Here is a 55,412-nt window from a genome sequence, read left to right on the forward strand (position 1 = left end):
GCACGTACCGCGGCTTCGCCGGTACGTCCTCCAGCTTGGCCCGCAGTCTGCCGACCGCCGCGTCCACGATCCGGGAGTCGCCCAGGAAGGTGTGGTCCCAGACGGATTCGAGGAGCTGCTCACGGCTGAAGACCCGGCAGGGGGAGGCCGACAGCTCCAGGAGCAGCCGCAGTTCGGTGGGCGGCAGCGGCACCGGTGTGCCGTTCTTGGTGACGGTCAGCCCCGCGCGGTCGATCACCAGGCCGCCGGGATCGCCGCCAGGGCCGCCGTCCGCAGCCGCGCCGGGGCCCTGCCGCAGGGACGGTTCAGCGCGCCGCAGCGCGGCCCGGATGCGGGCCTCCAGGACGGGCGCGGTGACCGGCTTGACCACGTAGTCGTCGGCGCCCGCCTCAAGGCCCGTCACGATGTCCCAGTCGTCGCCGCGCGCGGTCAGCATGATGACCGGCAGGGTCGCCGAGCGGGCGCGGATGCGGCGGCACACCTCGAAGCCGTCCAGGCCGGGCAGCATCAGGTCGAGCACGGCCAGCTCGACCTTGTCGCCGCCGGGTCCTGCCAGCAGGGCGAGTGCCTCCTCGCCGGTGGCGGCCGTGTCGACGTCGTACCCGTGCCGGCGCAGCACGAGCTCCATTCCGTCCCGTACGGACGCGTCGTCCTCGATGAGCAGTACGTGCGGCATGCGGTCGATTATGGGCACCACGGCCGCTGGTGCGGCGCCCGGACAGGGGCCGATGTCGCAGGCCGGGGCATTGTTACGTTCTCATCATGTGGCCATGGAGAGGCCATCATGCGGCCCGGTGAAGGTCGGGGCATGAGCCCGCAGACGACCTCCCGAGCCACTCCCCGCGCCACCTTCCGCGCCGCTTCCCGAGCCACCGCCCGGCTGCGCCTGACCGCACTCGTCGCCGCCCCCGTCCTCGCCCTCACCGCGGCCTGCGGCGGTGCCGACAGTGCGGGCGCGGCGAAGAAGGACGACGCGATCGCCGACGTACCGAAGGCGCCGGCCGCGAGCACCGCGCAGAGCGACAGCAGCCCCAGCGCCAAGCCCAAGGGCAAGAGCGCCTTCTACGACGCCCAGATGAAGTTCGTCCAGTGCATGCGCGCCAAGGGCGGCTACAAGGAGTTCCCCGACCCCAAGCTCAGTGGATACCTCGACTGGGCGAAGGTCAACGAACTCGGTTCCCAGCCAGGCCGCAACCAGGGCATCAAGGCGGGCAAGAACAACGTCTGCTTCCCCGAGCTGCAGGTCGTCATGGACACCGAGCCCAAGCGCGACCAGCAGAAGTCCTACGAGTCGATGCTCGCGCACGCCAAGTGCATGCGGGACAACGGCATCTCGAAGTTCACCAACCCGACGATGTCCGGCGGCAACGCGATCCCCGGCGGCGACCCGAGCCCGGGTTCCCCGGCCATCGACCAGGAGTCCCCGAAGTACAAGCAGGCCCGCGAGGCGTGCAAGTCGAAGCTGCTCGACGGTCTGGACGGCATGCAGTGAAGCGCCGCACCGCCTTCCTCGCGCTCGGCGCGGTGACCGCCGCAGCCGTCGTCACCGGGGGAGCCCTCTTCCTCGGCGACGGCGGTGACGCGGGCGCCCCGGCCAAGGGCGGTGATCTGCCGCCCGCCACCGCAACCGTCGTACGCACCGACCTCGTGCAGTCCAAGACCGTCGACGGCACGCTCGACTTCGCGCAGCGCCGCCCGGTCAAGGCGGTCGTCGAGGGCACCGTGACGGTGGCCGCTGCGGTGGGGAGGACGGTGCGGACGGGACAGGCGCTGTACGAGCTGGACGACAAGCCGGTCACCCTCCTCTACGGGCCCGTCCCGATGTTCCGCCAGATGAAGACGGGCGACCGGGGCAGCGACGTACTCCAACTGGAGCGCAATCTCCGCGACTTGGGGTACGGCTCGAAGCTCTACGTCGACACGCGGTACGACAAGGACACCGAGGACGCCGTCAAGCGGTGGCAGAAGTCGCTGAACAGGGAGACCACGGGGAAGGTCGGCATGGGCGACGTCGTCTTCCAGCGCGGCCAGGTCAAGGTGGTCTCCGCGGACGCGGCGCTCGCCGACCGGGTCGGCCCGGACAAGACGGTCCTGACGGTCGCCTCCACCAAGCCCGTCGTACGGGCGAACCTGGAGCAGAGCGACGGCGCGCTCACCTCAAGAGGCACCCGGGTCGAGGTCACCCTCCCCAGCGGGAAGACCGCGGCCGGCCGGGTCGACGGGACGGTGCGCCCCGAGGAGTCCCGGTCGGGGAGCGCTCCGGACGCCCAGGACGGCATCACCGTCGAGGTCGTCCTGGACGGCGGTGCGGGCGCCGTGTCGGGTGAGGACGCCAAGGTGTCGGCGAGCGTGAAGTTCGTCAGCGAGGCCCGCAAGGGAGTCCTCGCGGTCCCCGTCGAGGCGGTCGTCGCGCTGCGCGGCGAGAACGGCGGCTACGGACTCCAGGTTGTCCGGGGCACCACATCAAAGATGGTGCGGGTGGAGACGGGCATGACCGCCGACGGACAGATCGAAGTCAGCGGCCCGGACGTGCGCGAGGGCATGAAGGTCGGGGTGGCGAAGTCATGACGCGGCCCTCGGACACTGCTCCTGCGGGCGCTTCGGCGGGCGGCCCGGCGGGCGACCCAGCGACTGCTCCCGCGAGCGCTTCGGCGGCCGGTCCCGCGTACGCCCCGGCGGCCGGTCCAGTGCGCGCGCCTATGGCCGGTCCAGTGCCCGCTCCTGTGGTCGAACTGCGGGACGCCACCAAGTCGTACCCCGGTGGCGTCCACGCCCTGCGGGGAGTGAACCTCACGGTCGAGGAGGGCGAACTCCTCGCCGTCGTCGGCCCGTCCGGGTCGGGCAAGTCCACGATGCTGCACGTCATGGGCACCCTCGACAAGCCGACCTCGGGCACCGTCCGGGTCGCCGGGTACGACGTGTCCGCGCTCTCCGACTCCCGGCTCTCCGCACTGCGCGCCCGCCACATCGGCTTCGTGTTCCAGCACTTCCACCTGGCGGCGGGCCGCGACGCGGTCGACAACGTCGCCGACGGGCTGCTGTACGCGGGCGTCTCTTTGAGGGAGCGGCGTGCCCGGGCCCGGGAGGCGCTCGCCAAGGTGCGCCTGGACCACCGCTACTCGCACACGCCGAACGAGCTGTCCGGCGGCGAGAAGCAGCGCGTGGCCATCGCCCGCGCGCTGGTCGGCGACCCCCGGCTGCTGCTGGCGGACGAGCCGACCGGGGCGCTGGACACCGCGTCCGGGGAGATCGTCATGGAGCTGCTGCACGAGCTGAACGCGTCCGGCACCACCGTCTGCGTCATCACCCACGACCACGAGATCGCGGACTCGCTGCCGCGGCGGGTCCGGTTCAGGGACGGCGAGATCGTCTCGGACGTCCGGACGGTCCCCCTCGCGGGACGTGTCTCGGACGTCCGGACGGACTCCCGCACCGAGGGGGCCGCCTCGTGAAGAGCGACCTCAAGCCGTCCCGGCTCTCGCCGCGCGACGTCCTGCGGGTCGGCGCGGTCGGCCTGCGCGCTCGCCGCGCGCGCGTGGTGCTCTCGGCGCTCGGCATCGCCATCGGCATCGCGACGATGGTCGCGGTCGTCGGCCTCTCCGAATCCAGCCGAGCCGACCTGATGGCCCAGCTCGACCGCCTCGGTACGAACCTCCTCACCGCGGAGGCGGGCGAGACCCCCGACAAGAAGCCGGTCGAGTTCCCCAAGAGCGCGGTCGCGATGGTCGAGCGCATCGGCCCGGTGCAGCACGCCACGGCCACCGGTTACGTCGACACCCGCATCCGGCGCAGCGACGTGGTCCCCGAGGAGCGCACCGCGGGCGTCACCACCCAGGCCGCCAGGACGGACCTGCTGGACGCGCTCGGCGGCAGGGTCGCCGAGGGCGTCTGGCTGAACCGGGCCAACGAGCGGCTCCCGGTGACCGTCCTCGGCGCGCTGGCCGCCGACCGCCTGGGCATCGCCGGCACCGGCGAGACGATCATGATGAACGACACGCGCGTGGTCGTCGTCGGCATCCTCGAACCGATCGAGCTGGTCCCCGCCCTGGACCGGGTGGCGCTGGTCGGATTCCCTGCCGCCGAGCGCCACTTCGGCTTCAACGGCCGCCCGACCACCATCTTCGAGCGGTCCACGGACGCCTCGGTGGAGGAGGTACGGGCCGTCCTGGCGCGCACCATCAACCCCGGCAGGGAGGGCGGTGTGAAGGTCTCCCGGCCCTCGGACGCACTGGCAGCCAAGGCCGCGACCGACGAGGGCCTGACGACCCTGATGCTGGGTCTTGGCGCGGTGGCGCTGCTGGTGGGCGGGGTGGGCGTTGCCAACACCATGGTCATCTCCGTCCTGGAGCGCCGCCAGGAGATCGGCCTGCGCCGTTCGCTGGGCGCGACCAGGGGAGCGATCCGGCTCCAGTTCCTGACGGAGTCGCTGCTGCTCTCGGTGCTGGGAGGGGCGACGGGGGCGCTGCTGGGGGCGGCGGCGACGTACGGCTTCGCACGGGTGCAGGGGTGGACGGCGGTGGTCCCGCCGTGGTCCCTGGCGGGGGGCCTGGGCGCCACTGTCCTGATCGGCGCACTCGCCGGCCTCTACCCGGCCGTCCGAGCCTCCCGCCTCCACCCGACGGCGGCCTTGAACGCTACGTGAACCCCTTCGCTCGTTCCCCCCGCCTCCTTGGGCAGCGGGGCCGCCCCCCGGGGGCGGAACGGGTGGGCAAGGGGGCGGCCCTCACGCGGAGCGCACCCTTGCCCGACCGCACACGCGCGCCCCCGCCCCGTCCGCACCTCGCCCTACTTGCCCCACTCTGTCCCCTCCCTCCTCCCAGCCATTAATGTCATCCCCATGAGCTGGCTCAAATCCCTGAAGGACACCGCCCGCTCCGGGCTGACGGTCGAGCGTCAGCGACTCGATCCCCTGGTCGCGGTCCGGGCCGCCGTCGGCCTCGCCCTCGTCGTCGGCGCCGCCCTGTACCTCTTCGGCCCCGCCGTCGCCGCCAGCTCCGCCTTCGGCGCCTTCCAGGCCGCCCTGGCGACCTTTCAGCGCAGTTGGCGCACCCGGCCCGTCCTCGCCCTCGCCTCGGGCGCGAGCCTCGCCGTGACGACCTTCGTCGGGTACCTGACCGGTGCTCACCCGGTGCTGTTCATCAGCCTGCTGGCCCTGTGGACGTTCCTGGCGGGCATGGCGTGGGCGGTCGGCCCCACCGCAGGCATGATCGCCAGCTCGAACGTGGCGATCATGCTGGTGACCGTCACCCTCCCGACCTCCGTGGCGGCCGCCGCGGGCCACGCGGGGATGATCATGTTCGGCGGGGTCGTCCAGGCGGCGCTGATCGTGCTCTTCCCGGTACGCCGCTGGGGCGCCCAGCGCGACGCCCTCGCCGACGCCCTCGCGGCCGAGGCCGACTACGCGCGACGGCTGCGGCACGACCCCGTCGCCCCGTTCGACCCCGAGCCCCTGATGACCGCCCGCCACGCCGCCGCGATCACACCCCGGCAGGCCCGCCGCCGCCCCGCCGAACTGCACGGCACCCGCGGGCTGGCGGAACGCATCCGCCCCGTCCTCGCCTCCCTCGCCGACCCGGCCCTCGGCGTCCCCGCCGAGGGCGAGGAGCGCGCCCGGGTCCGCGAGCTGCTTGCCGCCGCCGGGTCCACCCTCGACGCCGCCGCCCGCGCCGTCCGCAAGGGCGAGCCCGTCACCATGTCCCCGGCCGCCCGAGCGGTGCTCGCCGTCCCCAAGGAGGGCGCCGTCCTCACCGGCCCGGCTCGCCGCGCCGAGTCCCGGCTGATCACCCTGCTGCGTGACGTGATCGAGACCGCCCAGGGCAGCGGCACCACCAACTCCCGGCGCACGGGCCCCGACCGCAGCCCCAGGAGCGACCCCGGCCGCGGCCCCGACCGCGGCCCCGAATCCGTCCGCAGCCTCAAAGAGGAGACCGCCCACCGCACCGCCACCCGGCTCGCCCGCAACGCCGCCCGCCGCGTCGCCCGCCGCCCCGAGCACCGCGCCGACCCCGACGACCACCTGCACCGGCCCACCGTCCTGGAGCTGGTCCCGGTGGCCCTGCGCCTGATGCGCGGCGAACTGCGCCGCGACTCCCCGGTGCTGCGGCACGCCGTGCGCGTCTCCGCGGTCAGCGCCACCGGGTACGCCGTTGCCTCGTTGCTCCCGCTCGGCCACAGCTACTGGGCGCCCATGGCCGCCGTCATGATCATGCGGCCCGACTTCTCGCAGACGTACTCCCGCGCCGTCGCCCGCTTCGGCGGCACCCTGCTCGGCGTCGCCCTCGCCACCGGGCTCGTCCAGCTCACCCACCCGGACACCCGGCTGTCGGCGGGGCTCGCCGTCGGGTGCGCGTTCCTGATGTTCCTGCTGCTGCGCACCGGTTACGCCGTCACGCAGGTCTTCGTCGCCGCGTACGTCGTCTTCCTGCTCGGCATGGGCGGCCTCCAGTGGACCCAGACCGTCCCCGAGCGCGTCGTGCTGACCCTGGCGGGCGGACTCCTCGCGATGCTCGCGTACGCCGTCTACCCGGCCTGGGAGACCCCGCGCCTGCGCACCCGCCTCGCCGACTGGCTGATCGCCGACGGCCGTTACGCCTCCGCGGTCCTCCAGCGGTACGCCGACCCCGCCGGCGCACCGCGCGAGGCCGTACGGGAGACCCTGCTCGGCACCCGCGAGGCGCGGGTCGCCTGGAAGGACGCCCTGGAGCGGGCCGCCAACGAACCGGTACGGCACCGCGGCCTGTCCCGCGCCGCCGCCGCGGACGCCCCGGACGCCCTCGCCCAGCTCGCCCGCGTCGCCATGCTGATGGAGGCGCACCTCCCGGCCCGCGACACCACGCCCGTCCCGGCCGCCGCCACCCTCGCGGACGCGCTGCACCGCGACGTCACCGACGCGGCCCGCGCCGTACGCGAGCGCCGCGCCCCGAAATGGGACACCTTCCGCGCCGCCCTGGACGCCTGGGACGCCGAGGACACCACCGGCGACGACAAGGTCGTACGCAAGGGGGCCGGGCTCCTCCTCGAAGCGCTGGACGAACTCACCGAAGCCCTGGCGGGCGAAGGGCCGCGCCCCAAGGGAAACGCGGCCGCCGTCACCTCATAGAGGAGGCGGTCCCGACAAGGCCCCTGACAAGGACCTCTGCAAAGACCCCGACGAGGACCCGGCAAAGACCCCGACAAGGCCCCCCGACAGGGGCCCGTGTCAGTACTACGGCAGCTTCGGCATCGTCGGCAGGCCCGTCGGCATCCCCGAAGGCACCGCGTCCGACGGCGCCTTGGAGAACTTGTCCTCGATGCCGCTGCCCTCCCACTTCACGGTGAGGGTCCTGCCGTCCGCTCCGGGGGTCACGTTGCCCTTGGTGCGGTCGGTGTTGCCGTTCGCGCACTTGAGGTCCAGGAGGATCTTCCCGGTGCGGACCGCGCGCCCCGTGCACAGGTGCTCGCCCGCGATGCCCGCCATGTCGTCCTGGACGGTCAGGACGACGAGCTTGCCGTTGGTGGTCGCCGTCCAGGAGCCCTTGATGTCGGCGTTCCCCGCGTCCCCGGAGGGCGCTTCGGGGGTCTCGCCGCCACCGGTGCCGGATCCGGCCGGCGGCTTGGCGCTGGGGCTCTTCGCGTCGCCGCCGTTGCCACCGCTGTCGCTGCTGCATCCGGTCAGCAGAAGGGCCGCCGCGAGCGCGGCCGCTCCGGCGCCGGTACGAATGTGACTGTGCACTCCAGACTCCCCATGTGCTGTTGCCAGTAGATCAATTGGCAGGTGGAAGGAACGCGTCAAGCTACCAGGGCGTCTACTGAAGAAATCCGTGCGGAGGGGGTGCCTTTAGGGCCATCCGGTTCTGTAGTCAAGAGGCAACCCCGCGTGCACGTGCATCTGCCCATGCATCAGCAGGTGAACGAAGCTATGATCCGGGTCAGTTGACACCAGTACTTCCGGGAGCGACCTGTGCACCACGCATACAACGGCATGGCTGCCACAGAGCTCCACGGGGTGGTCTGGCAGAAGAGCAGGCACAGCAATTCGCAGGGCTCCTGTGTGGAGTTCGCGAAACTGCCCGGCGGCAACGTTGCCGTACGGAACTCGCGGCACCCCGAGGGGCCCGCGCTCGTCTACACGCCTGCGGAGATCGAGGCGATGCTGCTCGGCGTCAAGGACGGTGAGTTCGACCACCTGACGGCAGGCAGCTGACGTACGGGGCGGGGGCCGGGCACGCGCAGGAGAATCACGCGGGAGGCCTACCGCGAGGTCCGGTGGGAAAGGGGGAGCGCTACTGCTCGCCCTGCAGCCGGAACAGCGCCCACACGACCTTGCCGTGCAGCGTCCCCGCCAGCGGGTGCCATCCCCAGCTGTCGCTGAAGGAGTCCACCAGGAAGAGCCCGCGCCCGGACTCCGCCGAGAAGTCGTCGCTCTCGCGCGCCGCCGGGCCGTCGTGACTGGGATCGCGCACGGCGCACACCAGCCGCGAGCTCCAGCGCATCAGATGCAGCCGCACCGGCGGGTCGTTCTCGCGCGGGGTGTCGGCGGGCAGGGCGTGCCGCAGGGCGTTGGTGACGAGCTCGGAGACCACCAGGGCCACGTCGTCGAATCTGCTCTCCAGGTCCCACTGGCACAGCGTGCTGCGGGTGAACTTCCGCGCCCCTCCGACCGCTTCGTACCGTGCGGGCAGCGCACAGGACGCCGAGGTGGACACCGACGAGGGGTCGATGGGGGGCAGGCCCTGCCGTAACGGCACGAGCATGGTCGATCCATTCATCCCCATGCGAGGCGCTCCCGGGTTCGCGGTCGTGGCGATACGGCGGTGATGCAGCAGCTCTACGGCGGCGGTGCAACAGCGAATGCAGCGGCGATGCAGCAGTAGTCATACGTGCGCGCGGACCAAGGTTCCCGAATGCGTACGGCAGATGCAAGGGCAGATGCACGTGCACGCGCCTGACTTGGCCAACAGCGTGCCGTTTCTTGCTCATTTCTTCCTTCGACCACTTTCGCGGGCCTGCCATTTCCGTAACCGAATGCGTACGGGCTGAAGCGTTTTGGTGGCAGACTTCGGCTTCTCGGGACCCTGGGGGAGGGCCTCGCGCACAGATGAACGAGTGGGAGGGCCGGAGAAGTGACCGCAGGCGAGTCGAGCGGATCAGTGGTGCGCCGCATCCTGCTGGGCTCCCAGCTCAGGCGGCTCCGCGAGTCCCGCGGCATCACCCGCGAGGCGGCCGGCTACTCGATCCGTGCATCCGAATCGAAGATCAGCCGCATGGAGTTGGGACGGGTGAGCTTCAAGGCCAGGGACGTAGAGGACCTGCTCACGCTCTACGGCGTCACGGACGGGTCGGAGCGCGAGTCGCTCCTCGCGCTCGCCAGGGAGGCCAATCTCGCGGGCTGGTGGCACAGCTTCGGGGACGTACTGCCCGGCTGGTTCCAGACGTACGTCGGCCTGGAGGGTGCGGCGTCACTGATCCGGATCTACGAAGTCCAGTTCGTTCACGGCCTGTTGCAGACCGAGGCGTACGCACAGGCGGTCGTCGCGCGCGGCATCCCGCACGCCACCGCCGCCGAGGTGGACCGCCGGGTGGCGCTGCGGCTGGAGCGGCAGAAGATCCTCGTCTCCGAGCGCGCCCCGCACTTCCATGCCGTGCTCGACGAAGCGGCCCTGCGCCGCCCCTACGGCGACCGGGACGTCATGCGGGGGCAGTTGCAGCACCTGATCGACATTTCCGAGCGGTCCAACGTCACGCTCCAGGTGATGCCGTTCAACTTCGGCGGCCACGCGGGCGAGAGCGGCGCCTTCACCCTGCTCCGCTTCCCCGAGTCCGACCTCTCCGACCTCGTCTACCTGGAGCAGCTCACCAGCGCGCTCTACCTGGACAAACGCGAAGAGGTCGGCCAGTACGAGCGCGTCATGGACCGCCTCCAGGAGGACTGCCCGAGCCCCTCCGCCACCCGGGACGTCCTGCGTGGACTCCTTCAACTGATCTGATCCATATGTACGTTGACGGAACCTCATACTCCCCAGGAGCATCACACTCCGCAGGGAGACCGTGGCAACAGCAGTGGCAGCAGTAAGGGATCGAATGTCCTTCTTCACCGACCTGGCGCACCAGTACATCGATGGCGAGTGGCGGACCGGCAGCGGTTCGTGGGACATCATCGACTTCAATCCGTACAACGGGGAGAAGCTCGCCGCGATCACCGTCGCGTCGGTCTCCGAGGTCGACGACGCCTACCGCGCCGCCGAACGCGCCCAGCGCGACTGGGCCGCTGTGAACGCGTACAGCCGCCGCGACGTCGTGGACCGGGTGCTGCGTCTCGTCGAGGAGCGCGAGGCGGAGATCGTCGCCGCGATCACCGAAGAGGTCGGCGGTACGCACGTGAAGGCGACGTACGAAGTGCGCCTTGCCATGGAATTCCTGCGCGAGGCAACGCAGTTGGCCACCCTCCCGGAGGGCCGCATCCTTGCCTCTCCGGTCCCCGGCAAGGAGAACCGCGTCCACCGGCTCCCGGTCGGCGTCGTCGGCGTCATCAGCCCCTTCAACTTCCCCTTCCTCACCGGCATCAAGGCCGCCGCCCCCGCGCTCGCCCTCGGCAACGCCGTCGTGATCAAACCGAACCAGAACACCCCCGTCGTCGGCGGCGGGCTCATCGCCCACCTCTTTGAGGACGCGGGGCTGCCCGCCGGACTCCTCAACGTCCTCGTCACCGACATAGCCGAGATCGGCGACGCGCTCCTGGAGCACCCCGTCCCCAAGGTGATCTCCTTCACCGGCTCCGACCGCACCGGCCGGCACGTCGCCGCCGTCGCCGGGGCCCGTTTCAAGCGCACGATCCTCTCCCTCAGCGGCAACAGCGCCCTGGTGGTCCTGGACGACGCGGACCTCGACTACGCGGCGTCTGCGGCCGTCTTCAGCCGCTTCGTCTCCCAGGGCCAGGTCTGCATGGCCGCCAACCGGATCCTCGTCGACCGGTCCGTCGAGGAGGAGTTCACGGAGAAGTTCGTGGCGAAGGTACGGGCGCTGCGCACCGGCGACCCCGCCGACCCCGACACCCAGCTCGGCCCGGTCATCAACACCTTCCACGCCGACGCCCTGTCCGGCCTGGTCGAGCAGGCCCTCTCCGAGGGCGCGACCGCTCTCGTACGGGGCGCTACGCGGGGCAACCTGGTCGAACCGACCGTCCTGGCCGGGCTGCCCGACGGCTCGCCCATCCTGGAGCAGGAGATCTTCGGCCCCGTCGCCCTCCTCCTGCCCTTCGACGGCGAGGACGAGGCGGTACGCATCACCAACGACAGCCCGTACGGCCTGAGCGGCGCCGTCATGACCGGCAACGTGGAGCGCGGCGTCCGCTTCGCCCAGCGCATCGAGACCGGCATGATCCACATCAACGACTCGACCATCCAGGACGACCCGCTCGTCGCCTTCGGCGGCGAGAAGGCGTCCGGCATCGGCAGAATGAACGGCGAGTCGACGGTCGACGTCTTCACCACCCAGAAGTGGATCTCGGTGCAGCACGGCCGCTCGGAATTCCCCTTCTAGCGTCCGCGGTTCAGGACAGAAACTGTCCGCAAGCCGCCCTAACGTAGTGCTTGTTCCGAGCGAGTCCCCTCCTCGAACCCCACCGAAGGGCGGCCATCATGGTCCTGCACGTCAGCGCCGACAACTGCACCGACGAGGTCAGCACCCTCCTCGCCTTCCTGGACGAGCAGCGCGCCGGCATCCGCAACGCGCTGCGCGGCCTCACCGACGAGCAGGCGGCGACCACGCCGAGCGCCAGCGAGCTGTCCCTCTCCGGCCTGCTCAAGCACGTCACCGAGGTCGAGCAGAACTGGCTGGCCATGGCCGGCTGCGACATCGAGCCCGTCCAGCGCTCCGAGGCCGACTGGGACGAGAGCTTCCGGCTGGTCCCGGAGAAGGGCGAGACGGTCGCGTCGAAGCTCGCCGAGTGGGCCGAAGTGGCCCGCAGGGGCGCGGAGTTCAGCCGCGCCGCCGACCTCGACTCCAAATTCTCGCTGCCCGAGGCCCCCTGGTTCCCCAAGGAGGACGTCTCGCTGCGCTGGGTGCTGCTGCGCCTGATCACCGAGATGGGCCGGCACGCGGGACACGCGGACATCGTCCGCGAGTCCCTGGACGGCAAGAATTCGTACGAACTGGGTGAGTAGCAGAGGCGGGTGGCGGCGACGGGTGGCAGTGGAGGTGGCAGCGGCGCCCGAAGCCGCTCCTACGGGTCGAGGAGCGCGTCCCGCAGGTCCGCGGCCCGCCGCAGCTCGTCCCGTACGGGCTCCCGCTCGGCGGCGGTGAGCGTCGCCGCCTCCACGCGGTCCAGCAGCCCCGCCGCCTCTTGAGGCTGCCCCGTCCGCTGCGCCACGTCCGCGCGCAGCACCAGCAGCTGTACGAGCTGCGCGGGCGTCGGCACCTCGTCCGTCACGGCCAGCGCCCGGTCCAGCACCTTCGCGGCGCCCACCAGATCCTCCTTGGAGTCCACGAACAGCGCCGCATGGTGGAGCGCCCGTGCGAAGGTCTCCGCGGGCGCCTTCCGCATGTGCTGGTCCTCGCTGATCTCCTGCCCGACCCGGAGCGTGTTCCCGCCGGGATCGGTCATCAGGAACTGCCGCATCCCGTAGCTCATGTCCTTGAGCGGCCCGATGCGCGGCAGCCCCCGCGCGGGGATCTTCCCGTACGCCTCTTTGAGGCGCTTGCGGAAGTCGGCGAACAGGGTGTCCACGTCGTCGGTGAGGACGTAGATCCCCGAATAGGACTGGGTGGGGTCGTACGCCTTCATCGTGAAGAACTGGAGCTCGATGTCGCCGCGCTGCACGGCCGCGTACGGGTACGGGCTCTTCTGGAGGTACGTCGTCTCGAAGCCCAGTGCGGTGTAGAAGTCGACCACCGGCTGGATCGTCTGGCAGGGGAGCAGGGGAATTGTCTTCTCGGCCATGCCCCCCACTCTAGTCAAGCTTGATTAGAGGAGTCCATGGAAATACCGACGGTCCGGATCGTGGGGGAGGAGGGGAGGGAAACCGGCGGGCGGACTTGCACCTCACGTGACGTGAGGCTCCAGGCTGGACCACGTACCGAAGAGAACCCCACCTCATAGAGAGGGCAGCGGACAGCCATGAGCCACCCCGTGGGAAAGGTCGCGGAGCTCGCCGGAGTCACCGTGCGCACCCTGCACCACTACGACACGATCGGCCTGCTCTCCCCGAGCGGGCGCAGCCACGCGGGCCACCGTCGCTACAGCGACCTCGACCTCGACCGGCTGCAGCAGATCCTGTTCTACCGGGAGCTCGGCTTCCCTCTCGACCAGGTGGCGGCCCTCCTGGACGACCCGGACACGGACCCGCGGGAACACCTGCGGCGCCAGCACGCGCTGCTGACGGACCGGATCACCAGGCTCCAGGACATGGCCGCCGCCGTCGAAACCGCCATGGAGGCACGGAAGATGGGCATCAACCTCACGCCCGAGGAGAAGTTCGAGGTCTTCGGGGACTTCGATCCCGACCAGTACGCCGAGGAGGTCCAGCAGCGCTGGGGCGACACCGAGGCGTACCGCGAGTCGCAGCGCAACGCGGCCACGTACACCAAGGAGGACTGGAAGCGGCTCACCGAGGGCTTCGACGCCATCCACCGCCGGATGGCCGACCTGCTCACCACGGGGGTCGCCGCCGACTCGGAGCAGGCCATGGACGTGGCCGAGGAGCACCGCCGGTTCATCTCCGGCAACCACTACGAGTGCGGCTACGAGATGCACACGAGCCTCGGGGACATGTACGTCGCGGACGAGCGGTTCACCGCCACGTACGAGGCGATCAGGACCGGCCTCGCCGTCTACATGCGCGACGCCATCCTGGCCAACGCGCTGCGGCACGTCTGAGCCGTACGGGGCGGGTCCGCTCGGACCCGCCCCGTACGGAACCACTCACTCCGCGCCGAGGGCGGCCCACGCCCTCCTCCGGCTCACTCCTTGCTGAGGACCACCGCGGTGCCGTAGGCACACACCTCGGTGCCGACGTCGGCGGCCTCCGTCACGTCGAAGCGGAACATCAGCACCGCGTTGGCGCCGCGCGCCCGCGCCTGCTCGATCAGGCGCTCCATGGCCTGGTTGCGGGTCTCCACCAGGGTCTTGGTGAGGCCGCGCAGCTCGCCGCCGACCAGTGACTTCAGGCCCGCGCCGATCTGACTGCCCAGGTGGCGCGACCGTACGGTCAGGCCGAATACCTCGCCGATGACCTGTTCCACCCGGTGACCGGGGACGTCATTGGTGGTGACGACCAGAATGTCCGACTTGCCAGTCTGGCCGCCGCCGTACTCCTCGATGCCCATGCGAACCCACCTCTTCCAGTCGACTTCTCTCCGGTTCCTACCGGAGAGCTTTGCGCCGGTCTGTGCAGAGTGCACCCTGGGAGAGCCGGGGGAACCCGGACGTGCATGCGCGCGTTGATACTTTTGGCCAGCCCACCGCAGACGATCCCCCTGGAGTCCGGAACCCGTGAATACGCTTGCGCTAGGACCGGCCTGGCTGGACCCGGACTATCTGCTGAACACGTTCGGCCTGTGGGGCCTGCTCGCCATCGTCTTCGCCGAGTCCGGCCTGCTGATCGGATTCTTCCTGCCCGGCGACTCCCTGCTGTTCACCGCGGGCCTGCTGGTCACCACCAACAAGCTGGACACCCCGCTGTGGCTGCTCTGCCTGCTGATCGTGCTGGCGGCGGTGATCGGCGACCAGGTCGGCTACCTCTTCGGCCGGAAGGTCGGCCCCGCGCTCTTCAGACGGCCGGACTCGAAGATCTTCAAGCAGGAGAACGTCCAGAAGGCGCACGAATTCTTCGAGAAGCACGGCCCGAAGGCGCTGATCCTGGCCCGTTTCGTGCCCATCGTGCGCACCTTCACGCCGATCATCGTCGGCGTCAGCAAGATGAACTACCGCACCTTCATCACGTACAACATCATCGGCGGCGTCCTGTGGGGCGCGGGCGTGACCCTGCTCGGCGCGGCCCTCGGCAACGTCGAGTTCGTGCACAAGAACATCGAGTACATCCTGATCGGCATCGTGCTGATCTCGGTGGTCCCGATCGTGATCGAGGTCCTGAAGGCCCGCAGCCAGTCCAAGAAGAACCCCCCGGCAGCCGTCCGGGCGGACGACTCCGGCACCCCCGGCTTCCCGCCGCAGCAGCCCCCGGCCCCGCCGCAGCGCGGCCGTCACGCCAAGCGCTGAGACCGACGCCCGCAGGGCGACAGCGCCACCGGCACCGCGAAGGGGCGCCCGGGATTTCGATCCCGGGCGCCCCTTTTCCGTACGTACAGCTGGAGTCGGCCCTAGAAGCCGCGCGTCCGCTTCGCCGCCCTGCGGCTGCCGCCGTCCCGGCCCCCCGGCATCCGCAGGAACAGCCGTGAGATCTCGCCGCCCAGATTCACGCCGATGGCGATCGCCAGCGCGATGGCGGCGGCCTTGGACAGCGACGCCAGACCCGTGTTCACGTCGTTCTGCGCGATGCCGAGGAGGCCGTAGTACGTCGCCGAACCCGGCAGCAGCGGCCCGATCGCCGCCGTCACGTACGGCAGTGCCGACGCGTACTGATAGCGCGAGAAGAGCTGGCCGAAGAGGCCGACCAGACCCGCCGCGACGGCCGTCGCCGCGACGGCCGAGATCTTGCCCGTCGTGTTCATCGCGCCGAAGACGATCCAGGCGACACCGCCGTTCAGCGCCACCATGATCACCGTGTTGCGCTCCTGCTGGAGCAGGATCGCGAAGGCGAAGCACAGCGCGATCGACGCCAGGATCTGGATCACCGGCCGGGACTGGACGTTCATGGTGGCGTCCGGGTGCAGGTTCGGGTTCAGCCCCGCCCCCGCGTACAGCACGATCAGCACGCCCAGCACGATCGCGATGAAGAAGTACATGACTTCGAGCAGCCGTGCCGACGCGGTGATGTAGTAGCCGGTCAGTCCGTCCTGCACGCCCGCGACCAGCGCCCGTCCGGGCAGCAGCGCGAAGAGCCCACCGGTGATCACGGCGGACGGCAGGATTCCGCTCACCACGTCCGCCGGTACGAAGGCGAGGCCGACGCCCATCGCGGCGGGCGGCATCGCCGCCGCCACGAACTGGTAGAACTCCGGCAGCCCGCGCCCCGCGCACAGCCAGGCCAGCCGGTCGCCCAGGATCGCCCCGATCGCCGCCGCGACGAACACGATGACCCCACCGCCGACCAGCACCGACGCCGATCCGGCGAGCAGCCCGCTGGCGCCGGACAGCGCCCAGCCCGGATACGGGTGCCGGTTCCGCCGGATCTCCGCGAGGCGCCGGTAGGCCTCCTCCAGGGTGACGTCGATGTCCTCGGCGGTGATGTCCGCGATCAGCCGGTAGACGCCCGCCAGCCGGGTGTAGTCGGTGCCCCGGCGCCGTACCGTCCGGCTGGCCGTCACCGGGTCGTCGATGAGCGAGGGCTGGTACGAGATCGACAGGAGGGTGAAGGTGACGGTCGGCTCGCACCGGTCGAGCCCGTACGCCCGGCACACCGCGAACATGGCCGCCTCGACGTCCTCGGCCCCCTCGCCGCCGGCCAGCAGCAGCTCGCCGATACGCAGCGTCAGGTCGAGCACGCGCGGTACGGCGGGCCCCGCGTCCTCCTCGTCGCCGTGCCGCTGCACGCTGTCCGGTACGGGCCGGTCGCCGACCGGCATGCGCAGCAGGGTGCGCATCCGGTCCTGCCAGGGGGCCTCCTTCGTCAGCCTGACGACGGGTATGCCCTGCGCCGGGGTGAACGCGGGAGGGGAGTGCCTGGCGCTGTACGTCCTGGGCGGGTCGAACCCGCTCCGCTTCTGGGCGGCGGTCTTGGGCGCGTCGAAGGCGGAACCTTCCTGCGCCTGCGAGGCCTCGGGCGTCAGCCCCTCCGGAAGGGCGAATTCCGAGGTCGGCTGGTCCTCCTCGGCGACCGGCATGGTCCGCAACCCCTGCGGAAGCGCGAATTCCGAGGTCACCGACTGGTCCTCGTCCAGGGTCACCACCGGGATGGCCTGGGTCGCCCCGATCCCGGAGGTGGTGCTGGACGCCGGGGCAGGCCTCGCGTCGGACGGCGCCGTGAACGCACTGTGCGCCTCGTCCGACTGCGGCTTGCGGTCCTCGGCCCCCTCGTCCCCGGTGCCGCTCCTGCCACCGTCCTTGCCGCCGCCCTGCGCCCCTGCCACCACTCGCCTCGCTCCCACCACTCCAGTCCTGTAAAACTTCCGCCTGCCCAGTATGTTCACGGATCCACGCCCCCCGCCCCGTGGACTGAGCCGCCTCCACCGCACCCATGCAAACGGGCGGCCACCCCCTCATAGAGGGTGTGCCGCCCGCCGCAGGGACTAACTAGCGCCGATGCGCAGTCAGTGCGCCCCGCCCTGCGCCTCAAGGCGCTTGTACGAGGCCTCGATCTCGGCCTCCGCCTCGGTGCGACCGACCCAGTCCGCACCCTCGACCGACTTGCCCGGCTCCAGGTCCTTGTAGACCTCGAAGAAGTGCTGGATCTCCAGGCGGTCGAACTCCGACACGTGGTGGATGTCGCGCAGGTGCTCCACCCGCGGGTCCGAAGCCGGGACGCACAGCAGCTTGTCGTCGCCGCCGGCCTCGTCCGTCATACGGAACATGCCGATGGCGCGGCACTTGATGACACAGCCGGGGAAGGTCGGCTCGTCGAGGATGACCAGCGCGTCCAGCGGGTCACCGTCCTCACCGAGGGTGTTCTCGACGAATCCGTAGTCCGCGGGGTAACTGGTCGAGGTGAAGAGTCGACGGTCCAGACGGATCCGACCGGTCTCGTGGTCCACCTCGTACTTGTTCCGCGAACCCTTCGGAATCTCGATGGTGACGTCGAACTCCACGGGTGGCTCCTCCATGATCAACACAGTCTTCAAGGGTGGTGCGTCCTCCCGGAGGAAACCGACCCCCCGGAGCCCCGGCCGAATGGACCGGATCTGCCCCGCGGGGTGCCGTGCTCGCGCAAGACGCAGTGATTAAGTGTCCCTCACGCAGACGTGTGATCGCGAAAGGGGCTGGTCCGCAGTGCCCAAGCTCAAAACCTGGCAGCTCACGGCGGGCTCCGCCGTTGCCGGACTGGCACTGGCTGCCGGTGCCGTGGCCGTGGCGGGGCCCTGGGACTCCGGTCAGCGTAAGGCCGAGCGGGACCTGGCGGCCGTCAAGGACCGTACGGGTGGCGCACATCACGCGGCACCGGCCCCGGACCCGGCCGAACCGGCCCCCGCACCGAGCGCCCGCGGTGTCCTGAGCGCGCTCGGGGCACCCGCCGCGCCGTCCGCGCAGCCCGACCGCCTCAAAGAGGTGCTGGCGCCGCTCCTGGACACCGCCGCCCTCGGTGCGCTCCGTACGGCATCGGTCGTGGACGCGGCCACCGGCAAGCAGCTGTACGGGCGCGGGGAGCGGGACGCGATGACGCCCGCCTCCACGGTCAAGATCGCCACGACGGTCGCGGCACTGTCGGCCCTCGGCCCCGACCACCGCATCGCCACCACGGTCCTGGCCGCCCCCGACAGCAAGCGGATCACCCTCAAGGGCGGCGGCGACCCGACCCTGGAGAAGGACGGCCTGCGCGCCCTGGCCGCCGACACCGCCCGCGCCCTGCGTGACAAGGGCGCGGACAAGGTCTCGCTCTCGTACGACACGACCCTCTACACGGGCTCCGAGGTCCACCCCATCGGCGCGGGCAACGAGAACCTCGCACGCGTCACCTCTTTGATGGTGAACGAGGGCCGCACCGACGGCACCCGCAGCGGCATCGGCAGCCGCACCCTCGACCCGGCGGGCGACGCGGCCCGCTCCTTCGCGGCGGAACTGCGCGCGCTGGGCGTGCAGGTGACCGGCGACCCGGCCTCCGGCAAGGCCCCCGCCGACGCGCAACCGGTCGCCAAGACGCTCTCCGCGCCCCTCTCGGCCCTCGTCGAGCGCACCCTCACCAACAGCGACAACGACATCGCCGAGGCACTTGCGCGGCAGACGGCGCTCGCGGCGGGCGAGGAAGCGAGCTTCGCGGGCGCGGGCAAGGCGGTGTACGACCGCCTCGCCGCGCTGGACCTGCCGGCGGACGGCCTCCTGGCCGGCGCGCACTTCGCCGACGGCAGCGGTCTCGACCGGGCCGACCGGGTCTCGGCGGGGCTGCTCACCGCCCTCCTCGCCCGGGCGGCGGATCCCGCGCACCCCGCTCTGCGCTCCGTCCTCACGGGGCTGCCGGTCGCGGGCTTCAGCGGCACGCTGCAGACGCGCTACGCGGGCCAGGCCGCCGGCACCGGTCTGGTCCGTGCCAAGACGGGCACGCTCACCGGCGTCAACACCCTGGCCGGAACGGTCGTCACCAAGGAAGGCCGCCTGCTGGCCTTCGCGTTCCTGGCGGGCGACACCCCGGCACCGGACCCGGCGCAGCAGGCACTGGACGCGATGGCGTCGGCACTGACGAGGTAGGACGGCGGTCCCGCGCCCGCCCCGCGCGCGGTCCCGACGGCAGGGCGGCGGTATCCCACCCGCCCCGTGCGGCGTGCCGGAACCCACCCTCCCCGACCCCCCTCCCCGCAGGCCCCCGACAACGTACGGTTGACGCATGACGAGCATCGGTGGTGCGGAGATGGTCGACTGGAAGCTCGCGGTGGCGACCGCGACTCGACTCGTGAGGCCGGGTCCCGACATCAGTCGGGACGAGGCCCGGGCCGTCGTCGCGGAGCTGCGCAGGCACGCCAAGGCGTCCGAGGAACATGTCCGCGCGTTCACGCGGATGATCCCCGAAGGTACTGAGCCGCAGGACACCCCGGTGCTGGTCGTCGACCGGGCCGGCTGGGTGAAGGCGAACGTCGCGGGCTTCCGCGAGCTCCTCAAGCCGCTCCTCGGCAAGATGCGGGAGCGCCGCGGCTCCACGCCGGGCGGCGCCGTCATCGGCGCGGTCGGCGGCAAGGTCACCGGTGTGGAGGTGGGCATGCTGCTGTCGTTCCTGTCCTCCCGGGTCCTCGGCCAGTACGAGACCTTCGCCCCGGCGAGCAGGGACTTCCCCGCGGGGGCGAACGGCGGCGGCCGGCTCCTCCTCGTCGCCCCGAACATCGTGCACGTCGAGCGCGAACTCGACGTGGACCCGCACGACTTCCGCCTCTGGGTGTGCCTGCACGAGGAGACCCACCGCACCCAGTTCACCGCGGTGCCCTGGCTGCGCGACCATCTTGAGGGTGAGATCCAGTCGTTCCTCGGCGAGACCGAGGTCGATCCGATGACGATCCTGGAGCGCTTCCGCGAAGCCGCCCAGGCGTTCGCCGGGGGCCGCCCCGAGGGCGAGGAGAACGAGGGCGGCCGCAGCCTGGTCGAGCTGGTCCAGACCCCGGCGCAGCGCGAGATCCTCGGCCGTCTCACCGCCGTGATGTCCCTGCTCGAAGGGCACGCGGACTACGTCATGGACGGCGTCGGACCCCAGGTCGTACCGTCCGTCGCCGAGATCCGCGAGAAGTTCAAGGAGCGCCGCGCCAAGGGCGCCAGCCGCCTCGACCTCGCCCTGCGCAGGCTGCTCGGCATGGACGCCAAGCTGCGCCAGTACAAGGACGGCGAGCGGTTCGTGCGGGCGGTCGTCGAGGAGGTCGGCATGGACGGGTTCAACCGGATCTGGACCTCGCCGAACACGCTTCCCACCAAGGCGGAGATCGCCAAACCGGCGGACTGGGTCGCGAGGGTGCACCGTAAGGGAGAGGCGTGAAGCCGGTGTGTGCGACGGCCGGAACGGTAAGGGAAACGCCCTTGAAATCACCCATCTGAGGGACCGTAAGCGCTGGGTAGGCGTGCAATGCTCGGGTAACCGCTCGTTTCTGTCACCATCTACGCACTCTCAGTGACAGAGGTTTCCTCCTCCCGAGGCACCCCAACTCCACCGAAGGGCACCGGACATGGGTCCCCATCCTGCGGTCGCAGCGATACGCCTGGCGGTCCGCCGCGTACTCCACGACGTACTGAACGACCACAACCGAACAGACCGGAACGACCAGCGCGATCGGCAGGAGCAGGCCTCCCCGCTCGTGCTCGTGGCGTGCTCCGGCGGCGCCGACTCCATGGCCCTCGCCTCCGCGCTGGCCTTCGAGGCGCCGAAGCTGGGCGTCCGGGCGGGCGGCGTGACCGTCGACCACAACCTCCAGGCCGGCTCCGGCACCCGTGCCGCCGAGGTCGTCGTCCGGATGACCGCGCTCGGCCTGGCCCCCGCCGAGGCCGTCGCCGTCACCGTCGGCCGGGCCGGCGGCCCGGAGGCCGCCGCCCGCGACGCCAGGTACGCGGCCCTGGACGGCGCCGCCCTGCGGCACGGAGCCGCCGCGGTCCTGCTCGGCCACACCCGCGACGACCAGGCCGAGACCGTCCTCCTCGGTCTCGCCCGCGGCTCCGGCACCCGCTCGCTGTCCGGAATGGCGGCCGTCTCGGGGGCGGCCGGGCGCTACCGCCGTCCCTTCCTGCAGCTCGACCGGCAGACCGCCCGCAAGGCCTGCATGGTCCAGTCCCTGCCCGTCTGGGACGACCCGCACAACGCCGACCCCGCCTACACCCGCTCCCGGCTCCGTCAGGAGGGGCTGCCCGCCCTGGAGAAGGCGCTCGGCAAGGGCGTCGTCGAGGCCCTCGCCCGTACGGCCCAGCTGTCGCGCGACGACGCCGACGCCCTGGACGACTGGGCCGCCGAGGCCGACCGTTCCGTACGGGACGAGACGGGCCGTCTGGAGTGCGCCAAGCTCTACGCGCTGCCGCCCGCAGTGCGGCGCAGGGTGCTGCGCAGGGCGGTCATCGAGGTGGGTTCGCCCGCCGGTTCACTGTTCGCCCGGCACATCGAGGAGGTGGACCGGCTGATCACCGGATGGCGTGGGCAGGGGGTCATCAACCTCCCCGGCCGGGTGGAGGCTCAGCGGCAGGGTGGCAGACTGGTCATTCGGCAGGGCTGAAGTTCTACGAAAGTGATGCGGGTGGACGCGAACGACATGGGCACCGACCTCAAGTCGGTGCTCATCACCAAGGAAGAGATCGACGCGAAGCTGGCCGAGCTGGCCGCCGAGGTCGACGCGGAGTACGCGGGCAAGGACCTGCTCATCGTCGGGGTGCTCAAGGGCGCCGTGATGGTGATGGCGGACCTGGCGCGTGCGCTGTCCACCCCCCTCACCATGGACTGGATGGCGGTGTCGTCGTACGGCGCGGGCACCCAGTCCTCCGGTGTGGTCCGGATCCTCAAGGACCTGGACACCGACATCAAGGGCAAGCACGTCCTGATCGTCGAGGACATCATCGACTCCGGCCTGACGCTGTCGTGGCTGCTGTCGAACCTCGGTTCGCGCGAGCCGGCCTCCCTCAATGTGTGCACGCTGCTGCGCAAGCCGGAGGCCGCGAAGGTCGCCATCGACGTGAAGTGGGTCGGTTTCGACATTCCGAATGAGTTTGTCGTCGGATATGGCCTGGATTACGCGGAGAAGTACCGCAATCTTCCCTTCGTAGGGACCCTCGCGCCCCACGTCTACGGGGGCTGACGGCTCCTCCGGACGGCCGGTCGGCGGTCCGGAGCCCTACGCGGGTCCATATCGGGGAACCCCCGCGCAATTCCCGCCGTTGGAGCAGGGGAAGGCAGGTTTGCCAGCAGTCCCCTGCGGTCGCGGGTGACAATGCTGGGGTACCGTCCGAAGAACAGTCTTTTATTCAGCGGCATTTACCTACGGGCAGGAGGGACGGGGCAGCAGTTCGCCCCGTATGGATGGACGTGAAGCGATACTTCCGTGGGCCGGTCATGTGGATCGTGCTGGCCGTCCTCGCCGTGGTCGTGCTGATGCAGGTCGTCGGCTCGTCTGGCGGCTACAAGACGGTCGACACCGGCAAGGTCATCCAGGCGATCGACAAGGACCAGGTCGACCAGGTCAAACTGACCACCGGTGAAGAACAGATCATCAAGGTGCAGCTGAAGGGCGACCAGAAGGTCGACGACAGCTCCAAGATCCAGGCGAGCTACATCGGGGACCAGGGCTCCAAGCTCGCCGCCAAGCTCGACCAGAAGTACGAGAGCGGCAAGATCAAGAACGGTTACACCGTCTCGCCGACGAAGCAGAACGCCTTCGTCGGGATCCTGCTCACCCTGCTGCCCTTCGTCCTCATCGTCGTCGTCTTCCTGTTCCTGATGAATCAGATGCAGGGCGGCGGTTCCCGGGTCATGCAGTTCGGGAAGTCCAAGGCGAAGCTCATCACCAAGGACACCCCGAAGACGACCTTCTCCGACGTGGCGGGGTCCGACGAGGCCGTCGAGGAACTCCACGAGATCAAGGAGTTCCTCCAGGAGCCGGCCAAGTTCCAGGCCGTCGGCGCCAAGATCCCCAAGGGCGTGCTGCTGTACGGCCCGCCCGGAACGGGCAAGACGCTGCTCGCGCGTGCTGTCGCGGGCGAGGCGGGCGTGCCGTTCTACTCCATCTCGGGCTCCGACTTCGTCGAGATGTTCGTGGGTGTCGGCGCCTCGCGCGTCCGTGACCTCTTCGAGCAGGCCAAGGCGAACGCCCCGGCGATCGTCTTCGTCGACGAGATCGACGCCGTCGGCCGCCACCGCGGCGCCGGCATGGGCGGCGGTCACGACGAGCGCGAGCAGACGCTCAACCAGCTGCTCGTCGAGATGGACGGCTTCGACGTGAAGGGCGGCGTCATCCTGATCGCCGCCACGAACCGCCCGGACATCCTCGACCCGGCGCTGCTGCGCCCGGGCCGTTTCGACCGGCAGATCGCGGTCGACCGCCCGGACATGCAGGGCCGTCTGGAGATCCTCAAGGTTCACCAGAAGGGCAAGCCGGTCGCCGCGGACGTCGACCTGGGCGCAGTCGCCCGCCGTACGCCGGGCTTCACCGGCGCGGACCTGTCGAACGTGCTGAACGAGGCTGCGCTGCTCACCGCGCGCAGCAACATGAAGCTGATCGACAACCACATGCTCGACGAGGCGATCGACCGCGTCGTGGCGGGCCCGCAGAAGCGGACCCGGATCATGTCCGAGAAGGAAAAGAAGATCACCGCGTACCACGAGGGCGGCCACGCCCTGGTCGCGGCGGCCCTGCCCAACTCGGACCCGGTCCACAAGATCACGATCCTGTCGCGCGGCCGGGCCCTGGGTTACACCATGGTCCTCCCGGACGAGGACAAGTACTCGACCACGCGCAATGAAATGCTCGACCAGCTGGCGTACATGCTGGGCGGGCGCGCGGCCGAGGAGCTCGTCTTCCACGACCCGACGACAGGCGCTGCGAACGACATCGAGAAGGCCACCGGTACGGCCCGCTCGATGGTCACGCAGTACGGCATGACCGAGCGCCTCGGCGCGATCAAGTTCGGCGGCGACAACACCGAGCCCTTCCTGGGCCGGGACATGACGCACCAGCGCGACTACTCGGAAGAGGTCGCCGCGCTCGTCGACGAAGAGGTCAAGAAGCTCATCGAGACCGCGCACAACGAGGCGTGGGAGATCCTGGTCGAGAACCGCGACGTTCTCGACAACCTGGTTCTGGCCCTCCTGGAGAAGGAGACGCTGAACAAGGAGCAGATCGCCGAGATCTTCCAGCCGATCGTGAAGCGCCCGGCCCGCCCCGCGTGGACTGGCTCTTCCCGCCGTACGCCGTCGACCCGGCCGCCGGTGCTGTCGCCCAAGGAGCTGGCACTCACCAACGGTGCCGCCAACGGTGCGGCGGCCGCGATCACCTCGGTGACCAAGGACGCGACGCCCGGCGAAGCGGTACCGGCTCCGGAAGAGCGCCCGGACAACAGCTAGCCCACTCCACAACCCGGTTCACACCGGGCCCGGAATGGATGCCGCGACCCCCAGGTTTTAGCCTGGGGGTCGCGGCGTTTCCCGTCGCGACACTTCTGGACGGCCCGCACGGATGATCCACAGGAACGAGGCACTGATGACCGACCCGGTGACGCTGGACGGCGAGGCCACCGTCGGCGAGTTCGACGAGAAGCGGGCCGAGAACGCGGTGCGCGAGCTCCTCATCGCCGTGGGGGAGGACCCGGACCGCGAGGGCCTGCGGGAGACTCCGGCGCGGGTGGCGCGGGCGTACCACGAGATATTCGCCGGCCTGCGGCAGAAGCCCGAGGACGTCCTGACGACGACCTTCGACCTCGGCCACGACGAGATGGTGCTGGTCAAGGACATCGAGGTGATGTCCAACTGCGAGCACCACCTGGTGCCCTTCCACGGCGTCGCGCACGTCGGCTACATCCCGTCCGCCGACGGCAAGATCACCGGCCTGTCGAAGCTGGCCCGCCTGGTCGACGTCTTCGCGCGCCGGCCGCAGGTGCAGGAGCGGCTGACCACGCAGATCGCCGACTCGCTGATGGAGATCCTGGAGCCGCGCGGCGTGATCGTCGTCGTCGAGTGCGAGCACATGTGCATGACGATGCGCGGAGTGCGCAAGCCGGGTGCGAAGACCATCACCTCGGCGGTACGCGGCCAGCTCCGCGCCCCGGCGACGCGGGCCGAGGCGATGAGCCTGATCATGGCCAGGTAGCCCTCCGCGCGTCCGTACGGAGCTTCTGCGCGCGTACGGACGAGGCCTGCCTCAGGCGGCGTCGGCCGCCGGGGCGGTGTCGTCGTCCTCCGGGAGGCGCAGCACGCGCTCCAGGAAGAACGCGGCAGCGACGATCGCCGCGCCCGCCAGGACCGAGAAGCCCGCGTAGAGGGCCTGGGTGCGGCGGGCGGGCATCTCGGCGAGCTGGGTGAGCAGGTGGACGCCCACGCCTCCGTACACCCCGGCGACGAGGGCGGCGACGAGGGCGCTCGCCTGGCCGAAGACGACCGCGCGGGCGGCCAGCATCGGGTCGACGCCCTTGGCGCCGGGGCGGCGCTCGCGCTGGGCGCGCAGCCGGGCGCGCAGGGACAGCGCGGTCGCCAGCAGCACGGCGGCGATCAGGGCCAGCACGATGGGCGCCGCGACCGGCACACCGGGCAGGCTGTCGATCGAGGCCCACAGCCGGGCGCCCGCCCAGGACAGCACCCCGGCCACGACGAACAGGCCGGTCAGTACCCCGAGCCGTAGTTGCTTCACGAAGCTCCGCTTTCCGTCACGTCGTCACGAGTGTCCGTACGACACCGTGCATCCGCTCAGTGTCGTACGAAGCAGTGTCGTACGAAGTCAACGCTTACTCGGGCAGTCGGAGTTCCAGGTCGACGCGCGGAAGCACCCCGTCGGTGGAGACGGCGGCGAGGAGGTCGGCGACCGCACCGCGGCCCGGGACCTGTGCCTCGGGGTCCACGTCGTGCCACGGGACGAGCACGAAGCCGCGCTCGTGGGCGCGCGGGTGCGGGAGCGTGAGCACCGGGTCGTCGGAGACGACGTTGGCGTACGAAAGGATGTCGACGTCGATCGTGCGGGGGCCCCAGCGCTCCTCGCGGACCCGGTCGAAGGCCTCCTCGATGGCCTGGCCGCGCTCAAGCAGCGAGGACGGCGGGAGGGTGGTCTTCACCAGGACGACCGCGTTGAAGTACGACGGCTGGGAGCCGGGGTCGACGCCCCACGGCTCGGTCTCGTACACCGGGGAGACCGCCTTCACACGGACGCCCGGGGTGTCCTCCAGGAGGTCGACGGCGCCCTGGAGGGTCTCCAGCCGGTTGCCGAGGTTGCTGCCGAGGCCGATGACGGCCCATTTGGGGTTGGAGAGGGTGATGTCGGCGGCGTCCACCTGCTCCGTCACGGAGCTGGGAACCGGCTGGACGGTGGGGTCGCTCTGCATCTGGTTCATACACGGCTCCGGGTGATGGTGATGGTCACGTCGTCGAAGGGCACGGTGATCGGGGCGTCCGGCTTGTGGACGGTGACCTCGATCTCGTCGACCCCGTCGTGCTTGAGGCACTGCTGGGCGATCCGCTCGGCGAGCGTCTCGATCAGATTGACCGGTTCGCCCTGCACGACCTCCACGACCTCCTCGGCGACCACGCCGTAGTGGACGGTCTTCGTCAGGTCGTCGTCGGCCGCGGCCGGACGGGTGTCCAGGCCGAGGACGAGGTCCACGATGAAGGTCTGGCCCTCTTCGCGTTCCCTGGGGAACACGCCGTGGTGTCCACGGGCCTTGAGGCCGCGCAGCGCGACACGATCCACGCGAATCACTCCTGCTGTTCGTAGTCATCGGGGGCCCGTGCCGAATGCGGTCGGCACATCACCTGAGGACCGAATCTACCTGCGAGCACTGACAGACCCCGTCCGCGGGTGCCGCCGACGGCACACGGAAGGGGCCCTTCCGGGGTTTCCTTCCGGGGCCCCTACCCACTCACGCCGGGGAATCGCCGTCCCTCAGGAGGGGGAACCGTGGGGAATCGCCGGGAATCGTCAGGAGGAATCCTCCGGGGACCGTCAGGAGGAATCCTCGTCCTCGTCGTCGTCGGCGTCCGCCAGTACGGGCGAGCCGTGGTGCGCCCACAGCCGCCAGCCGTCCGGGGTGCGCCGGAAGACGTTGGTGGCGACGACCAATTGGCCGACCAGCGGCCCCAGTTCGCCGCTCTCCTCGGCGGGGCCGCCGCTGAGGATGTTCTCGGTGCAGGTGGCCAGGGCGGTGTCGCCCATGACCGAAATATTCACATCGGTGAGGAAGAACTGGATGTAGTCGGTGTGCGCCATGATCAGCGCGTACGAGCGCAGGACCTCGCCGCGTCCCGAGAGCACCGGCCAGCCGGGGTGCACGCAGGTGATCTCGTCGTCGAGCCAGAGCGCCGACAGCTCTTCGAAGTCGCCGCGCTCCAGACATTCGTAGAACGCCGTGTTGGCCAGTTCGACCTGCTCGGCGTCGGTGCTGCGGGGGGTCACTTCGCGCCCGCCACGGCGCGGGCGACCCGTACCGCGTCGGCCGTCGCCCGTACCTCGTGCACCCGGACGGCCCAGGCGCCCTCGTGGGCGGCGATCGCGGAGACGGCGGCGGTGGCGGCGTCGCGCTCGCGCGCGGGCGGCGGGGTGTCGCCGTCACCGGCCAGCACATGGCCCAGGAAGCGCTTGCGGGAGGCGGCCACCAGCAGCGGGTGGCCCAGTGCGCGCAGGTCGCCGAGGTGGGCGAGGAGGGCGAGGTCGTGCTCGGCGCGCTTGGCGAAGCCGAGGCCGGGGTCGACGACGATGCGCTCGGGGGCGATGCCGCCCGCGACGACCGCGTCCACGCGTGCGCGCAGCTCGGCGAGGACCTCGGCGACGACGTCGTCGTACACCGCCCGGTTGTTCATGCCCGCGCTGAAGCCGCGCCAGTGCATGACGACGAAGGGGACGCCGGTGGCCGCGACGGCGGGGACCATGGCCGGGTCGGCGAGGCCGCCGCTGACGTCGTTGACGAGGACGGCGCCGGCCGCGACGGCCTGTTCGGCGACGGTGGCGCGCATGGTGTCGACGGAGACGCTGACGCCCTCGGAGGTGAGGCCCCGGACGACCGGCACGACCCGCTTGAGCTCTTCCTCGGCGTCGACGCGGCTGGCCCCGGGGCGGGTGGACTCGCCGCCCACGTCGACCAGGTCGGCACCCTCTGCGACCAGGGCGAGGCCGCGCTTGACGGCGGCGGCCGTGTCGAACCAGCGACCGCCGTCGGAGAAGGAGTCGGGCGTCACATTCACGACACCCATGACCGCACAGCGGTCCCACTCCGGGAGTCCTTCGGGTGGGTGGGCGCGCAGCAACGTACTCATACGACCAGCCTAGGCGTCAGCGCTTGGTCTCCGAACCTTCCGGACCGCCCGGGCCGTCGGGGTAGACCCGGCCGAGGAGCGTGAACAGGGCGGTGCGCTCCGCGTCGTCCAGGGTGTCGAGACCGGCCAGCGTGGTGTGCATCCGGGCCCGGATGGCGTCGATGGTGGTCTCGCCGTGCTCGGTGAGCACGACGTTCTTGACGCGGCGGTCGGTGGCGCTGGGCTCGCGGCGCACCAGCTCGCGCTTCTCCAGCCGGTCCACGATGCCCGTGATGTTGGAGGCGTCGCAGGCCAGGGTGGTGGCGAGGGCGCGCATGGGGGCGGGCGACGAGCGCAGCACGCTGAGCGTCTTGGCCTGACTGGCGGTGAGCCCTGCGGTGGCGGCGGCGAGCGTGAAGTCCCCGTAATAGAGACCGAAGGACGCGGCCAGCCGGTCGACGAGTTCGGCCTTGGTCGGCGGGTGGGCCTGGTTCGGCGGGTTGGCTGGCATGACATGCAGTGTACGCCGGGAAACTTGACCATCTCAACGATTGAGGTTTACCGTCGTAACAATTACTTGAGATTGTCAACCATTGAGTCTGGAGTGCTTCCCCATGAAGGCCATCACGTACAGCGCATACGGCAGCCCCGACGCCCTGGAGTACGGCGAGCGGCCCGAGCCCAAGCTCGGCCCGGACTCCGTACTGGTCAAGGTCCGCGCCGCCTCGGTCAACCCGGTCGACTGGAAGATCCTGGCCGGATACCTGGACCCGGCGCTGGACGCCGTCTTCCCGGTGATCCCGGGGTGGGACGTGGCGGGCGTCGTCGAGAAGGCGGGCGTGGCCGTGTCGGAGTTCGCCGAGGGCGACGAGGTCATCGGCTACGTCCGGGAGGACTTCGTGTCCCGGGGGACCTTCGCGGAGTACGTGGCCGCGCCCGTACGCACCCTGGCGCGCAAGCCCGCCGGCATCAGCTTCGAGGAGGCGGCGGGTCTGCCGCTGGCCGGGCTGACCGCGTACCAGGCGCTGACGCGGAACCTGAAGGTGCGGGCGGGGGACAAGGTCCTGGTGCACGCCGCGGCCGGCGGTGTCGGCTCGCTCGCCGTGCAGATCGCGCGGTCGCTGGGGGCCGAGGTCATCGGCACCGCGAGCGAGCGCAATCACGAGTACCTGCGGTCGCTGGGCGCCACGCCCGTCGCATACGGGGAGGGGCTGGCGGGCCGGGTGCGGGAGATCGCGCCGGACGGTGTGGACGCGGTGCTCGACCTCGTGGGAGGGGAGGCGCTCCAGGTGTCGCCCGAGCTGCTCGCGAGCGGCGGGCGGCTGGCGTCCATCGCGGACGGGGCGGTGAAGGGGCTCGGCGGGGACTACGTCTTCGTGCGGCCCGACTCGGCGGACCTGACGGCGCTGGGGAAGCTGGTGGAACGGGGCGAGCTCACGGTGGAGATCGCGGCGGTCTATCCGCTGGAGAAGGCCGCGGACGCCTTCCGGGAGAGCATCGGCGGGCACACGCGGGGGAAGATCGCGATCAGCGTGGCGTAGGGCGGGTGCGTGGGCGTGGGCGTGGACCGGAGCGAGGGGGCGCGCTCCGCGTGGGGGCCGCCCCCTTGCCCACCCGTTCCGCCCCAGGGGGCGGCCCCTGTGCCCAAGAGGGCTGGGTATCGAACCCCTACGCCACCGGCTGGGCCGCCCGCTCCACGTGGGCGCACGGTGACGTGGCCCTCTTTGAGGAGGCCTTGCGGGCGAACGGCCGCGGCAGCCCCAGCGTGACGAAGCCCTCCGCCTGCATCGCCGCGAAACCGATCCGCGGCAGGTCACCGGTCGTCCGGAAGACCACGAAGCGCGGCTCCCAGCGCGGCTGGAACTTCGCGTTGAACTTGTACAGCGACTCGATCTGGAACCACCGGGACAGGAAGACCAGCAGCCCGCGCCACCCCCGCAGCACAGGACCCGCGCCCAGCTTCTCGCCGCGGGCCAGCGCCGAGCGGAACATCGCGAAGTTGAGCGACACCTTCTTGATGCCGAGACCGGGGGCCGCCGTGAGGGAGGCGACGATCAGGAGCTCGTTCATGCCGGGGTCGGCCGCCCGGTCGCGCCTCATGAGGTCGAGGGACATGCCGTCCGGGCCCCAGGGGACGAAGTGCAGCACCGCCTTGATGTCGCCGTACGGGCCGGGCGCCGCGCCCTCCTCGTCGGCCTTGTGGGCGGTCGCGATGAAGCAGTCCTCGTCGCCCGGCTCGCCTACCCGGCCCAGCGCCATCGAGAAGCCGCGCTCGGTCTCCGTGCCGCGCCAGTCGGCGGCGGCCCGGCGGATGCGGTCCAGCTCCTCGGCGTCCAGGTCGCCGACCCGGCGCACCCGGGTCTCGTAACCGTTGCGCTCGATGCGCTTGACCATCTGCCGCACGTTGCGCATCGCGCGCCCGGAGAGGGAGAAGTCCGGGACGTCGACGACGGCCTCGTCGCCCAGTTCGAGGGCGTCCAGGCCGGTCTCGCGGGTCCAGACCTCGCCGCCGGTCTCCGAGCAGCCCATCACGGCCGGCGTCCAGGAGTGCGCCTTGGCCTCCTCCATGAACCGCTCGATGGCGCCGGGCCAGGCCTCGACGTCGCCGATCGGGTCGCCGCTGGCCAGCATCACGCCGGACACGACGCGGTAGGTGACGGCGGCCTTGCCGCTGGGGGAGAACACGGCGGCCTTGTCGTGCCGCAGCGCGAAGTGGCCCAGAGAGTCGCGGGCGCCGTGCTTGGCCAGCAGGCCGCGCAGCTGCACCTCGTCCTCCTCGGTGAGCCGGGCGGCCGGGTGCTCGGGGCGGAAGGCCAGGTACACCGTGGTGATCGCGATGATCCAGCCGAGGGCGCCCAGCGAGTAGCCGACCGTCCAGGAAGCCTGCCTGGTGTAGTCGATCGGGCCCTCGAAGCCGGCCAGCCCGTAGAGGACGTGCACCAGGCGGTCGCCGAAGCCAGGGCTGCCGACGATCGTCTTCGGGTGGGAGCTGACGATCAGCAGACCGAGCCCGATCGAGCCCAGGCCGGTCAGGACGAAGTTCGCGACCGCCTTCCAGCGGCTGCGCGGGTCCGGCAGCGCGGCGAACTCACTCCGATGGACGATCAGCAGTGTGAGAAGTGCGAGCGCGATCAGCGCGCCCAGCCAGGAGCTCCGGTAGGCGAGCTGCGCGACGGCACCGACCGGCAGCAGGACCACGGCGGACCGCCAGGCGCGCCGCTTGCGCCTCTTGAGGCCGTGGGCGAGGAGGAGCAGCAGCACCCCCACGGTCAGCGAGAAGGCGGCGGCGAACGGGCCGAACGTACCCGGAAGGACTTCGGCCACGCTGTGCATCCGGCTGTGCCGGAAGCGGGGGACGACCCCGGCCACGATGTCGAGCAGGCCCACCAGAGTGACCGCCGCGCCCACCAGCGCGGGGACCTTCTCGGGTCGCGGACCGCGCAGGATCCGCCGCACCCGATCCGGAACCGCTCCGGACTTATCCCCATCTATTCTGATTGACATCGCTTCCCGAGGTTTCCGCGAGAGGTTTTATGCCCGTGGAACCTGGAGAAGGTCCGTCCGGACAATGTGCGTTCACTAGGACGGCGCTTCCGGGGGGTGGGTTCACTCGGCTCTCAGGAAATTCTCATCCAGGAAGTAACGATCTCGTCATGGGTCTCACCAGTACCAAGGTCCTCGCGCTCGCTCTTCTGATCGCGGTCCTGCTCTTCGCCGCCACGATCTGGCTCTGGCCGCGGCTGTCCGGCCGCAGCTGGCGGGCCGTCCTCGGCCGGATCGGCCTGCTGCTGGCGACCCAGCTGGCGCTGTTCGCCGCGGTCGGCCTCGCTGCTAACAAATCGTTTCTCTTCTACGGGTCCTGGGCCGACCTCTTCGGCCAGGAGGAGGAGATGGGCGTGGTCGTCGACCACGCGGCGGGCGCCAACAAGCAGGCGCAGCTGATCGGCACGCGCGCCATGGACGTCCCAGGCGGCAACAAACCGTCCGTCGGCGGACAGATACAGGAAGTACGGATCGAGGGCGCGAAGTCGAAGATCGTCAGCCCGGCCTACGTGTACCTGCCGCCGGAGTACTTCCAGCCGAAGTACGCGAAGAAGCAGTTCCCCGCGACGGTCGTGCTCACCGGCTACCCGGGCACCGCGATGAACCTGATCAAAGGGCTCCGCTACCCGCAGACCGCTCTGATGCAGGCCCGTGCGGGCAAGGCGCAGCCGATGGTCATGGTCATGATGCGGCCGACCGTCGCACCGCCGCGCGACACCGAGTGCGTGGACATTCCGGGCGGCCCGCAGACCGAGACCTTCTTCGCCGACGACCTGCCGCGCGCCGTCTCGTCCGCGTACCGCGTGGGCACGAAGGCGCAGAACTGGGGCTTCATGGGGAACTCCACGGGCGGCTACTGCGCCGTGAAGATCGCCATGGCGCACCCGGACAAGTTCGCCGCGGGCGCCGGTCTGTCCCCGTACTACAAGGCGGCCGACGACCCGACGACCGGTGACCTCTTCGGCGGCAACGCGAACCTCAAGAAGCGTGCCGACCTCCTGTGGGCGCTGGACAACCTGCCGGCGCCCAAGACCTCCCTGCTGGTCACGACCAGCAAGAAGGGCGAGGACAACAAGAAGCCGACGGCGGAGTTCATCAGCAAGGTGAAGCCGCCGACGCACGTCTCGTCGATCACGCTGAACAGCGGCGGTCACAACTTCAACACCTGGAAGCGCTCGATCCCCGCCACCATCGAGTGGCTGAGCAAGAAGCTCACGGCCTGACGCGCCGGGTCACCGCCTGAGCCGGGGGCCGGGAGTCGGAAGCCGGGAGCCGGGCCTTGGGGCCCCTGGGCCGCTGTCAGCCGATGGTCTCCACTTCCACCTCCGTACGGGCCACCTTGCGGCCGTCCGCGTCGATCGACCGGCGCAGGGCCTCGTGCAGCCGGGCCGGGGTGAGCACCCCCAGGAACCGGCCCTCGCTCCGCTCGTCGATGACGGCGATCCACCCCGCGTCGTGCTGGAGCATCGTCGCGAACGCCTGCTTGAGCGACGCCCCCACCGGAAGCCACGCCTCCATCCGGCGCGCGTGCTCCCGCACCGTCCCGCCCTTGTGCGGTCCGTCCGTGTTCGGCCCGCCCGGCTCCGTGGCCCCGGCCGGGATCCAGCCGTGCAGGTTGTCCTCGCTGTCGAGTACGACGGCCCAGCGCGCGCCCTCGGCCGACAGCCGTGCCGTGGCGCTCCTGAGGGAGTCGTCGAGGTGGACGACCGGCGGCTGGTCCAGGTCGCTCTCCTCGATGGGAGTGACCGACAGCCTCTTGAGGCCGCGGTCGGCGCCGACGAAGTCCGCGACGTACGGGGTGGCGGGCGCGCCGAGCACGACGGCGGGGGCGTCGAACTGCTCGACGGTGCCCTGCCCGTAGACGGCGATGCGGTCGCCGAGCCGGACCGCCTCCTCGATGTCGTGCGTGACGAACAGCACCGTCTTGCGGACCTGCGACTGGAGCTTCAGGAACTCGTTCTGCAGGTGCTCGCGGACCACCGGGTCGACCGCGCCGAACGGCTCGTCCATGAGGAGCACGGGCGGGTCGGCGGCCAGGGCACGGGCGACGCCGACGCGCTGGCGCTGGCCCCCGGAGAGCTGTTCCGGATAGCGGGAGCCGTAGACCTTGGGGTCGAGGCCCACCAGGTCGAGGAGCTCGGCGGCCCGCGCGCGGGCCTGCGGCCGCTTCACGCCGAGCAGGTGCGGGACGGTCGCGGTGTTGTCGAGGACCGTCTTGTGCGGGAAGAGGCCCACCTGCTGGATCACGTAGCCGATGCGGCGCCGCAGCTCCACCGGGTCGACGGTGGATATGTCCTGGCCGTCGAGGAGTATGCGGCCCTCGGTCGGTTCGATGAGCCGGTTGACCATCTTCATGGTGGTGGTCTTGCCGCAGCCGGACGGGCCGACGAGCGTGACGAGTTCACCCGCGGCGACCTCGAAGGACAGGTCGTCGACGGCGGTCGTCCCGTCGGCGTAGCGCTTGGTGACGTGCTCGAACCGGATCATGGGTCCTCATTGTGACGGCTGGTGACGGGTCTTGTGTGAAGGGCGTGTTGCCGTGCTGTGGCAGCCCGAACCGGGCCGGGCCCGTTGTCAGTGGTCGGCGATATGGTCTTTGAACATACGTTCTCAAGTGTGTGCGGAGCAGTTGTCGACCGAGCCGCTTGGAACGGCCGGGACGGGGGAGGTGGGGACGGATGAGTGAGCAGAGCTGTCTGGCGACGAACGACTGGATCTGCGGGGAGTACCTGCGTTCCCGCAGCCAGGAGCTGACCGACGCGACCCTCCAGCACATCTGGATCACGGTGGCTTCGGTGCTGATCGGGCTGGCCGTGGCCTTCCCCCTCGCGCTCCTGGCCCGGCGGCACAAGCGCTTCGCCGGACCGGTCCTCGGCCTGACCACCGTGCTCTACACGGTGCCCTCGCTGGCGATGTTCTCGCTGCTGCTGCCGCTGTTCGGGCTCTCGGCGGCGCTCGTGATCACCGGCCTGGTGCTGTACTCGCTGACGATCCTCGTGCGGAACATCCTGGCCGGCCTCGAAGCGGTGCCGGAAGAGGCCCGGGAGGCCGCGCGCGGGATGGGGTACGGGCCGTGGCGGATGCTCTGGGAGGTCGAACTGCCGCTCGCGCTCCCCGCGTTGATGGCCGGGGTGCGGATCGCCACCGTCTCGACGGTCGCGCTGACCACGGTCGGCTCCATCGTCGGCCGCGGCGGCCTCGGCAACCTCATAGAGGACGCACTGCCCACCTTCTTCAAGGCACAGGTGCTCGCCGCGTCCGTGCTGTGCGTGCTGCTCGCCCTCGTCGCGGACCTGCTGCTGCTCGGACTCCAGCGGCTGCTCACGCCGTGGACCCGGGTGTCCCGGGCGAAGCCCGAGCCCCGTACGGCTCGAATACAGAAGACTTCTGCGGCTGTTGAGGCGGGCTGATTTCGATGGGTGTGCTCGGCGACGCCTGGACCTGGCTGGTCACGGGCTCGAACTGGTCCGGGGACGGCGGGGTCTGGACCCGGCTGACGGAGCATCTGTACGTCAGCGGGGTCGCGCTCGCCCTGGCCTGTCTGCTCGCGCTGCCGCTGGCCTTCGTGCTCGGACACCTCGGCAAGGGAGGTGCGCTCGCGGTCAACATCTCCAACGTGGGGCGGGCCGTCCCGGTGTTCGCGGTGCTGGCGCTGTTCATGGTCTCGCCGCTGCGCTCCGCCGGATACGTACCGACGATCATCGCGCTGGTGCTGTTCGCGGTGCCGCCGCTGCTCACCAACGCGTACGTCGGGATGCGCGAGGTGGACCGGGCGGTGGTGGAGGCCGCGCGCGGCATGGGCATGTCGGGCATGCAGCTCTTCCTGCGGGTCGAACTGCCCCTCGCGTACCCGCTGGTGATGACCGGGCTGCGGTCGGCCGCCGTCCAGGTGGTGGCCACCGCCTCGATCGCCGCGATGGTCGGCCAGGGCGGGCTCGGACGGATCATCACCGCCGGGTTCAACACGTACGACACCGCCCAGGTGGTCGCCGGGGCGCTGCTGGTGGCGCTGCTCGCGCTGCTGGTGGAGGGTGCGCTCGTGCTGCTCGGCCGACTGTTCTCGCCGCTGCGGAAGACCGTCTGACGGTGCGCCGGTTTCTCTCTGCTGTGTCCCTATTTCCTGCACCTCGTGCACTTCATGGATGGTGAACCCTCATGAGCAAGACCTCACGCCTCGCGGGTGCGGTAGTCGGCCTGGTGGCACTGACCGGGTCGCTCGCCGCGTGCGGCGGCGACAGCCTGGAGAAGGGCAAGCCCGGCGCCGAAGCACCCGCAGGGGGCGGCAAGAAGGGCTCGCTGGTGGTCGGCGCCGCCGCGTTCACCGAGTCCAAGGTGCTGGCGGAGCTGTACGCGCTGGTTCTCAAGGACGCCGGGTTCGCCACCTCGGTGACCGTCGTCAAGAACCGTGAGCTGTACGAACCCTCGCTGGAGAAGGGCGAGATAGACGTCGTGCCGGAGTACGCGGCGACGATCACGGAATTCCTCAACGCCAAGGTGAACGGGGCGAAGGAGGCCGAGAAGAAGCCGCTCGCCTCCAGCGACGCCGCCGCCACTGTCGCCGCGCTGGAGAAGCTGGCAGGCCCGCTCGGGCTGAAAGTCCTGCCCGTTGGACAGGCCGTCGACCAGAACGCCTTCGCGGTGACCAAGGAATTCGCCGCGAAGAACAACCTCAAAACCCTTTCCGACCTGGGAAAGTCCAAGATCAAGGTAAAGATCGCGGCGGGCGACGAATGCGAGATCCGGCCGTTCTGCGCGCCCGGTCTGAAGTCGAAGTACGGCATCGACGTTGCGGGCATCGACCCCAAGGGCGTAGGCACCCCGCAGTCCAAGCAGGCCGTCAAGGACGGTGAGGACCAGCTCGTCCTCACTACGACGACGGACGCCACGATCGACAGCTTCGGCCTCGTCTTCCTGGACGACGACAAGAAGCTGCAGAACGCCGACAACCTGCTGCCCGTCGTCAACGCCAAGGAAGCGGGCGACCCGGCCGTCGCCGAGGCGCTCGGCAGGCTCACCAAGGCGCTGACCACGGCGGATCTCGGTGAACTGAACCGCAAGGTCGACATCGAGCGGGCCAAGCCGGCCGATGTCGCGAAGGCATATCTGGAGGAGAAGAACCTCATCAAGAAGTAGCGGATTGAAGGAATCGGGGTGCCGTCCGGACCTGTTTCGGCAGTGGTTCGACAGCTTTCGGGAGCGGTTCGACAGGGCTCTGGGTAACCGCAAGGGAACAGATTGCCGAGCGGTGCCCCATCCGTGTCCCGCACACGGTAAATTTCAGGCCATGCCACGTGGACGCCACCGCCATTCCCCACCCCTGCACAAGCTGCTGCCCTCCTCGGCGGTCGCGGGCGTCTCGCTCGTGTGCGCCGTCGGTGCCTGGTTCGTGGCGGAACCCGTGGTGCTCCGGTCACTGGTCGCCGCCGCTGCGGCGGCGGCCGTCACCGGGGCGACCCTGATGCGCAGTTGGGACCGTAGGGCAGGCCTCAAGGTCGCCGAACTGACCCGGGCGCGCGAGGCCGACGTGTGGAAGGCCGAGGAGCGCGTCGCCGACATCGAGGGCGACCTTGAGGAATCGCGCGCGCTGCGGGTCAGGCTCGACGCGAAACTGCGCGCCAAGCGCGTGGAGCTGGCCGGGCTGCGCAATGAGCACGCCGCGCTGCTGCGCCGGTACGCGACCGCCGAGACCGAGCGCGCGACGGCCCTGGAGCGCCGTCGCCAGCTCGCTCTTGAGGCGGCGGCGAAGACCGCTCCGAAGACTGCTCCGAAGGAACTGCCCGCGGCAGCCTCGACGCCGACCCCGGCCGCGTACATGCGGGCGGCCGCGGCGCTGGAGAACCTGGGGCGGAACAGGGCGGTGCAGCGGGAGCGCGCGGAGGCGGCCGAGACCGCGGCGGCTTCGACCACCGCGCTGGAAGTACACGTTCCGGCTCAGGCTCCGGCGCGGGTGGACGCGCAGTCGGCGGAAGCACTGGTTCCGACCCCGGCCCCGACCCCGGCCCCAGTCCCGGTTCCGGCCCCGGATCTGCGGGAACACACGCGCGCCTCCGCGGCCCTCGCCCCGTACGCCCCGCAGAACCTTCCCGCCGTACGGAAGCAGGGCGGCTTCGACTTCTTCGGTACGGGCACGGGTACGGGTGCCGGCGGGAAGGCCCCGGCTTCTGCCCCTGCCCCTGCCCCTGCCGCTTCTGCCCCGGCCACGGACGCGTCCGCGCTGGAGCCGGTCAGGGACTCCGTACAGCAGCAGGCCGTGCAGCACGTGCAGCACGAGGACCTCGCGGACGTCGTCGGTGAGGAGGCGCTGGCCGACCACCACCGGGCGTCGCTTGCCGCCGCAGGCCGTGACGCGGTCGGTGAGGTCATCGACCTGACGGCGCACGACGAGACCGAGCAGCTGGACGTGGCGGACCTCAGGAGCGCGATCAGCTCCTGAAGTCCCTTCCGTAGCGCACTACTTGTCGATGTCTCCGACGACGAAGAAGAGCGAGCCGAGGATCGCGACCATATCGGCGACCAGCGTTCCCGGCAGCAGCTCCGTCAGCGCCTGGATGTTGTTGAACGACGCCGAGCGCAGCTTCAGCCGGTACGGGGTCTTCTCGCCCTTGGAGACCAGGTAGTAGCCGTTGATGCCGAGCGGGTTCTCGGTCCAGGCGTATGTGTGGCCCTCGGGGGCCTTGAGGACCTTCGGCAGCCGCTGGTTGATCGGTCCGGGCGGCAGGTCGGCCATCCGGTCGAGACAGGCGTCGGCGAGGTCGAGGGCGTTGTGGGTCTGTTCGAGGAGGCACTCGAAGCGGGCCAGACAGTCGCCCTCTTCGCGGGTCACCACCTTGAGGGTGTCCTGGAGTTCGCCGTACGCGAGGTACGGCTCGTCGCGCCGCAGGTCGAAGTCGACCCCCGACGCGCGGGCGATGGGGCCGGAGACGCCGTACGCGTGGACGGCCTCGGCCGACAGCACGCCGACGTCGCGCGTACGGCCGCGGAAGATCTCGTTCCCGAGGACCAGGCCGTCGTACACGTCCATGCGCGAACGGACGGAGGCGACGGCGTCGCGCACCCGCCCGAGCCAGCCCGCCGGCACGTCCTCTTTGAGGCCGCCGACCCGGTTGAACATGTAGTGCATGCGGCCGCCGGAGACCTCCTCCATGACGGCCTGGAGTTCTTCGCGCTCGCGGAAGGCGTGGAAGACGGGGGTGATGCCGCCGAGTTCGAGGGGGTACGAGCCGAGGAACATCAGGTGGTTGAGAACCCGGTTCAGCTCGGCGAGGAGGGTACGGGTCCAGACCGCGCGCTCCGGGACCTCCATGCCGAGCATGCGCTCGACGGCCATGACGACACCGAGCTCGTTGGAGAAGGCCGACAGCCAGTCGTGGCGGTTGGCCAGCATGACGATCTGGCGGTAGTCGCGCGCCTCGAAGAGCTTTTCGGCGCCGCGGTGCATGTAGCCGATGACGGGTTCGGCGTGCTGGATGCGCTCCCCGTCGAGGACGAGCTTGAGGCGCAGGACGCCGTGGGTGGAGGGGTGCTGGGGGCCGATGTTGAGCACCATGTCGGTGGACTCGGCCGCGCCGCCGATGCCGACTGTCGTCGTCTGCGTCATGGGGGACAGTATCCCTTGGGAGTACGGGCATCTTCAGCCCGTCCGGCGTTTGAGGACGCGCGGACGCAGTCCGTGCACGGGGCGGGAGCGAGCGTGGGCCGGAGCGGGAGGGGCGCTCCGCGCGGGGGCCGCCCCCTTGCCCACCCTTCCCCAAGCTCTTAAGGAGCAGGGGAGACCCCACTGCCCCCGGGGGGCGGCCCCGCTGCCCAAGGGGGCTAGGTGCCCACCCCCTGTTCGAGCCATCCGAAGTCTCCCAGTCCGCCCCGTGCTCCCAGTTCCGCGGCCTCGCTTGCTGTGGCCAGGGCCCGGACGTACGCCGTCGGGTCCGTCGATGCCAGTGCCAGTGGCGGGCGTTCGCCCGTTACGCCGAGCCGCCGCAGGGCCTCCCGCTGGGTGATCAGTTCGGTCCGGTCGGCATCGGCGACACCCGCCCCGACGACCCCCGCCCCGCATGCGTCCAGCGCCACGTGCGACGTCACGTCGCACCCCCCGTCCGGCACCGCCCGCACCTCCCGCCCGGCCGCGAAACCGCTGAGCGTGCCGAACGGCGGCCGGGCGCCCCGCTCGTGCGCGTAGTCCACGGCCACCGCGAGCCCCGCGTCCAGGGTCGCCACCGCCCGCGCCCACGCCTCGTCCCGCGGACGCCCGATCTCCGCCCGATGGCCCGGCCGTCCCTCCAGCGGCCACCACCGCGCCAGCCACTCGGCGTCCGCACCGGTCACGGGAGCGCCGAGCCGCTCCGCGCCGTCGGACGTCCGTACCTCCACGTACCGATTCACCCCGTCCTCGTCCACCTCCGCGACGTCGACCGGCACGTTGTCCAGCCACTCGTTGGCGAAGAGCAGACCGGTGACGCCCGACGGCGGCTCGGCGCACCACTCGATGCGGTGGTCGAGTCCGGCCGGCCTTGCCGCCCTTTCGACGGCGTACGCACGCACCGCGAAGCCCTCGGGCAGCGCCGCCAGCACACCCGTCAGCAGTTCCCCCCGCCCGGCACCCATGTCGACCAGATCGATCCCGCCAGGACCGCCAGGACCGCCACCCAGCTCTTCGTACGTCCGCACCAACAGCCGCGCCACCGCCCCCGCGAACAGTGCGGAGGCGTGCACGGACGTACGGAAGTGGCCTGCGGGGCCCTCGGGGAGCAGGTAGAAACCGCCGGGACCGTAGAGCGCGGCCTCCGTCGCCTCACGCCAGCCGAGCCACTCCGGTCCCTCGCGGTGTCCTGCGTCCGGCGGATCCGTCTCGTCTCTCACGGCGCCAAGTCTCCACTGCGTCTCCACCTTGGGGAGTAGTGGCCCGCCCACCGGATCGCCCCTCCGGTTGACCCATTGACCTCTGCGGTTTCCCTACGCTGGATACGTGCAGCGCCTCTACGACTTCATCCGCAGACACCCGACGAGCGTCGACAGCTTCTGGGCTGTGATTCTCCTCGGGATGTCCGCGATGGCGGCGGCCAGTGTCATCGACGGGAGCAGCCTCGCGGCGGGCGTCGTCAGCATCTTCGTGCTGTGCCTCGTGGTCGCGCTGCGCCGCCGCTTCCCGGAGTGGATGCTGCTGGTCGCGATCGCGGTCGGGGCCGCCCAGGTCGCACTGGACATCGAGCCGAACCTGGCGGACTTCGCGATGCTCGTCATCGTGTACACGGTGGCTGCCAACGGCGCCCGCTGGGCCTCCCGGCTGGCGCTCGGGGGCTCGCTGCTGGCGGCGGCGATCTCCCAGCTCCGGTGGCCGGTGGACAAGGCCCCGGGGGCCGCAGCCCCGATCGCGTACGCGGTGTTCCTGACCATCCCCTTCCTGCTCGCCTGGGTCCTCGGTGACTCGCTGCGCACCCGCCGCGCGTACTTCGCGCAGCTGGAGGAGCGGGCCACCCGGCTGGAGAAGGAGCGCGAGGCGCAGGCGAAGGTCGCCGTCGCCGCCGAGCGCGCCCGGATCGCCCGCGAGCTGCACGACGTCGTCGCGCACAACGTGTCCGTGATGGTGGTGCAGGCGGACGGTGCGGCGTACGTCATGGACGCCTCGCCAGACCAGGCCCGACAGGCCCTGGAGACCATCTCGACGACCGGCCGCCAGGCGCTCGCCGAGATGCGCCGGCTGCTCGGCGTACTGCGTACGGGAGAGCAGCAGGTGAGCGGCGAGTACGTCCCGCAGCCGGACGTGCAGCAGATCGAGGACCTGGTGGAACAGGTCCGCACCGCCGGCCTCACGGTCGACTTCAAGATCGAGGGCACCGCCCGCCCGCTGCCCAGCGGCGTCGAGCTCACCGCGTACCGCATCGTGCAGGAAGCCCTCACCAACACCCGCAAGCACGGCGGCCCGGAGGCGGGCGCGAGCGTGCGCCTGGTGTACTTCGACGACGGGCTCGGCCTGCTCGTCGAGGACGACGGCCGGGGCGCCTCCCACGAGCTGTACGAGGACGGCGGCGCCGACGGCCAGGGCCACGGCCTCATCGGGATGCGCGAGCGGGTGGGTATGGTCGGCGGCACGCTGGACGCGGGACCGCGTCCGGGCGGCGGCTTCCGCATCAGCGCCCTGCTCCCGCTCAAACCGGCCCACTGACACCTGAATCCGCTCGGGCCGAACCGGCCCGCTGAACCGGCCCCCTCAACCGGCTCCCCGTTCCGACCCGTTCCGACCCGCTCCAATCCGCTCTCCGGAAGGTCCCCTCCCATGCCGCCGATCCGCGTGATGCTCGTCGACGACCAGATGCTGCTGCGCACCGGTTTCCGGATGGTCCTGGCCGCCCAGCCGGACATGGAGGTCGTCGCCGAGGCGGGCGACGGGCAGGAGGCGATCGACATCCTGCGCACCACCGCGGTCGACGTCGTGCTGATGGACGTACGCATGCCGAGGCTGGACGGGGTGGAGGCGACCCGGCGGATCTGCGCGCAGCAGGATCCGCCGCGGGTGCTCATCCTGACCACCTTCGACCTCGACGAGTACGCCTTCTCCGGGCTCCAGGCGGGCGCCAGCGGCTTCATGCTGAAGGACGTGCCGCCGGCCGAGCTGCTGGCCGCGATCCGCTCCGTGCACAGCGGGGACGCGGTCGTCGCCCCGTCCACCACCCGCCGCCTGCTCGACCGCTTCTCGCCGATGCTGCCGAGCTCGTCCAAGGAGCCGCAGAACAAGGCGGTCGAGAAGCTCACCGACCGCGAGCGCGAGGTCATGCTGCTGGTCGCCCAGGGCCTGTCGAACGGCGAGATCGCCGCCCGTCTCGTCCTCTCCGAGGCCACCGTCAAGACGCACGTCGGCCGCATCCTGACCAAGCTCGGACTGCGCGACCGCGTGCAGGTGGTCGTCCTCGCGTACGAGACGGGGCTGGTACGCGCCGGGGGCTCGCCCGGCAGCCTCTAGTCGGCCATCGGCCCGTCGGCGGCGCCTACCGCAGCACCCCCTCCAGGAAGTCGCTGCCCAGCCGGGCCACCACGGTGGTGTCCAGCTGGTGCAGTACGTACCGGCCGCGGCGCCGGGTCGTGATCAGGCCCGCCTTCTTCAGCACGGACAGGTGCCGGGAGACCTCGGGCGCGGTGATCGCCATGGTGTCGGCCAGCTCGCCCGTCGTGTACGGAGTCCGGGCCAGGAACCGGCACAGCCGCATCCGCATCGGGTGGGCCAGCGCCTCCAGCCGCTGCTGCAGCAGGTGCACGGAAGCGGGCGAGGGCAGCTCCGGTGCGCCCACCGGGTAGTGGATCACCGGACGCCAGCCCGGGGCGTGCAGCACCAGCAGGTGCGGCCAGCCGAAGGTGGACGGCACGGCGGTCAGACCCGCGCCGACCTCCGGGTCCACCGCGCTGGTGTGCCCCTCGGCCAGCTTGTCGGCCCGGATGCGGTGCCCGCTCTCGTCCAGGCTGAGGGCGGGGGAGACCGCGTGCAGCGCCTCGGCGAGACCCCTGCGCCGCAGCAGGTCGTGCTTGTGGCGGGCGTCGGCGGCCAGCTGGCTGCGCACCCGTCGCCAGGTGTCCGCGAAGAAGGCCTCGTCGCAGTCCTCGAAGAGCCGGCGCAGCCAGAGCCGGACGGAGCCGGGGTCCGTCAGCAGCCGGTGGGTGAAGTCCAGTTGCTTGGGTCCGCGCGCCGCCGCGAGGTCCAGGGCACGAGTCCGGAGCGCGTCGTCCACGAGCGGTGACGGCCCGTCCACCGCGTACATGCTGGAGCAGGTGAACTCCAGGGCGGCCGACACGAACTCCTCGTCGGTCAGCCGGTCCAGCAGGTCCAGGTCCTCCGCGAGCGTCGTCCCCGGCCCGCCCGACCGGCCCTTGACCCCGGCGAACGGCAGGAACACGTCCGAGAACGTCGTCCGCCACAGGAAGTCCGCCTCGGTCAGCCGGTCCGCGAGGTCCGGCTTCAGCCCGGCGGCGGTCGCCGTCGCCCAGCCGTGCTGGCCCGGGTGGTGGCCGGGCTCGCACAGGGCGTGCAGGGCCATGCCCAGCTCGCCCAGCGGCGTGATCGCGAAGTCGATCCGCTCGGGCGGCAAACCTGTGATGTCGATGACAACGCTCATGGCCCCATGGTGCACGCCGCCACTGACAATCCGGCCGTCGATTGACGGCCCCCGTCAATCGACGGCCGATCGATTGACGAGCCTTGTCAATCGATTGGCCAGGGCCGACGGGCCCGGCGCAGCGTAAAGGCCATGACCGCATCCCAGCAGCACATGTTCGACGCCTACCGCGCCGCCCAGCACGGCACCCCGACCCCGCCCGCCCCCGGCGAGCACGACTGGCAGGCCGTCCGCGAACTCCGCGACACGGTCCGCGACGACCTCCGCTTCCGCGCCGTGGTCGCCGGACAGCCCGGCCGCTCCTACCTGCGGGCCGCCGCCGCACGGCTGGCCGCCCGACTGCGCCCGTCCCGGATCCGTACCGCTGAGACCCGTACCGCCGCGTCCCGCACCCGTACGGCGCCCGCCGTACGGACCGCCACCGCGCCCCGCACGGCGGGCTGCAGCTAGGGCAGCCGGCCGGTGAACTCGGCCACCGCAGCGGCCACGTCCTGCGCCGTCCACTTCAGCCCCTCGGCCGTCACCGTCACCTCGGTGACCGAGATGCCCGGGGTCTCACCGGGGAACCACCGGCGGAACAGCGCCGTTCCCGTCTCCTCCGCCTGCCGTACCGCCGCCTCCGTCAGAACATCGGCGGCGTACGGCAGCCACACCTGGAACTGATGCGTGTGCGGGACCTCCGGGTTCACCCGGAACCACGGCACACCCGCCGCCGCCAGCCCCTCGCCCAGCGCCTGCGCGACCACCTTCGCATGCGCCACGTAGCCCGGCAGCCGGGGCAGTTCCCGCTCCAGACCGACCAGCGCGCTCAGCGCCGCCGGGTACTGCTGGAAGAGCTGGCCCCCATAGCGGTGGCGCCAGGCCTTCGCCTCGTCGATCAGCGCCTGCGGGCCCGCCAGCGCGGCCCCGGACATCCCGCCCAGCGACTTGTAGTACGACACGTACACGCTGTCCGCGAGCGCCGCGATCTCCTCAAGAGGACGCCCGAAGTGCGCGGTGCACTCCCACAGCCGCGCCCCGTCGAAGTGGACGACCGCGTCCCGCTCCCGGGCGGCCGCCACGACCTCCGTCAGCTCCTCCCACGTCGGCAGGACGAAACCGGGCTCGCGCAGCGGCAGTTCCAGCATCAGCGCCCCGAAGGGCTCGTCGAGGTCGCGCACCTCGTCGGCGGTGGGAAGGCGGGGCTCGTCCGTCGGGTGCACGGTGCGGAGCCCGCTCACCTCGTGGAAGGCGTTGCGCTCGTGCAGCTCCGGGTGCGCGCGGGGGTGCAGGGCGACCGTGTTGTTGCCGGTGCGGCCCGCCCAGCAGCGCAGCGCGATCTGCTGCGCCATGGTGCCGGTGGGGAAGAACGCGGCGGCCTCCGTGCCGAGGGTGCGGGCGGTGCGCCGCTCCAGCTCCTCGACGACGCCGTCGCCGTACACGTCGGTCCAGTCGTCCAGGTCGTACACGGTGCCCGCGTCGGCCGCGAGGGCGGCCAGCCGGTCGCCGATCCGCTGCTCGACGGGGCCACGGGCGAGCATCCGGCGGGCCCCGCTCCAGGCGGCCTGCCTGCGCCGCTTCTGGTCCGTGCCCGCTCCGGTGCCGTTGCCGGTGCCGTCGTCCTTGCTTTCGCTGTCGGTCATCCGCCGATGATCGCGTACCGGGCGGAGAGCGGCACCGGGATTTCCCCACAGCCTGTGGACAGACGGGCGAGGCCCCGCGGCCCGCACCCCAGGAAGCCCCGGAAACGCTGGCGTAGCATGACGGGCAATCGTCCGGTACCCCCTGCGGACTGGAACGGAAGGCCGTTTCCGCGTGAACTCATCCCAGCAGTCCGACCCCTCCGACCGCCCCGCCCGCCTCACCGTCGGTGTCGTCGGAGCGGGCCGCGTCGGCGCCACCCTGGCGGCGGCCCTGCGCCGGGCCGGGCACCGCCCGGTCGCCGCGTCCGGCGTCTCCGACGCCTCCGTGCGCCGCGCCGCGACCCTGTTGCCCGACGTCCCGCTGGTCGCCCCCGCCGAGGTCCTGGCCCGTGCCGAGCTCGTCCTGCTGACCGTCCCCGACGACGCCCTCCCGGGACTCGTCGAGGGTCTCGCCGAGACCGGTGCGATCCGGCCGGGACAGCTCCTTGTGCACACCTCGGGACGGTACGGAACGGGCGTGCTCGCCCCCGCCCTGCGCGCCGGAGCGCTCCCGCTGGCCCTCCACCCCGTGATGACCTTCACCGGCACCCCCGTGGACGTCGAGCGCCTCGCAGGATGCTCCTTCGGGATCACCGCCCCCGAGGAGCTGCGGCTGGCCGCCGAGGCCCTGGTCATCGAGATGGGCGGCGAGCCCGAGTGGATCGAGGAGGAGGCCCGCCCGCTGTACCACGCGGCCCTGGCCCTCGGTGCGAACCACCTGGTCACCCTGGTCGCCCAGTCGATGGAGCTGCTCCGCACGGCGGGCGTCGAGGCCCCCGACCGGATGCTCGGCCCGCTCCTGGGCGCCGCCCTCGACAACGCCCTGCGCTCCGGCGACGCCGCCCTCACAGGACCCGTCGCACGCGGTGACGCGGGCACCGTCGCCGCCCATGTCTCGGAGCTGCGCAAGCACGCCCCGCAGACCGTCGCCGGCTACCTCGCCATGGCCCGTACGACCGCCGACCGCGCCCTCGCGCACGGCCTGCTCAAGCCCGAACTCGCCGAAGACCTGCTGGGCGTACTGGCGGAGGGGGACCTGCGATGAGCGTGCTGCTGCGCACGGCTGCCGAACTCGACGCGTTCGAGCGCACCGGACGGTGCGCCGTCGTCATGACGATGGGCGCGCTGCACGAGGGGCACGCCACCTTGATCCGTACCGCACGGGAACACGCGGGCACGGACGGCACGGTGCTCGTCACCGTCTTCGTCAACCCCCTCCAGTTCGGGGCGGACGAAGACCTCGACCGCTACCCCCGCACCCTCAAAGAGGACCTCCGCACCGCCGAAGAGGCCGGAGCGGACGCCGTGTTCGCCCCCGCCGTCGACGAGGTCTACCCCGGCGGCTCGCCCCGGGTCCGCCTCTCCGCAGGGCCGATGGGCGAATGCCTCGAAGGCGCCACCAGGCCCGGCCACTTCGACGGCATGCTCACCGTCGTCGCCAAGCTCCTCCACCTCACCGGTCCCGACCTGGCCCTCTTCGGCCAGAAGGACGCCCAGCAGCTCGCCCTGATCCGGCGCATGGTGCTGGACCTCAACTTCCCGGTGGAGATCGTCGGCGTCCCGACCGTCCGCGAGGACGACGGCCTGGCGCTCTCCAGCCGCAACCGCTTCCTCTCCGCGGCGGAGCGCCGCACCGCCCTCGCGCTCTCCGCCGCCCTGTTCGCGGGTGCGGCCGAGACGTCTCCCGCAGCGGTCAGGGCAGCAGCACACCGCGTCCTCAAAGAGGCGTCCGGCCTCGACCTCGACTACCTGGCGCTTGTGGACCCCGCCGACTTCACCGAGGTCGGGGAGGGCCACCGGGGCGAGGCGGTCCTCGCGGTCGCGGCCAAGGCCGGCGCGACCCGCCTCATCGACAACCTGCCGCTGACCTTCGGCGACGTACCGCAGCACCAGCACACCCCAGCACCGCAGCACCAGCACACCCCAGGAGCAGACCAGTGACCGGCATACGTCTGACCGCCCCCGCCCCCGGCTGGTCGATCGACGCCGACGTCGTGGTGGTCGGCTCCGGCGTCGCGGGCCTCACCACGGCGCTGCGCTGCACCGCCGCCGGGCTGCGCACGGTCGTCGTCACCAAGGCGCGCCTGGACGACGGTTCGACCCGCTGGGCGCAGGGCGGCATCGCCGCCGCCCTCGGCGAGGGCGACACCCCCGAGCAGCACCTCGAAGACACCCTCGTGGCGGGTGCGGGCCTGTGCGACGAGGAGGCCGTACGCACCCTGGTCACCGAAGGCCCGGACGCCGTACGGCGGTTGATCGCCACCGGTGCCCACTTCGACACCGACCCAGACAGCGGTGCCATCGAGCTCACCCGCGAGGGCGGCCACCACCGCCGCCGCATCGCGCACGCGGGCGGCGACGCGACAGGCGCCGAGATCTCCCGGGCCCTCGTCGAAGCCGTCCGCGAGAAGGCCGTTCGTACGGTCGAGAACGCACTCGTCCTCGACCTCCTCATAGATGCGGAGGGACGCACCGCGGGCGTCACCCTGCACGTCATGGGCGAGGGCCAGCACGACGGCGTCGGCGCGGTCAACGCCCCCGCGGTCGTCCTCGCGACCGGCGGCATGGGCCAGGTCTTCGCCGCCACCACCAACCCCGCCGTCTCCACGGGCGACGGCGTCGCCCTCGCACTGCGCGCGGGCGCGGAGGTGTCGGACCTCGAATTCGTCCAGTTCCACCCGACGGTGCTGTTCCTGGGCGAGGGCTCGGAGGGCCAGCAGCCGCTGGTCTCCGAAGCGGTACGGGGAGAGGGCGCGCACCTCGTCGACGGCGACGGCGTGCGCTTCATGCTCGGGCAGCACGAGCTCGCCGAGCTGGCCCCCCGCGACATCGTCGCCAAGGCGATCATGCGCCGCATGCAGGAACAGGGCGCCGCCCACATGTACCTGGACGCCCGGCACTTCGGGGCGCGGATGTGGGAGAACCGCTTCCCGACCATCCTGGCCGCCTGCCGCACCCACGGCATCGACCCGGTGACCGAGCCGATCCCCGTCGCCCCCGCCGCGCACTACGCCTCCGGCGGCATCCGCACCGACCTGTACGGCCGCACCACCGTGCCCGGCCTGTACGCGTGCGGCGAGGTCGCCTGCACGGGCGTGCACGGCGCGAACAGGCTCGCCTCCAACTCCCTCCTGGAGGGACTGGTCTTCGCCGAGCGGATCGCCGAAGGAATCGTCTCGGCCGACCGGCGCACCCCCGGCGCCCCCACCGAACCCACCACCGTCCTCCCGCTCATCGCACCCGACGCCCGTCACGGCATCCAGCAGACGATGTCGCAGGGCGCGGGGGTCCTCCGCTCGGCCCGGAGCCTCCAGGACGCCGCGGACGAGCTGGAGGCCGTACAGCTCAGCGCACGCGAGGACTGGGCCGGTCCGCCCAAGTCCGCCGAGCCGGGCGTCGACTCCTGGGAGACCACGAACCTCCTGTGCGTCTCGCGCGTACTGGTCGCCGCCGCCCTGGAGCGCGAGGAGACCCGTGGCTGCCACTGGCGCGAGGACCGCCCCGACCGCGACGACGCCGACTGGCAGCGCCACCTGGTCGTCCGGCTGACACCGGACCGGCGCCTCGTGGTGCGCCGCACCGCGACGGCCGCCTTCCCGCCCGTACAAGCACACCCTTCGAAGGAGCAGCACCAGTGAGCACCCCCGAGAACCCCCGGCTCCTCCAGCAGGCCGACACGGGTGGTGGCTGCGGCGACGCCTGCGGCTGCTCCGCCGGAGCACCTCAAGAGGACGCGGCGGACGGCACGTACGACCTCTCCGACTGCGGTCTGGACCCCGACCTCGCCCAGCTCCTCCTCGACTGCGGCCTGGACCCGATCGAGGTCGAGGACATCGCCAACGTCGCCCTCGCCGAGGACCTCGCGCACGGCGTCGACGTGACGACCGTCGCGACCGTCCCCGAAGAGGCCGTCGCCACCGGCGACTTCACCGCCCGCGAGGCCGGTACGGTCGCGGGCCTGCGCATCGCCGAGACGGTCCTGTCCATCGTCTGCACCGAGGAGTTCGAGGTCGAGCGGCACGTCGAGGACGGCGACCGCGTGGAAGCGGGCCAGAAGCTCCTCACCGTCACCACCCGCACCCGCGACCTCCTCACCGGCGAGCGCAGCGCACTGAACCTCCTGTGCCGCCTCTCCGGCATCGCCACCGCCACGCGCGCGTGGGCGGACGCGCTCGAAGGTACGAAGACCAAGGTCCGCGACACCCGCAAGACGACCCCGGGCCTGCGCTCCCTGGAGAAGTTCGCGGTCCGCTGCGGCGGCGGCGTGAACCACCGGATGTCGCTCTCCGACGCGGCCCTCGTCAAGGACAACCACGTGGTCGCCGCCGGGGGAGTGGCGCAGGCCTTCAAGCTCGTACGGGAGACCTTCCCCGAGGTCCCGATCGAGGTCGAGGTCGACACCCTCCCGCAGGTCACCGAGGTCCTGGAGGCGGGCGCCGACCTGATCCTCCTCGACAACTTCACCCCGGAGCAGACCGCCGATGCGGTGACCCTGGTCGCCGGTCGCGCCGCCATCGAATCCTCCGGCCGCCTCACCCTCGCCACGGCCCGCGCGTACGCCGAGACGGGGGTCGACTACCTCGCGGTGGGCGCCCTGACCCACTCGTCCCCGATCCTCGACATCGGCCTCGACCTGCGCGAGGCCGACGCCGACGCCGCTCAGGACGAGGCGAAGTAAGCCATGCTCCTCACGATCGACGTCGGCAACACCCACACCGTCCTCGGCCTCTTCGACGGCGAGGAGATCGTCGAGCACTGGCGGATCTCCACCGACGCCCGCCGCACCGCCGACGAACTCGCGGTCCTCCTCCAGGGTCTGATGGGCATGCACCCCATGCTCGGCAACGAACTGGGCGACGGCATCGAGGGCATCGCCATCTGCGCCACCGTCCCCTCGGTGCTGCACGAGCTGCGCGAGGTCACCCGCCGCTACTACGGCGACGTACCCGCCGTCCTGGTCGAGCCCGGCGTGAAGACCGGCGTGCCGATCCTCATGGACAACCCCAAGGAGGTCGGTGCGGACCGCATCGTGAACGCGGTCGCCGCCGTCGAGCTGTACGGCGGCCCCGCCGTCGTCGTCGACTTCGGCACGGCCACCACCTTCGACGCGGTCTCCGCGAAGGGCGAGTACGTGGGCGGCGTCATCGCCCCCGGCATCGAGATCTCCGTCGACGCCCTCGGCGTCAAGGGCGCCCAGCTCCGCAAGATCGAACTGGCCCGCCCGCGCAGCGTCATCGGCAAGAACACCGTCGAGGCCATGCAGTCCGGCATCGTCTACGGCTTCGCCGGCCAGGTCGACGGAGTCGTCGCCCGGATGGCCCGCGAGCTCTCCCCGGCGGACCCGGACGAGGTGACCGTCATCGCGACGGGCGGCCTCGCCCCGATCATCCTCGGCGAGTCCTCCGCCGTCGACGAGCACGAACCGTGGCTGACGCTGATCGGCCTGCGCCTGGTGTACGAGCGGAACATCGCCCGGATGTGAGGCGGTGGGCAGGCACCCGCAGCTGCGGCGGATGACGGAATCCTCATGTGAGGGAGTCGCGGAGACGTGCCTGTCCGGTACAACTCCGCCACACCCGCGCGGGTCGTATCTGCCATGTACATCGCACCAGACGGAACACCCCCGGCGGGGCGACGGCTGCGGAGCGCCGCGGCCGTCGTGCTCGCGCTGCTCCTGTCCCTCACCGCCTGCGGCACGACGGGCGAGGGCCGGGGGAGTTCCGGCACCGCACTCCCGCCGAGCCCGACCCCGACCGACTGGGTCCCTCCCACCCACTGGGCCCCGAAGCCGGGGCTCGTCCGCGCCTCGGGCGACGACTACTGGGACGTGCCCGACCTGGTCCACCTCTCGGCCGAACACGGACGCGGGAGCGGCGACGAGGCCACCCGGCCGTACGGGGCGAGCCTCGTCCCCGTCGGCGCCAAGGACCCGATCGATCACGGGGACCTCCGGTTCGACCTGACCTCCCTCAAGGACAGGATGGACCTGCGGGCGGGCAGGAGTCTTCCCGGCAGCGATCCCTGCACGAGCGAGGGTTACGTCGTCACCTGCCCCGCGGCCCGCTACGTCTCCCGCCCGTTCGCCCTGCGGCCCAAGAAGAACGCACCTCGCGGTGACGCGGGCCGCATCGAGCTGACGATCCAGCAGAAGTCGGGCAAGCCGCTGACGCACACCACCCGCGTCGTCATCGGCAGTGTGGAGCTCTTCCAGTCGGAGGACGATCTGCCGGGGGTGCCATCCGGTACGGATCTCACCGCCTTCCCCGAGAAACCGGGCACCCTGTTCACCGCGCGGGCCCGCTTCCTGAACCACAGCAACGTGCCGGTCGGCGGCGTCACCCTGTGGATGCAGGCCGACGGCGCGAGCTTCCACAAGCGCTACCGCAACTGCCTCTACAGCACCGGGCGCAACCCGGAGCAGGCCGAATGCCGGTTCCCCGGCCCGCTCGCCGAGGGCAAGGCGTACCGGTTGTCGCAGGACGTCCCGCTCCGCGACGAGTGGGAGCGGAAGAAGAAGGCCGACGGGGCCGTCGCCTATCCCGCCACGCTGTCGTACGGATTCCTGCCGACCGGCGTCAGGCCCTCGTACGAAGTCAGTTGGACGCACCACACGATGCTTGGCGAATTCGGAGGATCCAGCAGCATACGGGCGGGCAGCGAACCGCCCCTGACCCTGGAGGAGACTCCCGCCGACGAGTCGCTGTCCACGGTGAAGGGCACCCAGACCGAGTTCTCGCCGGTGGCGTTCGAAAGGCTGAAGGACGCCGGGGCGGACATCGAGGCGCAGCCGATCGTCATCCGCGGCGGAGTCGGTGCAGAGGTCGACATCCCCATGCCCGCCTCCATCGAGCACCCGACCGACGGCGGGAAGCGCGAGACCAACCGCGTACTGCACCTGGTGCTGCCGGAGGGCATTACCCCGCTCATCCCGCCCGTGGAGCAGACGGCCTCCGAGGACCCGCACTGCTATCAGGGAAGCGACCGGAAGGTCTCGTGCGGCTTCTCCACGCACGGTGAACTGGGGGAACTCAAGGTGCGGATCGACCGCATCGTGCCCGGCGCACGCGGCACCGTCACCGTGGGCCGCGGGTTCTCGCAGGTGACGGCTGACTCGGACCACAACCCGGCCAACGACCAGGCCCCCATCACGGTCGAGAGCCAGTAGGACGCGCCACTGGTGCCCGTTAAATCAATATTTGTCCGCTTAGCACTTAAAGTCGCCACATGCCCACGCCATACGGTTCCCGCGGCGGCATGGCGTTCAGCGCAGACGAACTGCGTGTGCTCCGACGCGCCCTCGCCCTCGCCCTGCACCCCGCCCCCCTCCCCGCCGACGAGGTGCGGGACTGCCTCCTGCTGGCCGATTCGGTGGACGAAGCGATCCGCGAGGCGGGACGGCTGCGCGCCTTCCTCCTCGCCGACCTCGCCCGCTACCGGGCCGCGCTCCCCGGCTCCGCCACCGGCTACCTGGAGCTGCTCCAGGACGCCCTCGCGGCGGGCTACCGCCCCCAGCCCGACGACCTCTCCTCCCTGCGCTCCCTGCGTCAACTCCCACTCGCCGCCGCCCTGCTGGCCCGCTGCCAGGGCATCGCGGAACGCTCGGTCCGGGCCAGACTCGCCCGTACGACCGCCACGTCGTCCGGCGTCGCGCTCCCCGCGGCCCCGGCCCCGCGCACCCGGCTGACCGCACTCCCGGGCGGCCGCGCCGACAGCCAGCCGGCCCGCCCGGCAGGCCCGGGGAAACCGACCCCCGCCGACACCCCGGCCCCGAGCCGCCCGATGCCCACCCCGTCCGAGGCCTTCCCGCCCCGCAAGCGGCCCGCACCCCCGGGGGAGCGCCGCGAGGCGAGCTAGGGGGCCGGCACCCCGGGAGGGCGCCGCGAGGCGAGCCAGGGGGCGCGTGACCCGGCGGACACCCGCTGGCTACTCTTGGAGGCATGGACTATGTCTCCGCGCTCGTGCCCCCGGTGGTGATGGCCGCCTTCTTCATCGGCCTCGTCGTGACGATCGTCAAGACGCAGGGCGGTTCCAACAAGAACAAGGAAGACGCCGCCGCGGAAGCCGTAGAGGCAGCCGAGGCCGCTGAAGCCGCCAAGGCCGGCGCAGCGGTCAAGCACTGAAGCAGTGACGAGGAGGGGCGTGCGGCCCCGGAGCGAACCGGGCCGCACGCCCCTCTTTCTCGCGCCCGCGCCCAAATAGCCAGGCATTCCGGATATCTCCCACTATGGTGGCGCTGTGCCACGCCCATTGGGAGAGCTTGAAGACGCCGTCATGACACGCGTGTGGCAGTGGAACCGTCCCGTCACCGTCCGGGAAGTCCTCGAAGATCTTCAGAAGGACCGGTCCATCGCCTACACCACCGTCATGACCGTAATGGACAATCTCCATCAGAAGGGCTGGGTGCGCAGGGAAGTAGACGGCCGGGCCTATCGATATACCTCGGTCTCCACGCGGGCCGCCTACTCGGCCGCACTGATGAACGAAGCCTGGTCGACCAGTGACAACCCCGCGGCGGCCCTTGTCGCGTTCTTCGGCATGATGTCCGCCGAGCAGCGCGAAGCGCTTCAGGACGCGATGCGCGTCGTACAACTCCCCGGTGAGAGCGAGAGCGGACCCGGGCGATAGCGTCCGGACATGGCCCCAGATCGTATTGCGTCGGCAAAAGCCATCACCGTCCGGCGGGCGCGCACCAGTGATGTGCCATCCGTCCGAGCCCTTGTGGACGCCTACGCCCGGCAGAGCATCCTCCTCGACAAAGCGAACGTGACGCTTTACGAGGACATCCAGGAGTTCTGGGTCGCGGAACGCGACGAGGACGCCAGGGTGATCGGCTGCGGCGCGCTGCACGTCATGTGGGAGGACCTCGCCGAAGTTCGCACTCTCGCCGTCGACCCGGGCTTCAAGGGCGCCGGAGTGGGGCACCAAGTACTGGACAAACTCCTGCAGACCGCCCGCTGGATCGGAGTGCGCCGGGTATTCTGCCTGACCTTCGAAGTCGAGTTCTTCGTGAAGCACGGCTTCGTGGAGATCGGCGAGGCCCCGGTCGACGGAGATGTCTACAGCGAGCTGCTGCGCTCCTATGACGAAGGAGTGGCGGAGTTCCTCGGTCTCGAACGGGTGAAGCCCAACACCTTGGGCAACAGCCGGATGCTTCTGCACCTCTGAACGGACCTCTGAACGGAACCTCGGAACGGACCTCGGAACGGACCTCGGAACGGACCTCGGAACGGACCTCGGAACAGGTCTCTCAAGCGGCCTGTGAAGCCCGTAACCCTATGTCCGAAACGCGCACGTTTCCCGCGTTCTCGGGGTACTGAACATCCGACAGGGGTTTGTGTTTTCCCAAGAAAAGCGGTTTCCTTTCCGCGTACTGCATTTTCGATGAAAGGAAATCCGGTGGCACAGAAGGTTCAGGTCCTTCTTGTTGACGACCTCGACGGCGTCGAGGCGAACGAGACGGTGACGTTCGCTCTGGACGGCAAGACCTATGAGAT

56 protein-coding genes (2 of these 56 only partly in view) are annotated in these 55,412 nt (G+C 70.9%); 37 read left to right on the forward strand and 19 right to left on the reverse strand.

Going from position 1 to position 55,412, the window contains the following annotated elements; translation table 11 throughout:
• On the reverse strand, window positions 1-676 hold the 5' portion of the coding sequence (locus tag ACH4SP_RS15640) for a response regulator transcription factor (RefSeq protein ID WP_398414866.1). It extends 41 nt beyond the left edge of the window; 676 of the gene's 717 nt are visible here — the first part of the coding sequence; it begins with the start codon at window positions 674-676; the stop codon falls past the left edge of the window.
• Window positions 677-808: 132 nt separating this feature from the next.
• On the opposite strand from ACH4SP_RS15640, the gene ACH4SP_RS15645 reads away from it, so the two are divergent.
• From ACH4SP_RS15645 to ACH4SP_RS15665, 5 genes are all read left to right on the forward strand, one after another.
• Complete coding sequence (locus tag ACH4SP_RS15645; RefSeq protein ID WP_398414868.1) at window positions 809-1,492, forward strand: hypothetical protein; 684 nt, start codon at window positions 809-811, stop codon at window positions 1,490-1,492.
• Entirely contained in the window at window positions 1,489-2,568 is a 1,080-nt protein-coding gene (locus ACH4SP_RS15650) for a peptidoglycan-binding protein (protein ID WP_398414869.1), read from the forward strand. The genes ACH4SP_RS15645 and ACH4SP_RS15650 overlap by 4 nt, the downstream gene beginning before the upstream one ends.
• A gap of 131 nt (window positions 2,569-2,699) precedes the next feature.
• Complete coding sequence (locus ACH4SP_RS15655; protein ID WP_398414871.1) at window positions 2,700-3,452, forward strand: ABC transporter ATP-binding protein; 753 nt, start codon at window positions 2,700-2,702, stop codon at window positions 3,450-3,452.
• Window positions 3,449-4,642 carry an ABC transporter permease gene (locus tag ACH4SP_RS15660; RefSeq protein WP_398414873.1) on the forward strand — a complete coding sequence of 398 codons (1,194 nt, stop codon included), beginning with the start codon at window positions 3,449-3,451 and terminating at the stop codon, window positions 4,640-4,642. The genes ACH4SP_RS15655 and ACH4SP_RS15660 overlap by 4 nt, the downstream gene beginning before the upstream one ends.
• 195 nt (window positions 4,643-4,837) lie before the next feature.
• Window positions 4,838-7,099 carry an FUSC family protein gene (locus ACH4SP_RS15665; protein WP_398414875.1) on the forward strand — a complete coding sequence of 754 codons (2,262 nt, stop codon included), beginning with the start codon at window positions 4,838-4,840 and terminating at the stop codon, window positions 7,097-7,099.
• Between the two features lie 105 nt (window positions 7,100-7,204).
• Here the strand turns inward: ACH4SP_RS15665 and ACH4SP_RS15670 are convergent, their stop codons facing one another.
• Complete coding sequence (locus tag ACH4SP_RS15670; protein ID WP_398414877.1) at window positions 7,205-7,711, reverse strand: hypothetical protein; 507 nt, start codon at window positions 7,709-7,711, stop codon at window positions 7,205-7,207.
• Between the two features lie 228 nt (window positions 7,712-7,939).
• Between ACH4SP_RS15670 and ACH4SP_RS15675 the strand changes: the two genes are divergently transcribed.
• A complete protein-coding gene (locus tag ACH4SP_RS15675; protein ID WP_398414879.1) occupies window positions 7,940-8,182 on the forward strand; it encodes a DUF397 domain-containing protein in 243 nt (80 codons plus the stop codon).
• A gap of 79 nt (window positions 8,183-8,261) precedes the next feature.
• Here ACH4SP_RS15675 and ACH4SP_RS15680 read toward each other — a convergent pair whose 3' ends face one another.
• Entirely contained in the window at window positions 8,262-8,753 is a 492-nt protein-coding gene (locus ACH4SP_RS15680; RefSeq protein ID WP_362420382.1) for an ATP-binding protein, read from the reverse strand.
• Between the two features lie 348 nt (window positions 8,754-9,101).
• Between ACH4SP_RS15680 and ACH4SP_RS15685 the strand changes: the two genes are divergently transcribed.
• From ACH4SP_RS15685 to ACH4SP_RS15695, 3 genes are all read left to right on the forward strand, one after another.
• Window positions 9,102-9,965 carry a helix-turn-helix domain-containing protein gene (locus tag ACH4SP_RS15685; RefSeq protein ID WP_398414881.1) on the forward strand — a complete coding sequence of 288 codons (864 nt, stop codon included), beginning with the start codon at window positions 9,102-9,104 and terminating at the stop codon, window positions 9,963-9,965.
• Between the two features lie 94 nt (window positions 9,966-10,059).
• Entirely contained in the window at window positions 10,060-11,517 is a 1,458-nt protein-coding gene (locus ACH4SP_RS15690; protein ID WP_398414883.1) for an aldehyde dehydrogenase family protein, read from the forward strand.
• Window positions 11,518-11,615: 98 nt separating this feature from the next.
• On the forward strand, window positions 11,616-12,140 hold the full coding sequence (locus ACH4SP_RS15695) for a DinB family protein (protein ID WP_398414885.1): 525 nt from the start codon (window positions 11,616-11,618) through the stop codon (window positions 12,138-12,140).
• Window positions 12,141-12,199: 59 nt separating this feature from the next.
• Here the strand turns inward: ACH4SP_RS15695 and ACH4SP_RS15700 are convergent, their stop codons facing one another.
• The gene (locus ACH4SP_RS15700) at window positions 12,200-12,916 is read right to left on the reverse strand and encodes a bleomycin resistance protein (protein WP_398414887.1); all 717 of its coding nucleotides are present in this window, start codon (window positions 12,914-12,916) and stop codon (window positions 12,200-12,202) included.
• A 177-nt stretch (window positions 12,917-13,093) separates the two neighbouring features.
• Between ACH4SP_RS15700 and ACH4SP_RS15705 the strand changes: the two genes are divergently transcribed.
• Window positions 13,094-13,852, forward strand: a complete 759-nt coding sequence (locus ACH4SP_RS15705) for a MerR family transcriptional regulator (RefSeq protein ID WP_398414888.1) — start codon at window positions 13,094-13,096, stop codon at window positions 13,850-13,852.
• A gap of 83 nt (window positions 13,853-13,935) precedes the next feature.
• Here the strand turns inward: ACH4SP_RS15705 and ACH4SP_RS15710 are convergent, their stop codons facing one another.
• Complete coding sequence (locus ACH4SP_RS15710; protein WP_398414891.1) at window positions 13,936-14,301, reverse strand: YbjQ family protein; 366 nt, start codon at window positions 14,299-14,301, stop codon at window positions 13,936-13,938.
• A gap of 166 nt (window positions 14,302-14,467) precedes the next feature.
• Between ACH4SP_RS15710 and ACH4SP_RS15715 the strand changes: the two genes are divergently transcribed.
• The gene (locus tag ACH4SP_RS15715; RefSeq protein WP_398414892.1) at window positions 14,468-15,193 is read left to right on the forward strand and encodes a DedA family protein; all 726 of its coding nucleotides are present in this window, start codon (window positions 14,468-14,470) and stop codon (window positions 15,191-15,193) included.
• Between the two features lie 101 nt (window positions 15,194-15,294).
• Here ACH4SP_RS15715 and ACH4SP_RS15720 read toward each other — a convergent pair whose 3' ends face one another.
• Window positions 15,295-16,917, reverse strand: coding sequence for a threonine/serine exporter ThrE family protein (locus ACH4SP_RS15720; RefSeq protein ID WP_398415106.1), 1,623 nt, complete (start codon window positions 16,915-16,917; stop codon window positions 15,295-15,297).
• A 426-nt stretch (window positions 16,918-17,343) separates the two neighbouring features.
• Window positions 17,344-17,838 (reverse strand): inorganic diphosphatase, encoded by a 495-nt coding sequence (locus ACH4SP_RS15725; RefSeq protein ID WP_185034151.1) that lies wholly within the window; start codon window positions 17,836-17,838, stop codon window positions 17,344-17,346.
• A 181-nt stretch (window positions 17,839-18,019) separates the two neighbouring features.
• Here ACH4SP_RS15725 and dacB point away from each other — a divergent pair, with 181 nt between their 5' ends.
• From dacB to folE, 6 genes are all read left to right on the forward strand, one after another.
• Window positions 18,020-19,429 (forward strand): D-alanyl-D-alanine carboxypeptidase/D-alanyl-D-alanine-endopeptidase, encoded by a 1,410-nt coding sequence (gene dacB, locus ACH4SP_RS15730; protein WP_398414894.1) that lies wholly within the window; start codon window positions 18,020-18,022, stop codon window positions 19,427-19,429.
• 136 nt (window positions 19,430-19,565) lie between these two features.
• Window positions 19,566-20,696, forward strand: coding sequence for a zinc-dependent metalloprotease (locus tag ACH4SP_RS15735; protein ID WP_398414896.1), 1,131 nt, complete (start codon window positions 19,566-19,568; stop codon window positions 20,694-20,696).
• Between the two features lie 187 nt (window positions 20,697-20,883).
• Window positions 20,884-21,915 (forward strand): tRNA lysidine(34) synthetase TilS, encoded by a 1,032-nt coding sequence (tilS, locus tag ACH4SP_RS15740; RefSeq protein ID WP_398414898.1) that lies wholly within the window; start codon window positions 20,884-20,886, stop codon window positions 21,913-21,915.
• Between the two features lie 15 nt (window positions 21,916-21,930).
• Window positions 21,931-22,491, forward strand: coding sequence for a hypoxanthine phosphoribosyltransferase (gene hpt / locus ACH4SP_RS15745; protein WP_266664910.1), 561 nt, complete (start codon window positions 21,931-21,933; stop codon window positions 22,489-22,491).
• A 221-nt stretch (window positions 22,492-22,712) separates the two neighbouring features.
• Window positions 22,713-24,752 (forward strand): ATP-dependent zinc metalloprotease FtsH, encoded by a 2,040-nt coding sequence (ftsH, locus tag ACH4SP_RS15750; protein ID WP_398414900.1) that lies wholly within the window; start codon window positions 22,713-22,715, stop codon window positions 24,750-24,752.
• A gap of 136 nt (window positions 24,753-24,888) precedes the next feature.
• Window positions 24,889-25,494, forward strand: coding sequence for a GTP cyclohydrolase I FolE (folE, locus tag ACH4SP_RS15755; RefSeq protein ID WP_398415108.1), 606 nt, complete (start codon window positions 24,889-24,891; stop codon window positions 25,492-25,494).
• Between the two features lie 51 nt (window positions 25,495-25,545).
• On the opposite strand, the gene ACH4SP_RS15760 is transcribed toward folE, so the two are convergent.
• From ACH4SP_RS15760 to ACH4SP_RS15785, 6 genes are all read right to left on the reverse strand, one after another.
• Window positions 25,546-26,031 (reverse strand): DUF3180 family protein, encoded by a 486-nt coding sequence (locus ACH4SP_RS15760; RefSeq protein ID WP_398414902.1) that lies wholly within the window; start codon window positions 26,029-26,031, stop codon window positions 25,546-25,548.
• Between the two features lie 94 nt (window positions 26,032-26,125).
• Window positions 26,126-26,725, reverse strand: coding sequence for a 2-amino-4-hydroxy-6-hydroxymethyldihydropteridine diphosphokinase (folK, locus tag ACH4SP_RS15765; RefSeq protein WP_398414904.1), 600 nt, complete (start codon window positions 26,723-26,725; stop codon window positions 26,126-26,128).
• On the reverse strand, window positions 26,722-27,081 hold the full coding sequence (gene folB / locus ACH4SP_RS15770; protein WP_398414906.1) for a dihydroneopterin aldolase: 360 nt from the start codon (window positions 27,079-27,081) through the stop codon (window positions 26,722-26,724). Before folB ends, folK begins: the two co-directional genes overlap by 4 nt.
• Window positions 27,082-27,333: 252 nt before the next feature.
• The gene (locus ACH4SP_RS15775) at window positions 27,334-27,783 is read right to left on the reverse strand and encodes a nuclear transport factor 2 family protein (protein ID WP_398414908.1); all 450 of its coding nucleotides are present in this window, start codon (window positions 27,781-27,783) and stop codon (window positions 27,334-27,336) included.
• Window positions 27,780-28,640, reverse strand: coding sequence for a dihydropteroate synthase (gene folP, locus ACH4SP_RS15780; protein ID WP_398414910.1), 861 nt, complete (start codon window positions 28,638-28,640; stop codon window positions 27,780-27,782). The genes ACH4SP_RS15775 and folP overlap by 4 nt, the downstream gene beginning before the upstream one ends.
• 16 nt (window positions 28,641-28,656) lie before the next feature.
• Window positions 28,657-29,130 (reverse strand): MarR family winged helix-turn-helix transcriptional regulator, encoded by a 474-nt coding sequence (locus ACH4SP_RS15785; protein WP_398414912.1) that lies wholly within the window; start codon window positions 29,128-29,130, stop codon window positions 28,657-28,659.
• Window positions 29,131-29,233: 103 nt separating this feature from the next.
• Here ACH4SP_RS15785 and ACH4SP_RS15790 point away from each other — a divergent pair, with 103 nt between their 5' ends.
• Window positions 29,234-30,160, forward strand: a complete 927-nt coding sequence (locus ACH4SP_RS15790) for an NADP-dependent oxidoreductase (protein WP_398414914.1) — start codon at window positions 29,234-29,236, stop codon at window positions 30,158-30,160.
• 127 nt (window positions 30,161-30,287) lie between these two features.
• Here ACH4SP_RS15790 and ACH4SP_RS15795 read toward each other — a convergent pair whose 3' ends face one another.
• Window positions 30,288-32,123 (reverse strand): phosphatidylglycerol lysyltransferase domain-containing protein, encoded by a 1,836-nt coding sequence (locus ACH4SP_RS15795; protein WP_398414916.1) that lies wholly within the window; start codon window positions 32,121-32,123, stop codon window positions 30,288-30,290.
• Between the two features lie 149 nt (window positions 32,124-32,272).
• On the opposite strand from ACH4SP_RS15795, the gene ACH4SP_RS15800 reads away from it, so the two are divergent.
• Entirely contained in the window at window positions 32,273-33,385 is a 1,113-nt protein-coding gene (locus ACH4SP_RS15800; RefSeq protein WP_398414918.1) for an alpha/beta hydrolase, read from the forward strand.
• A 76-nt stretch (window positions 33,386-33,461) separates the two neighbouring features.
• On the opposite strand, the gene ACH4SP_RS15805 is transcribed toward ACH4SP_RS15800, so the two are convergent.
• Window positions 33,462-34,649, reverse strand: coding sequence for an ABC transporter ATP-binding protein (locus ACH4SP_RS15805; protein WP_398414920.1), 1,188 nt, complete (start codon window positions 34,647-34,649; stop codon window positions 33,462-33,464).
• 191 nt (window positions 34,650-34,840) lie between these two features.
• Here ACH4SP_RS15805 and ACH4SP_RS15810 point away from each other — a divergent pair, with 191 nt between their 5' ends.
• The 4 genes from ACH4SP_RS15810 to ACH4SP_RS15825 all read left to right on the forward strand — a co-directional run bounded on the left by ACH4SP_RS15810 (window position 34,841) and on the right by ACH4SP_RS15825 (window position 38,595).
• Window positions 34,841-35,572 carry an ABC transporter permease gene (locus ACH4SP_RS15810; protein WP_398414922.1) on the forward strand — a complete coding sequence of 244 codons (732 nt, stop codon included), beginning with the start codon at window positions 34,841-34,843 and terminating at the stop codon, window positions 35,570-35,572.
• A gap of 5 nt (window positions 35,573-35,577) precedes the next feature.
• The gene (locus ACH4SP_RS15815) at window positions 35,578-36,246 is read left to right on the forward strand and encodes an ABC transporter permease (RefSeq protein WP_398414925.1); all 669 of its coding nucleotides are present in this window, start codon (window positions 35,578-35,580) and stop codon (window positions 36,244-36,246) included.
• Between the two features lie 71 nt (window positions 36,247-36,317).
• Complete coding sequence (locus tag ACH4SP_RS15820; protein WP_398414927.1) at window positions 36,318-37,295, forward strand: ABC transporter substrate-binding protein; 978 nt, start codon at window positions 36,318-36,320, stop codon at window positions 37,293-37,295.
• A 151-nt stretch (window positions 37,296-37,446) separates the two neighbouring features.
• Window positions 37,447-38,595, forward strand: coding sequence for a hypothetical protein (locus ACH4SP_RS15825; protein ID WP_398414929.1), 1,149 nt, complete (start codon window positions 37,447-37,449; stop codon window positions 38,593-38,595).
• An 18-nt stretch (window positions 38,596-38,613) separates the two neighbouring features.
• Here ACH4SP_RS15825 and ACH4SP_RS15830 read toward each other — a convergent pair whose 3' ends face one another.
• Complete coding sequence (locus ACH4SP_RS15830) at window positions 38,614-39,759, reverse strand: NADH-quinone oxidoreductase subunit D (protein ID WP_398414931.1); 1,146 nt, start codon at window positions 39,757-39,759, stop codon at window positions 38,614-38,616.
• 215 nt (window positions 39,760-39,974) lie between these two features.
• Window positions 39,975-41,015, reverse strand: coding sequence for an SAM-dependent methyltransferase (locus ACH4SP_RS15835; protein WP_398414933.1), 1,041 nt, complete (start codon window positions 41,013-41,015; stop codon window positions 39,975-39,977).
• Window positions 41,016-41,121: 106 nt separating this feature from the next.
• On the opposite strand from ACH4SP_RS15835, the gene ACH4SP_RS15840 reads away from it, so the two are divergent.
• Both ACH4SP_RS15840 and ACH4SP_RS15845 read left to right on the forward strand, forming a co-directional pair.
• Window positions 41,122-42,318, forward strand: coding sequence for a histidine kinase (locus ACH4SP_RS15840; protein WP_398414936.1), 1,197 nt, complete (start codon window positions 41,122-41,124; stop codon window positions 42,316-42,318).
• A 111-nt stretch (window positions 42,319-42,429) separates the two neighbouring features.
• Window positions 42,430-43,113: a response regulator gene (locus ACH4SP_RS15845; RefSeq protein WP_398414938.1), complete on the forward strand. Its 684-nt coding sequence runs from the start codon at window positions 42,430-42,432 to the stop codon at window positions 43,111-43,113.
• A gap of 25 nt (window positions 43,114-43,138) precedes the next feature.
• Here ACH4SP_RS15845 and ACH4SP_RS15850 read toward each other — a convergent pair whose 3' ends face one another.
• Window positions 43,139-44,257, reverse strand: a complete 1,119-nt coding sequence (locus ACH4SP_RS15850; RefSeq protein WP_398414940.1) for a DUF5937 family protein — start codon at window positions 44,255-44,257, stop codon at window positions 43,139-43,141.
• Window positions 44,258-44,389: 132 nt separating this feature from the next.
• On the opposite strand from ACH4SP_RS15850, the gene ACH4SP_RS15855 reads away from it, so the two are divergent.
• Complete coding sequence (locus ACH4SP_RS15855) at window positions 44,390-44,707, forward strand: hypothetical protein (protein ID WP_398414942.1); 318 nt, start codon at window positions 44,390-44,392, stop codon at window positions 44,705-44,707.
• Here the strand turns inward: ACH4SP_RS15855 and ACH4SP_RS15860 are convergent.
• Window positions 44,704-45,879 carry a threonine aldolase family protein gene (locus ACH4SP_RS15860; protein ID WP_398414944.1) on the reverse strand — a complete coding sequence of 392 codons (1,176 nt, stop codon included), beginning with the start codon at window positions 45,877-45,879 and terminating at the stop codon, window positions 44,704-44,706. The two genes, ACH4SP_RS15855 and ACH4SP_RS15860, sit on opposite strands and share 4 nt — an antisense overlap.
• A 172-nt stretch (window positions 45,880-46,051) precedes the next feature.
• Here ACH4SP_RS15860 and ACH4SP_RS15865 point away from each other — a divergent pair, with 172 nt between their 5' ends.
• From ACH4SP_RS15865 to ACH4SP_RS15915, 11 genes are all read left to right on the forward strand, one after another.
• A complete protein-coding gene (locus ACH4SP_RS15865; RefSeq protein ID WP_398414946.1) occupies window positions 46,052-46,963 on the forward strand; it encodes a Rossmann-like and DUF2520 domain-containing protein in 912 nt (303 codons plus the stop codon).
• Window positions 46,960-47,859, forward strand: a complete 900-nt coding sequence (panC, locus tag ACH4SP_RS15870) for a pantoate--beta-alanine ligase (RefSeq protein WP_398414948.1) — start codon at window positions 46,960-46,962, stop codon at window positions 47,857-47,859. Before ACH4SP_RS15865 ends, panC begins: the two co-directional genes overlap by 4 nt.
• Complete coding sequence (locus ACH4SP_RS15875; RefSeq protein WP_398414950.1) at window positions 47,856-49,556, forward strand: L-aspartate oxidase; 1,701 nt, start codon at window positions 47,856-47,858, stop codon at window positions 49,554-49,556. Before panC ends, ACH4SP_RS15875 begins: the two co-directional genes overlap by 4 nt.
• Window positions 49,553-50,596: a carboxylating nicotinate-nucleotide diphosphorylase gene (gene nadC / locus ACH4SP_RS15880; RefSeq protein ID WP_398414952.1), complete on the forward strand. Its 1,044-nt coding sequence runs from the start codon at window positions 49,553-49,555 to the stop codon at window positions 50,594-50,596. The genes ACH4SP_RS15875 and nadC overlap by 4 nt, the downstream gene beginning before the upstream one ends.
• 3 nt (window positions 50,597-50,599) lie before the next feature.
• Window positions 50,600-51,400: a type III pantothenate kinase gene (locus ACH4SP_RS15885; RefSeq protein WP_398414954.1), complete on the forward strand. Its 801-nt coding sequence runs from the start codon at window positions 50,600-50,602 to the stop codon at window positions 51,398-51,400.
• A 114-nt stretch (window positions 51,401-51,514) separates the two neighbouring features.
• Entirely contained in the window at window positions 51,515-53,083 is a 1,569-nt protein-coding gene (locus tag ACH4SP_RS15890; protein ID WP_398414956.1) for a hypothetical protein, read from the forward strand.
• 89 nt (window positions 53,084-53,172) lie between these two features.
• Window positions 53,173-53,772: a hypothetical protein gene (locus ACH4SP_RS15895; RefSeq protein WP_398415110.1), complete on the forward strand. Its 600-nt coding sequence runs from the start codon at window positions 53,173-53,175 to the stop codon at window positions 53,770-53,772.
• Between the two features lie 83 nt (window positions 53,773-53,855).
• Entirely contained in the window at window positions 53,856-54,038 is a 183-nt protein-coding gene (locus ACH4SP_RS15900; RefSeq protein WP_398414958.1) for a hypothetical protein, read from the forward strand.
• A 115-nt stretch (window positions 54,039-54,153) separates the two neighbouring features.
• Window positions 54,154-54,543, forward strand: coding sequence for a BlaI/MecI/CopY family transcriptional regulator (locus tag ACH4SP_RS15905; protein ID WP_398414960.1), 390 nt, complete (start codon window positions 54,154-54,156; stop codon window positions 54,541-54,543).
• A gap of 9 nt (window positions 54,544-54,552) precedes the next feature.
• Window positions 54,553-55,083 (forward strand): amino-acid N-acetyltransferase, encoded by a 531-nt coding sequence (locus ACH4SP_RS15910; protein ID WP_398414962.1) that lies wholly within the window; start codon window positions 54,553-54,555, stop codon window positions 55,081-55,083.
• 231 nt (window positions 55,084-55,314) lie between these two features.
• Window positions 55,315-55,412: the beginning of an Lsr2 family protein gene (locus ACH4SP_RS15915; RefSeq protein ID WP_398414964.1), read on the forward strand. Its footprint extends 235 nt past the window's final position; the window shows 98 of its 333 coding nt (coding positions 1-98); the start codon lies at window positions 55,315-55,317; its stop codon lies beyond the right edge, outside the window.

Origin of the sequence: Streptomyces sp. NPDC021093, assembly GCF_044333135.1 — a bacterium.
GTDB lineage: Bacteria > Actinomycetota > Actinomycetes > Streptomycetales > Streptomycetaceae > Streptomyces.

Bases quoted from the DNA above. Each gene is read 5' to 3' on its own strand.
- ACH4SP_RS15645 (WP_398414868.1), top strand. From the start codon at position 809: ATGAGCCCGCAGACGACCTCCCGAGCCACTCCCCGCGCCACCTTCCGC.
- ACH4SP_RS15655 (WP_398414871.1), top strand. From the start codon at position 2,700: ATGGCCGGTCCAGTGCCCGCTCCTGTGGTCGAACTGCGGGACGCCACC.
- ACH4SP_RS15665 (WP_398414875.1), top strand. From the start codon at position 4,838: ATGAGCTGGCTCAAATCCCTGAAGGACACCGCCCGCTCCGGGCTGACG.
- ACH4SP_RS15680 (WP_362420382.1), bottom strand. From the start codon at position 8,753: ATGGGGATGAATGGATCGACCATGCTCGTGCCGTTACGGCAGGGCCTG.
- ACH4SP_RS15690 (WP_398414883.1), top strand. From the start codon at position 10,060: ATGTCCTTCTTCACCGACCTGGCGCACCAGTACATCGATGGCGAGTGG.
- ACH4SP_RS15695 (WP_398414885.1), top strand. From the start codon at position 11,616: ATGGTCCTGCACGTCAGCGCCGACAACTGCACCGACGAGGTCAGCACC.
- ACH4SP_RS15700 (WP_398414887.1), bottom strand. From the start codon at position 12,916: ATGGCCGAGAAGACAATTCCCCTGCTCCCCTGCCAGACGATCCAGCCG.
- ACH4SP_RS15705 (WP_398414888.1), top strand. From the start codon at position 13,094: ATGAGCCACCCCGTGGGAAAGGTCGCGGAGCTCGCCGGAGTCACCGTG.
- ACH4SP_RS15710 (WP_398414891.1), bottom strand. From the start codon at position 14,301: ATGGGCATCGAGGAGTACGGCGGCGGCCAGACTGGCAAGTCGGACATT.
- ACH4SP_RS15720 (WP_398415106.1), bottom strand. From the start codon at position 16,917: ATGCCGGTCGCCGAGGAGGACCAGCCGACCTCGGAATTCGCCCTTCCG.
- ACH4SP_RS15735 (WP_398414896.1), top strand. From the start codon at position 19,566: ATGACGAGCATCGGTGGTGCGGAGATGGTCGACTGGAAGCTCGCGGTG.
- tilS (WP_398414898.1), top strand. From the start codon at position 20,884: ATGGGTCCCCATCCTGCGGTCGCAGCGATACGCCTGGCGGTCCGCCGC.
- hpt (WP_266664910.1), top strand. From the start codon at position 21,931: ATGCGGGTGGACGCGAACGACATGGGCACCGACCTCAAGTCGGTGCTC.
- ftsH (WP_398414900.1), top strand. From the start codon at position 22,713: ATGGACGTGAAGCGATACTTCCGTGGGCCGGTCATGTGGATCGTGCTG.
- folE (WP_398415108.1), top strand. From the start codon at position 24,889: ATGACCGACCCGGTGACGCTGGACGGCGAGGCCACCGTCGGCGAGTTC.
- folK (WP_398414904.1), bottom strand. From the start codon at position 26,725: ATGAACCAGATGCAGAGCGACCCCACCGTCCAGCCGGTTCCCAGCTCC.
- folP (WP_398414910.1), bottom strand. From the start codon at position 28,640: ATGAGTACGTTGCTGCGCGCCCACCCACCCGAAGGACTCCCGGAGTGG.
- ACH4SP_RS15785 (WP_398414912.1), bottom strand. From the start codon at position 29,130: ATGCCAGCCAACCCGCCGAACCAGGCCCACCCGCCGACCAAGGCCGAA.
- ACH4SP_RS15790 (WP_398414914.1), top strand. From the start codon at position 29,234: ATGAAGGCCATCACGTACAGCGCATACGGCAGCCCCGACGCCCTGGAG.
- ACH4SP_RS15795 (WP_398414916.1), bottom strand. From the start codon at position 32,123: ATGTCAATCAGAATAGATGGGGATAAGTCCGGAGCGGTTCCGGATCGG.
- ACH4SP_RS15800 (WP_398414918.1), top strand. From the start codon at position 32,273: ATGGGTCTCACCAGTACCAAGGTCCTCGCGCTCGCTCTTCTGATCGCG.
- ACH4SP_RS15805 (WP_398414920.1), bottom strand. From the start codon at position 34,649: ATGATCCGGTTCGAGCACGTCACCAAGCGCTACGCCGACGGGACGACC.
- ACH4SP_RS15810 (WP_398414922.1), top strand. From the start codon at position 34,841: ATGAGTGAGCAGAGCTGTCTGGCGACGAACGACTGGATCTGCGGGGAG.
- ACH4SP_RS15815 (WP_398414925.1), top strand. From the start codon at position 35,578: ATGGGTGTGCTCGGCGACGCCTGGACCTGGCTGGTCACGGGCTCGAAC.
- ACH4SP_RS15820 (WP_398414927.1), top strand. From the start codon at position 36,318: ATGAGCAAGACCTCACGCCTCGCGGGTGCGGTAGTCGGCCTGGTGGCA.
- ACH4SP_RS15825 (WP_398414929.1), top strand. From the start codon at position 37,447: ATGCCACGTGGACGCCACCGCCATTCCCCACCCCTGCACAAGCTGCTG.
- ACH4SP_RS15830 (WP_398414931.1), bottom strand. From the start codon at position 39,759: ATGACGCAGACGACGACAGTCGGCATCGGCGGCGCGGCCGAGTCCACC.
- ACH4SP_RS15845 (WP_398414938.1), top strand. From the start codon at position 42,430: ATGCCGCCGATCCGCGTGATGCTCGTCGACGACCAGATGCTGCTGCGC.
- ACH4SP_RS15850 (WP_398414940.1), bottom strand. From the start codon at position 44,257: ATGAGCGTTGTCATCGACATCACAGGTTTGCCGCCCGAGCGGATCGAC.
- ACH4SP_RS15855 (WP_398414942.1), top strand. From the start codon at position 44,390: ATGACCGCATCCCAGCAGCACATGTTCGACGCCTACCGCGCCGCCCAG.
- ACH4SP_RS15860 (WP_398414944.1), bottom strand. From the start codon at position 45,879: ATGACCGACAGCGAAAGCAAGGACGACGGCACCGGCAACGGCACCGGA.
- panC (WP_398414948.1), top strand. From the start codon at position 46,960: ATGAGCGTGCTGCTGCGCACGGCTGCCGAACTCGACGCGTTCGAGCGC.
- ACH4SP_RS15885 (WP_398414954.1), top strand. From the start codon at position 50,600: ATGCTCCTCACGATCGACGTCGGCAACACCCACACCGTCCTCGGCCTC.
- ACH4SP_RS15890 (WP_398414956.1), top strand. From the start codon at position 51,515: ATGTACATCGCACCAGACGGAACACCCCCGGCGGGGCGACGGCTGCGG.
- ACH4SP_RS15895 (WP_398415110.1), top strand. From the start codon at position 53,173: ATGGCGTTCAGCGCAGACGAACTGCGTGTGCTCCGACGCGCCCTCGCC.
- ACH4SP_RS15900 (WP_398414958.1), top strand. From the start codon at position 53,856: ATGGACTATGTCTCCGCGCTCGTGCCCCCGGTGGTGATGGCCGCCTTC.
- ACH4SP_RS15910 (WP_398414962.1), top strand. From the start codon at position 54,553: ATGGCCCCAGATCGTATTGCGTCGGCAAAAGCCATCACCGTCCGGCGG.